Here is a 55,598-nt window from a genome sequence, read left to right on the forward strand (position 1 = left end):
TCCAGCGTGCGCGCCGCGCCCGTCAGCAGGTCCATCGCCGCCCCCACCACCTGCGGCTGGCAGCGGATGCAATAGGGGTCCTGCACCCGGCTGTCGCCGTCGCGGTGGCTCTCGCGGATTTCCGAGCCCTCGAGCAGCGCCCGCTGCGCGTCGGCGAAGGCGATCTGGCCGGGCTGGCCGCGCAGCCGGTGGATCGCGGCGGCGAGCGGCGCGGTTGAGCCCATGATCGCGTCGGTGGAGAGCGCGCCGGTGACGATGGCGGCGCGCACGCAGTCCCAGGCCGACCACAGCCCCACCAGCGCGCAGGCGGTGGAGAATTGCGTGCCGTTGATGAGCGCCAGCCCCTCCTTCGGCCCCAGCCGGATCGGCGCGAGGCCGGCGCGGGCGAGCGCCTCGGCGGCAGGCAGGCGCGCCCCTTGGTAGGTCGCCTCGCCGGCGCCGATCATCGCGGCCGCCATGTGCGCAAGCGGCGCGAGATCGCCGGACGCGCCGACGCTGCCCTGCTCGGGGATCACCGGCAGCACGCCGGCGTCGAGCATCGCCTCGATCTGCGCCACCGTCTCCCACGCCACCCCGCTCGCGCCGCGCCCGAGCGAGAGCAGCTTGAGCGCCATCATCAGCCGGGTCGTGGCCGCGTCGAGCGGGCTGCCGACGCCGCAGCAATGGCTCAGGATCAGGTTCTCCTGCAGCCGCGCCGTGTCGCCGGCGGCGATCTTGACGCTGGCGAGCTTGCCGAAGCCGGTGTTGACCCCGTAGATCGCCGCCTCCCCCGCCGCCGCCTCGGCCACCAGCCGCGCCGCCGCCTCGACGGGCGCGCGGGCGGACGGATCGAGCCGGGCCGCGCCCTCGCTGCGCCAGAGCCGTTCGAGCTGCGCCAGCGGCGTGGCGCCGGGGGTCAGGGTCTCGCTCACAAGGTGCCTCCCTGGATGCGGCGGTAGAGGGGGTTGTGGCCGATGCGGTAGGCGAGCTCCGCCGGCCGCTCGACGTCCCACACCGCGAGATCGGCCCGCGCGCCGGCGCGGATGGTGCCGTGCTCCGCCAGCCCGAGGGCGCGGGCGGCGTTGCGGGTGACGCCGGCGAGCGCTTCTTCCGGGGTCAGGCGGAACAGCGTGCAGGCCATGTTCATCGCCAGCAGCAGCGACGACAGCGGCGACGAGCCGGGGTTGCTGTCCGTCGCCACCGCCATCGGCACGCCGGCGGCGCGGAACGCGGCGACGGGCGGCACCTGCGTCTCGCGCAGGGTGTAGAAGGCGCCGGGCAGCAGCACCGCCACCGTCCCGGCGGCCGCCATCGCGGCGGCGTCGGCCTCGGTGGCGTACTCGACGTGATCGGCCGACAGCGCCCCGTACTCGGCCGCGAGCCGCGCGCCGCCCATGTGCGAGAGCTGCTCGGCGTGCAGCTTGACCGGCAGCCCGAGGGCGCGGGCGGCGTCGAAGACGCGGGCGATCTGGGCGGTGTCGAAGGCGATCCCCTCGCAGAAGCCGTCGACCGCGTCGATCAGCCCCTCCGCGTGGCCCCGCGCGAGGGTCGGCAGGGCGATCTCGTCGATGTAGGCGTCGGCGCGGCCGGCATATTCGGGCGGCACCGCGTGGGCGACGAGGCAGGTGGTGCGCACGGTGACGCCGCGGGCCGCGCCGATGCGCCGGGCGACGCGCAGCATCCGCAGCTCGGTCTCCACGTCGAGCCCGTAGCCCGACTTCACCTCCAGCACCGTCGCGCCCTCGGCGATCAGCGCGTCGGCCCGCCCCAGCGCCTCGGCCAGCAGCGCCTCGTCGGAGGCGGCGCGGGTGGCGGCGACGGTGGAGACGATGCCGCCCCCGGCGCGCGCGATCTCCTCGTAGCTCGCCCCCTCGAGCCGCAGCTCGAACTCCGCCGCACGGTCGCCGCCGTAGACGATGTGGCTGTGGCAGTCGATCAGCCCCGGCGTCACCAGCCGGCCCTCCAGGTCGAGCGCTTCCCCGCCGGGCGCGTCGTCCATCGGGCCGACCCAGGCGATGCGCTCGCCCTCGAGGCGCACCGCACCCCGCTCGAGCAGCCCGTAGCGGCTGTCGCCCTGCATCGTCGCGAGTGTGGCGTTGGTCAGCAGCATCGCGTCGCGCGCCCCTTGATTGGCGTGTGCTTGATATGGTTATGTCTGCACATAACGGTCTGTCAACGGGAGTCTCCCCATGCAGGTGATCTGGGCCGAGCGCGCCCTCGTCGGCGACACGTGGCGCTCGCACGTGCGGCTGACGCTGCGCGACGGGCGCATCGATTCGCTCGCGGCCGACAGCCCGCGTGAGGGCACGATAACCAATCTGCTCGTCCCCGCGCCCGCCAATTGCCACAGCCACGCCTTTCAGCGGGCAATGGCCGGCCTGACGGAGAAACGCGGCCCGGAGGCGGATTCGTTCTGGACGTGGCGGGCGCTGATGTACCGCTTCCTCGACGCGCTGACGCCGGAGCAGGTCGAGGCGATCGCGGCGTTCGTGCAGATGGAGATGCTGGAGGCGGGGTTCGGCGCGAGCGTCGAGTTCCACTACCTCCACCATCAGCCCGGCGGCGCGCCCTACGCGCGCCTCGCCGAGATGGCCGAGCGCGTCTGCGCCGCCGCCGAGACCAGCGGCATCGGGCTGACGCTGCTGCCGGTGCACTACCAGTACGGCGGCCTCGACCGCCGCGCGCTCGGCCCCGGGCAGGTGCGCTTCGGCAACGACCTCGACCGTTTCGCGCGGCTCCACGAGGAGGCCGGCGCTTCGCTCGCCGCACTGCCCGCCGACGCGGTGCTCGGCCTTGCTCCGCACTCGCTGCGCGCGGTGGCGGCGGCCGACCTGCCCGCGCTGGAGGCGCTGGCGCAGGGCAGCCCGATCCACATGCACCTCGCCGAACAGGCCGCCGAAGTCGCCGAGGTGGAGGCGGCGCTCGGCGCGCGACCCGTGGCGTGGGCGTTGGACAACCTCCCGCTCGACCGGCGCTGGTGCCTGGTCCACTGCACGCAGATGCAGGCCCACGAGACCTGCGCCCTCGCCGCGACGGGCGCGGTGGCGGGGCTCTGCCCGCTGACCGAGGCAAACCTCGGCGACGGCATCTTCGACGGCGTGCGCTGGCTCGGGGCCGGCGGCGCGCTGGCGATCGGGTCGGACAGCAACATCCGCATCTCGCTCGCCGGGGAGCTGCGCCAGCTCGACACCAGCCAGCGCCTGCGCGACCATTCCCGCGCCGCGCTCGCCACGCTCGACCGTTCGGCCGGGCGGCGGCTGATGCAGGACGCGGCGGCGGGCGGCGCGCAGGCGGCGGGGCGCGGCTCGGGGCGGATCGAGGTCGGCGCATGGGGCGACCTGCTGGCCCTCGACACCGACCACCCCGACCTCGCCGGGCTCGGCGGCGACACCGCGCTCGACAGCTTCGTCTTCGCGGGAGGCAACGACCTGATCGCGGATGTCTGGTCCGCCGGGCGCCACCTCGTCACGCGCGGCCGCCACACGCGCCGCGACGAAATCACCCGCGCCTACCGCCCCGCCGTCGCCCCCCTGCGCGACGCGCTCTAGTAGCGCGCCGTCACCCGGTGGCCGGGGCGGTGGACGAGCCGCACGAAGGTCACCGGCTTGCCGTCGAACCACGTCGAGCGCTCCGCGAAGAACAGCGCCGCCCCTTCCGCGCAGCCCAGGTGCGCCGCGAGGGCGGCGTCGGCCTCGGTCGCCGCGAAGCTGATCTCGACTTGCGAGAACGGGATCGTCGCCAGCAGCCACGCGGTCGGGGCGGTGGCGGCGAAGTCCTCGGCCTCGGCGGCGGGCAGCGTGTCGAGCGCGATCCAGCGATCCTCGTACTGGTAGGGGCTGGCATTGGCGTAGTGCATGCAGACGAGGTGCAGCACCCGCGCCTCCGGCTCCAGCGCCATGCGCGCGCGCAGCCAGTCGGGCGCGGCCATGACCGCGCGCTCGACGAGGGCGTAGCGATAGGCCGCCCCCTGCCCCTCGACCTCGCGCCGCACCAGCGGGATCTCGAAGCGCGCCTGCCGCACCGGCGCGGCCCGCACCCGCGTGCCCGACTTGCGCCGCCGCTCGAGCACACCGTCGTCGGCCAGCTCGCGCAGCGCCCGGTTGACCGTGGCGCGGGCGCAGCCGTAGCGCGCGGCCAGCTCGGTCTCGCTCGGAAGCGTCGCGTCCGGGCCCCACTCGCCGGCGGTGATCCGGCCGATCACGTCGCTCTTGATCTGCCGAAACGTCGTCATGCTGCTCCCTTGCCCTCGCCCGCATCGTAGGGCGGCGGGCGCGGGCGCGCCAGCACCGGTCGGTCAGCGGAAGGCGGCGCAGGGGTCTTCGCGCTCGGGCGGCGGAGAGACGGAGACGGCGTCGAAGGGGACGTCCCCTCCCGGCAGCGCCTCGAACTGGCCGAGGGCGAAGACCTCCACCTCCGGTCGCACATGGGCGATGACCGCGGGCACGCCACGGTCGGTCCGGGCATGGCCGGTGCCGGTGATGAGCACGACCGGCCCGCCCGTTTCGTCGAGCGCCCGGAGGGTGGCGGCGGCAAAGGCGGCGTCGCGCGCCCGCTGCGCCTCGACCATGCCCGGCAGCATCGCCTCGGGCAGCGCGTCGCAGTGGGCCTCGGCCTGCTCCCGGGCCAGCGCCTCCCGGGTCGGCCCGTCGAGCGGACGCAGGAGCGCAGGATCGACGATTGCCGCCGCGCCCTCGGCCATGGCACGGCGGATCGCGTCGCGCCCGAGCGCCGCGCCGTGGATCGCCGCCCCGGGCGCTGCCGCGAAGATCGGGTGATAGAGCGCGAAGTCGGGCCACCCCGTCTCCGCCCACCCGAGAGCCGTACCGAGCGCGTCGGCGTCGTCGCGGGAGACGTCGGCGGCGGCCGCCGCCTGCGCCGGGGTCAGCATCTCGAAGACCAGCGCAGCGGGCGCGACCTCGGCGACCCATCCGGCCTGCACCCGGTGATGGTCGGGATTGTCGTGGATCTCCCCGAGAACGAACACATCCTGAGCGGCCACCGCCGAAGCCGTGGCCAGCAGGATCAGGAGCGCCCGGACGAGCATGTCAGAAGAAGTTCATAACTTCCCGCGACTCCGTCTCGAGCATCTTGCGCATCTTGCCGAACGCCGCCGCCTCGAGCTGGCGCACCCGCTCCTTGGACAGCCCCAGCTCGTCGCCCAGCGATTCGAGCGTGCGCGGGTCGTCGCGGAGCTTGCGCTCCTTGACGATGAAGCGCTCGCGCTCGTTGAGCTGGCTCAGCGCGTTCAGCAGCCAGTGGCGCAGGGTGTCGATGTCGTGCGAGTTCTCCACCTTTTCGGCAGCCTGCATCCCGTCGTCCTCGAGCGCCTCGATCCATTCGCGGCCCTCGTCCTCCGCCGACTGGGTGGCGTTGAGCGAGTAGTCCGAGCCCGACAGCCGGCCTTCCATCATCTCCACGTCGTGCAGCGGCACGCCCACCTCCGCGGCGATCATCTCGCGCATCTTCTGGCGGTCGATCGGCGCGCCCGAAGCCGCGGCCTCGCGCTCGAGCCGGGCCTGAACGCGGCGCAAGTTGAAGAACAGCGACTTCTGCGACGAGGTCGAGCCGGTGCGCACCATCGACCAGTTGCGCATCACGTAATCCTGGATCGACGCCTTGATCCACCAGACCGCGTAGGTCGAGAAGCGCACCCCGCGGTCGGGGTCGAACTTGTCAGCGGCCTTCATCAGGCCCAGCGAAGCCTCCTGGATCAGGTCGTTCATCGGCGCGCCGTAGCGGCGGAACTTCGCGGCCATGGAGATCGCGAGCCGCATGTAGGCGGTGATGAGGCGGTGCAGCGCCCGCTCGTCCCGCTGGTCGCGCCATGCATAGGCGAGGCGCAGCTCGGTCTCGGCATCGAGAAGCTCTGCCTGCATCGCCTTGCGCGACAATGTCTGATCGTTGAAAGCTGCGACTGCCATGAGCATCCCCCGGAGCGTGATGGTTGGACCGTTCTTGCTGACGATCCTCTTTACGATGTGGTAATGCCTGTGGATCGGTTTAGGTTGCACGGATGGCCTTGCAAAAACTGTCTCTTGTTCTAGGCGGGGCCGCTTCCGGCAAGTCCGCGTTCGCCGAAAACCTCGTCGTCGCGTCCGGTCGTCCGCGCGTCTACCTCGCGACGGCACAGAGCTTCGACGCTGAAATGACTGGCAAAATCGCCGCCCACCGCGCCGCGCGCGGGGAGGGCTGGGAGACGCTCGAGGTGCCGCTCGACATCGCGCCTGCGCTCGCGGCGGTGTCTGCTGAAAAAATGGTCATCCTCGACTGCGCGACCCTGTGGCTCACCAACCTGCAACTTTCGGGTGCCGATCCCGCCGGCGCGCCGGAGCGGTTCGTGGCGGCGCTCGAGGGCTGCGCCGCGCCGGTGGTGGTGGTGTCCAACGAGGTCGGCCAGGGGATCGTGCCGATGCACGAGATGAGCCGCGCCTTCCGCGAGGCGCAGGGCCGTCTCAACCAGGCGGTCGCCGCGCGGGCCGGGCTGGTGGTGGCGGTGATGGCGGGGCTGCCGCTGGTGCTGAAGGGCGCGCTTTGAGCCGCTGGACCTGGGTGCGCCACGGCCCGACCCACGAGCGCGCCATCCTCGGGCGGCGCGACGTGCCCGCCGACCTCTCCGACACCGCCGCTCTCGCCCGGCTGCACGCCGCGCTGCCCGCCGGCGCGCTGCTCGTCTCCTCCGATCTCGCCCGCGCCACCGCCACCGCCGACGCGCTCGCCGGGAGCCGCGAGCGGCTGCCGCACGAGCCGGACCTGCGCGAGTTCGACTTCGGCGCCTGGGACGGGCTGACCCCGGCCGCGGTGTCGGCGCGCGATCCGGTCCTGTCGCGCCGCTTCTGGGAAGGGGAGGCCGATCTGGCCCCGCCGGGCGGCGAGAGCTGGGCCGACGTGGCGCGGCGGGTGGCGACGGTCGTCGACCGGCTTGCCGCCGCCCATCCCGGCCGCGACATCGTCGCCGTGGCCCATCTCGGCGTCATCCTGACCGCCCTGCACCGCGCCCGCGGCGGGCGGCTCTACGACACCCTCGCCCAGCGCGTCTCGCCGCTGTCGCTGACCGAGATCGCCCGGACCGCCGGCGGCTGGCAGGTGGGTCGGGTGGATCACCGTCCGTGATGGACCCGCGCAGGGATGAATGTTCGGCAGGCGCGGCTTGCCGCGCTAGGCTGGCGGCATGACCTATGATCTCTTCATCGCCGACCGCGCCTTCTCGAGCTGGTCGCTGCGCGGCTGGCTGATGCTCGAGAAGTTCGGCCTGCCCCATCGCGTGCACGTGGTCGGGCTCTACGACGGCACCATGGAAGAGGACATGGCGCCCTTGGCGCCGGCCCGGCTCGTCCCGGTCGTGCGCACCCCCGAGGGCGACGTGATCGGCGAGAGCCTCGCCATCGCCGAGACCCTCGCCGAGCGCCACCCGGAGGCCGGGCTCTGGCCCGCCGACCGCGCCGCGCGGGCCGCGGCGCGCTGGCTGGCGGCCGAGATGCATGCCGGCTTCGGCGCCCTGCGCAGCGCCTGCCCGATGCAGCTCCACTCGGTCTACGAGGGCTTCGAGCCGCCCGCCGCCGTCACGGAGGACCTGGCGCGGATCGAGGAGCTGTTCGCCCATGCCCGCGGCAAGGCGGCATCCGGGCCGTGGCTGCTCGGCGCCTACAGCCTCGCCGACGTCTTCTACGCCCCGGTCGCCGCGCGCATCGTCGGCTACGGGCTCGCGGCCGGCCCGCTCACCACGGCGTTCACCGAAGCGACCCTCGCCGAGCCCGCCTTCCGCCGTTGGCGCGCCGAGGGGATCGTGCGTCTCCCCGAGCCGATCCCCTACCTGCTCGACCTGCCCCGCCGCCCCTGGCCGGAGGTCTCGTTAACCTCGCCTTAGGACCGAGGCCGCTACCCCTGCGGGAGCAGGGAGACAGGTCATGGTCGCCACGGCTCACACCGTCGCGTTCGAGGGAATCGAGGCGCGCGCCGTCGAGGTGCAGTGCGCCGTCGCGCCCGGCCTGCCCGGATTCGCCATCGTCGGCCTCCCCGACAAGGCGGTGTCGGAGGCGCGCGAGCGGGTGCGCGCGGCGCTCAACGCGCTGACCATCGCGCTGCCCTCGAAGCGCATCACCGTCAACCTCTCGCCCGCCGACCTGCCGAAGGAGGGCTCGCACTTCGACCTGCCGATCGCGCTCGCGGTGCTGGCCGAGATCGACATCCTGCCCCACGACCGGGTGGCCGGCATCCTCAGCCTCGGCGAGCTGTCGCTCGACGGCCGCCTCGTCGCGGTCAACGGCGCGCTGCCCGCCGCGATGGCCGCCGCCGCCGAAGAGCGCTGCCTGCTCTGCCCCGCCCCCTGCGGCGCCGAGGCGGCATGGGTGGGCGCGTGCGAGGTCTACGCCCCGCCGAGCCTGGCCGAGGCCATCCGCCACATCACCAACCAGTCGCCCCTGCCCGCCGCCAGGCCCGGCGAGGCCGTCGCCGCCGAGAGCGGCCGCGACCTCGCGGACGTGAAGGGGCAGGAGCGCGCCCGCCGCGCGCTCGAGATCGCCGCCGCCGGGCGGCACCACCTGCTCATGGTCGGCCCGCCCGGCTCGGGCAAGTCCATGCTCGCCGCCCGCATCCCCGGCATCCTGCCGCCGCTGACCGCGCCCGAGGCGCTCGAGACGTCGATGATCCACTCCCTCGCAGGCCTGCTCGAAGACGGCGGCATCAACCGCGCCCGCCCGTTCCGCGAGCCGCACCACACCGCCTCCATGGCCGCGATCGTCGGCGGCGGGCGCGGCGCACAGCCGGGGGAGATCAGCCTCGCGCACAACGGGGTGCTGTTCCTCGACGAGTTCCCCGAGTTCAACAAGTCGGTCCTCGAGACCCTGCGCCAGCCGATCGAGACGGGCGAGGTCGTCATCGCCCGCGCCAACGCCCACGCCCGCTACCCCTGCCGCTTCATGCTCGTCGCCGCCGCCAACCCCTGCCGCTGCGGCCACCTGAGCGACCCGGCCCGCGCCTGCTCGCGCGCGCCCGGCTGCGGCGAGGACTACATGGGCCGCATCTCCGGCCCGCTGATGGACCGCTTCGATCTCCGGGTCGAGGTGCCGCCCGTCGCCTTCACCGACCTCGACCTCCCCGGCCACGGCGAGACCTCCGCCGCCGTGGCCGGGCGGGTCGCCGCCGCGCGGGCGCGGCAGGAGGCGCGCTACGACGAGGATGCGGACGTGCGCGCCAATGCCGACGTCGAGGGCGGCCGGCTCGAGGCCGTCGCCACGCCCGACGCCGACGGCCGGGCGCTGCTGTCGCGGGTGGCGAACAGGTTCGGCCTGTCGGCGCGCGGCTACCACCGGGTGCTGCGCGTCGCGCGCACCGTCGCCGATCTCGACGGCGCCGAGGAGGTCGGCCGGGCGCACGTCGCCGAGGCGGTCAGCTTCCGCCTCGCCACCGGCGCCGAGGTCTAGATGTCAGCCCTTGAGCATCCGCAGCCCCTGCGTCGCGTCGGTGCGCACGGCGAGGCGGAGGCCCGGCTCGTCGCCGGCCCGCAGCGCGGCGAGGATCAGCCGGTGGTGCCGGGGCGGCTCGGAGCGGCGCAGGCGGCCGTAGAGCGCGGCCATGGTCGGGCCGAGCTGCAGCCACACCGTCTCGGCCATGGCGAGAATCGCGGGGGCCTGGGCGCGCAGGTAGAGGGTCCGGTGGAACTCGAGGTTCATGCGGATGTAGCCCGTCGCATCCTGCCGGGCGACCATCTGCGCCACGCCGTCGTTGATCGCCGTCAGCCGGTCGATCAGCGCGAAATGCGCGCGCGGCAGGGCGCGGCTGGCGAGCTCCGGCTCGAGCAGGGCGCGCAGCGAGGCGAGCTCCTCGATCCGGTCGTCGCTGAGCGCCGGCGTGGAGGCGCGACCCGACGACGACAGGAACAGCGCCCCCTCCGCCACCAGCCGCCGCACCGCCTCGCGCGCCGGGGTCATCGAGGTGCCGTAGTCGCGCCCGATCCCGCGCAGGGTGAGCGACTGGCCCGGGCGCAGCTCGCCGTGCATGATCCGCGTGCGCAACGCCCGGTAGACACGGTCGTGCGCCGCGCCCGGTGCCGGGGCCGTCGTCTCGGAGCGGGTCTGGATCAGCATGTCGCGAGTGTGATCACGGAGCCGGCCGGGTCAAGGCTCGAACCGCACCTGGTGCAGCGCGCTGCCGTTGTCCCGCAGCCACGCCCGCGCCGCCGCGTGGTCCGGCAGCAGCCGCGCCACCACGGCCCAGAAGGCGGGCGAGTGGTTCATCTCGACGAGGTGGGCGACCTCGTGGGCGGCGACGTAGTCGAGCACCTCCGGCGGCGCCATCACCAGCCGCCACGAATACATCAGGTCGCCCGTCGACGAGCACGATCCCCAGCGCGAGCGGGTATCGCGCAAGGTGATCCGCCCGTAGGTGCGGCCGAGCGCGGCGGCGTGGTGGTCGGAGCGCGCGGCGAGCCGGTCGCGCGCAGCGGTCTTGAGGAACGCCCCGATCCGCGCCCCGGCCCGCTCGGGCTGGTCGGGCAGCCACAGCACCCCGTCCTCGAGCCGCGACCCGCGCACCGCCCCCGCCCGCACCGGCAGCTCGCGCCCCTCGAACGGCACGCTGCCGCCGAGCCGCGCCACCCGGCCCGCGCCGATCCCGGCGAGATGCCCGCGCAGCCACTCCTCCCGCGCCCGCGCGAACTTCAGCCCCTCGCGCTCGGACACCCCGCGCGGCAGCGTCAGCGTCACCCGCCCGTCGAGCCGCGAGACGCGCAGCGACAGCCGTCGCGCCCGCGCGGAGCGGCGCAAGTTGATGTCGATCGGGGGGTTGCCCAGACGGTGTGTTTCGCCCATATCCGCCACTCTGCCCTCGGGTCGCCCCGGAGGGTTTTGACACCGCGCGCACCTTATGGCAGGGGAGCGCGATCCGCTGCAAGCCGAACGACGGCCGCCAAGCCAAGAGATGAAGGAAGAGCGAGAATGCCCAAGGAAGAGTGGGGAACCAAGCGCGTCTGCCCGACCACGGGCAAGCGCTTCTACGATCTGAACAAGTCCCCGATCGTCAGCCCCTACACGGGCGAGGCGGTCAACATCGAGACCGGCAAGACCCGCACCATGGTCGCCGATGCCGAGGACGCGCAGACCAAGAAGCTCGAGACCAAGGACACCGAAGAGGAACTGGTGCTCGACGACAGCGACGACGACGAGGACGATGCCGATGTCGATCTCGGCGACGACGTGCTCGAGGACGACGACGACGAGGACACCGTCTCGCTGGACGAACTCGCCGACGTTTCGAGCGACGACAGCGAGGACTGACCTCGCGTCACGGCTTCGGGGAGATTTTTTGCCTTGATCTCTCCGAAGTGGCTGCGTAGAGAGCGGCACGTCGCGGCGACGCGGCACAAGGCGGGGCCTTAGCTCAGTTGGGAGAGCGCTTGCATGGCATGCAAGAGGTCAGGGGTTCGACTCCCCTAGGCTCCACCAAATCCCCCCTCCCGATCCCACGACCCGGCATGACGATACTGACGCCGTAGCGCCTGTTCCGCCGGCCGCCGACCTGTCATTCTGGGGCGGACGCCGTGTTCCGGAGGTGGTTTGGGTGGTCCACGACACGCACAGCAAGCAGCCGATCCAGACCCGCCTGTCACGCCCGGCCGGACAGGTGCAAGGTGTGGCGCGGATGGTGGAGGAAGACCGCTACCGCGTCGACATCCTCACCCAAACGGCGGCGATTCGCTGGGGCCCGCGGGCGGTGGAGCGGAACCGGTCAGGATGTCCCGCGCCCGCCACCCCGCCTTACCTGGCGGACCTTTCCATTCTCTTAGCGTCACGCAAGGAATCACGATGACTTCGATGACAGTAACCCGCCGCAGTCTGCTCCTCGGAGCGACCGCCGCGTTCACCCTCGGCACCGCCGCGCGCGCCGCGACGCCGACCGGCCCGCAACTGCTCCACATCACCAGGGACCCGAGTTGCGGCTGCTGCACCGCCTGGGCCGATCTCGCGCGTGAAGCCGGCTACATGGTCGAGATCACCGAGACCGACGACTACGCCGGCATGAAGGCGGAGGCAGGCGTGCCCGAGCCGCTCTGGGCCTGCCACACCGCCCGCGTCGGCGGCTACATCGTCGAGGGCCACGTGCCGTTCGCCGCGATTGCTCGGCTGCTGGCCGAGCGGCCCGACATCACCGGCATCGCCGTCCCCGGGATGCCTCTGGATTCGCCCGGCATGGGCGGCGGGCTGCACGCGACGGCGGACGTCGTCGCCTGGGGCGGGCTGGCGGGCGACGCCACGCCCTTCGCCTTCTGATGGCACGCGGCGGCGTCCTCACCGACGCCGGGTCAGCATGTCGCCTCAGTATCCTCGCACGGCCAGGTCTCACCGATCTCTGCCCGGCACCGCCTCCCCGCGCCGGGCCTTCCCGAAGTGACCGATCGACTGAAACCCGTTATACCGGTCAAAGGTTAAGCCTTCGTGTCTGGCCGGCCAACCTGCCGCTCATGCCCGGCGACGTAAGCAAATTCCAGGGAGGAAACGTGTCGAATCAAGCTCAAACCAGAGACAAGATGCGGTGGATGCTGGCCGCCGCGGCCCTCGCCATGCTGCCCGGCGCGCTCGCCGCGCAGGACGCGCCCAGTGCCGCCCCCGACCCTGAGCTCGTCGCGGAGGGAGAGGATGTCTTCCGCCGCTGCCGCTCGTGCCACATGGTCGGCGAGGACGCGCAGAGCCGCGTCGGCCCGATGCTCAACGGCATCTTCGGCCAGCCCGCAGCCGTTCACCAGGACGATTTCCGCTACTCCGACGCGATGATCGAAGCCGGCGAGGAGGGGCTGGTCTGGACCCACGAGACGCTCGCGGCGTACCTCGAGAGCCCGCGCGACTATGTTCCCGGTACGCGCATGGCCTTCGCCGGCCTGCGCACCGAGGAAGAGCGCGTCGCCGTCGTGGCCTATCTCCAGACCTTCTCGCCCGACTACGACCCGGCCGAGATGGATGGCGAGGCCGCCATGGACGACGAAGGCGACATGGCGGCCGAAGAGTCCGAGGGCGAAGACGCCGCCGAGTGATGCTCGGACACAGCGGGCAGCGGCGCGAGTCGCTGCCCGCCCGGTCGACGGCCGATGGACCCTCGGCGTTGTTTCGCATAGCTTCCCGCCGACACGGGCCGAGGTAACGATTACAAGGCCGCCGATCGGCAGGGAAGCAGCGTAAGAACATGATCCACGTGATAAAATGGGCCGCTGGCCTCACCTTTCTGAGCACCGTCGCGGCGGCGCAGGACCTGCCCGAGGTCGAGGTGGGCGTGCTCTCCTACGGCACCGCGCAGTGGGAGATGAAGGTCATCCAGGACCACGGCCTCGACGAGGCCCACGGCGTCGAGCTCGTGCTGCGCGATCTCGGCAGCGAGCAGGCGGGCGACGTGGCGCTGCAGACCGGCGACGTCGACATCATCCTCACCGACTTCATCTGGGTCTCGATCCAGCGCAACGAGGGCCGCGGGATCACGCTGGTGCCCCACAGCCGTGCCGTCGGCGGGCTGATGGTGCCGCCCGGAAGCAGCATCGCCGGCGTCGACGACCTGCCGGGCCGCACGATCGGCATCGCGGGCGGGCCGGTCGACAAGAGCTGGATCATCCTGCAGGCCTACTACGCTCAGCGCCACGACGATCCGCTCGCCGACGCGGTCGAGGCCCGCTTCGGCGCGCCGCCGCTCGTCAACGAATTGCTCGCGTCCGGCGAGCTCGATGCGTCGCTCAACTTCTGGCACTGGAACGCCCGCGCCAAGGCCGCCGGCATGAGCGAGGTGATCTCCGTGGCCGACATGCTCGGCGCGCTCGGCATTTCCGAGCAGGCGCCGCTGCTCGGCTGGGCGTTCACCGACGAGACCGCCGCGACGAAGCCCGAGGCATTGCGCGGTTTCCTCGACGCCTCCTTCGCCGCCAAGCGATTGCTGCTCGAGGACGACGAGGTCTGGGAGGGCCTGCGCGAGGTGATGCGCGCATCCGGCGACGACGCGCTGTTCGCCCAGCTGCGCGACGACTACCGCGCCGGGATCATCGCGAGCTTCGAGCCGGCCATCGTCGAAGCCGCCGGGCAGACCTTCGAGATCATGGCCGAGTTCGGCGGCGCCGACCTCGTGGGCGAAACGCCGACCATGGCCGAGGGCACCTTCTGGACCGACTACTGAGACGCGCTCCGGAGACGGATGTGACCGCCGGGCGGCCACGGTTCCGGCAGGGGGCTGGGCTGGCGGAATGGATCTCCATCCCGCTCCTGCTGCTGATCTGGCATGCCGCCGCGACGATCCTGCAGGATCCAACCGTGCCCTCGCCCGTCGCCGTCGTGGCGGAACTCGTGGCGCAGGTGGTCGACGGGCGGCTGCTCGAGGACTTCGCCAAGACCCTCGCGCGCGTCGCCGCCGCCTTCGCCGTCTCGATGCTGCTGGGCTGCGCCATCGGCGCTCTGCTCGGCCGCGTCCGCTTCGCCGACGGTCTGTTCGCGCCCTGGATCGTCATCGGGCTCAACATCCCGGCCATCGTCGTCGCGATCGTCTGCTACATCTGGATGGGTCTCTCCGAGATCGCGCTCGTCACCGCCGTCGCCATCAACAAGACCCCCCTCGTCGCAACGACCATGCGCGAGGGTGTACGGGCGCTGTCGGCGGAATACCGCGAGCTCGCGCAGGTCTACCGGATGAGCCCGTGGCGGCGGCTGCGGCTGGTCGAGCTGCCGCAGCTGATGCCATACCTGCTCACCGCCGCGCGCACCGGACTGTCGCTGATCTGGAAGATCGTGCTCGTCTTCGAGGTGCTCGGCAGCGACGGCGGCGTCGGCTTCCGGATCGGCATCTTCTTCGGCTTCTTCGACATGACGGCCATTCTCGCCTACACCCTCGCCTTCATCTGCGTCGTCTTCGCCGTCGAATACGGCGCAATGCGGCCGCTGGAGCAAAGGATCCTCGGATGGCGACCGGCGCAGCGCTGAGCATCGACATCAAGGAGAAGCGCTTCCCGCTCCTGTCCGAGCCGCTGTTCCGGGGGCTCGCGCTGGCGGTTGAGCCGACGTCTCTGGTGGCGGTGCTGGGGCCATCGGGAGTCGGCAAGTCGACCTTGCTGCGGATGGTCGCGGGGATCGACACCAGCTTCGCGGGCCGCATAGATGTCGGCGGCAGCCCGGCGCACCTGGCCCGGCCGCCCGGCTTCGTCTTCCAGGACCCGCGCCTGCTGCCGTGGCTCGACGCGACCGCCAACGTCCAGGCGGCCGGCCCAGGCGTCAGCCCCGCCGCAGCGCGCGAGCTGCTCGCCGAAATGGGCCTGCGCGACTTCGCCACCGCCCTCCCCCACCAGCTCTCGGGCGGCATGCAACGCCGCGTCTCCGTCGCCCGTGCCATTGCGCTGAAGCCGGAGTTGCTGTTGCTCGACGAGCCGTTCGCCTCGCTCGACGACGGACTGGCGAGCGACCTTCAGGGGCTGGTCCTGCGGGTGACCGCCGGCCACCGCCCGACGACGGTGCTTGTCACCCACTCGCCCCGCGATGCCGCCCGCCTCGGCGACCGGATCATCGTGCTCTCGGGCCGCCCGGCCCGCATCGCGGCCGACATTCGGCCCGACATACCGCGCGATGATCGCACCGCCGCCGATCATCGCGCCATTGCCGAGGCGCTGGCGAGCCGGATAGCGGCGCTGCGTTGAGCCTCGGCCGCGGGAATACGCAGTCTCACTCGCCGAGGTGCTGCGGCCTAGTCCAAGAGGTCCGTGAACGGCTGGTAATTGTCGGGAACCATTTCCAGCGCGTAATCTTCTTCGGCGAACGACTGGAGGCGGCCGAGGATCTCGGCATAGGCGGGGATCGACATCAGGTGCTTGGGCATCGCCATCACGACCTCCCGCGAAAGCCATTCGATACCGAACCACCGCAGCTTGCGCACCTGCGACTGGGGGAGGTTGGGATATAGCGACAGCGGGCAATGCGCCGTCGACAACCCCTCGCTCGTGAGGTCGACCGCGACGCTGTAGGTCATCCCGCCAAACACCGTTGACGCCGTTGGCAGGTAGTGGCGATACCAGTCGTCGCTCCCGGGCTGCAGCGGGGCGTCGCCGAACAGCGCCACGTAGCGGCCGAGCGCCGGGTAGGTCTGGAAGGCCTCCGCGTCGCCCTTCAGCGCCGCTCGCAACGCGTCCGTCGGGATCTCGGCCGGCACCACCCAGGCAATCGTGTCGCGAAACATCGGGGTGATTTTGTAGGAGGTATGTTCCTGTTCGAGGCTCGTCTTGTTGACCAGCGCGAAATTGAGTTGGTGCATGCGAAGCCGCTCGACGATCTCGCCGCTGTTGAGCCCCCAGACCTGCTCGAACCGTGCGTTGGGATCCACATCCAGCGTGATCCGCGCCGCCGTCCCGACAAACCGGCCCCGCAAGGTCGGCGTCGTGCCGAGCCGGACCTGCGCGGCATCCTCGGAAAATCGCGCCGCGTGACTTTCGATGGCGGCATCGTAGCGCCAGAGCAGATCGCTCGCCGACTTGAACCAGAATTCCCCCGCCGCCGTCAGATCGACCTGTCCGGATCGATTTCGATGGATCAACTGCGCCCCGAGGAACTCTTCCAGCTTGGCAAGTTGCTGCGAGATCGACGGCTGGGAGAGGCCAGTCCGCCGCGCCGCCTTGGTGATCGAGCCGGACACGACGACGGAGCGAAAAATCTCCAGCTGTTTCAACGTCACCCGGTTCAGCAAGCCGCGCTCCACCCCGTGCCGCCTGCCCGTCCCACCACGTCGTCCTGCCTCTCCACAACCCGAGCATATAGCGAATCGAACGCCACGAAGACAGGTCCACCCGCGCCTCGTTCAGCCTCTCCGATGATCTTGCCCTGACAGGAGAAGCCGTCGCCTCGGCCATTTGCGACCGATCCCGTGGGAAGGTCAAGTCGACGCTCTGCTGCATGCGCCAGCAGGCACGCAGCGGCTGCCGGATATACCGCAGAACGCGCCGCATCACCGTGAACAGTGGCGGTGTCATCAACCGAAGTGCTCCCTCACGACGCCTCACGAAGCGTAGCGTCAGCCGTGCCGCTCCTCCGAGGTAGGATCACCCTGAACGTTGCTCCCTCCTTCGGACGGGACTCGCACCAGATCCGCCCCCCGTGCCTCTCCGCGATCTTCCGGCATGTGGCCAAGCCAAGCCCGGAGCCCGGCACGTCAGATGTCACGCGGCTGAACGGCTCGAAGATGCGCTCAAGTAGATGCGCCGGCACTCCGACGCCGTTGTCCGAGACGGTCATCTCCAATCCGTCGGCGCTCTCCCTGACCGCCACCTCGACCTCGACGTCCGCTCCTCCGTGCTTGAGCGCGTTGGCGACAAGATTTCGCAGCAACTGTTCAAGCTGCGGGCCCGATCCGTGAACCTGCGCCACCCCGACATCGACGGAGACCTTCGCGCCGCTTTCCTTGATATCCGGGCGCAGCACCCAACAGACGGACGCCAGCAAATCAGCCACATCCACTTCCGCCCACCGCTGATCGCCGTCGAAGCGGATATGCTCTGCCAAACTGTCCACGAGCGCGCCCAGCTTTCCCGCCGCCTCGCCGAGGAGAGCGTGGCCCCGCATCGCTTCACCCGTCTGCCCCTCTGTCAGGTCTTCGGCCACCTGCTCCGCCAGAGTGCGCACGGCCCGGATCGGGGCCTTGAGATCGTGCACGAGCACATCGCAGAAGATCGCCAGCTCCCGCCGCTGCTCCTCGAGGCGCCAGTGCAGCTCCGCCATCGCCATCGCGTTCTGCAGCAGCCGGTCGAGTGCAGTCAGGTCCAGCGCTCGCTTCGCGACATATTCCGTCGCACCTCGTTGAATTGCAGATTTGGCGATGTCCTCATCGCCCTGACCCGTCATCAGGATGAACGCCGCGCGCGGCCAGCGCCGCTTGAGATCGCTCAAGACACTCAGCCCACTGTCCCCGGGCAGCAGATGATCCAGGAGAACGACATCCGGAACGACCGCGTCGAATGCCCACGCTGCATCCGCGGACCGAACTTCGTGCACCCTTGCTGGCCGCCGGCCCTTCGCAAGCAAGCGGCGCACGAGCGCCCGGTCGCCGTCGTCGTCATCGACAACCAATATCTCGAGGGGATCAATGGCGGACATCGGCGATCCGCATGTCGGGCAGCCGAACGATTCGCCGGTAATGGTCGAGGGTCGCCACGAGGCTGTCGAAGTTCGGGCCGGCCCGCTGCTTCAGGATGTATCCTGCAACCTGCTCTCCATAGGCCGCCATCAGGTCGCGGACGTCGTCGGACGTCGTGATGACGAACACCACGGCTCGCTTCAGGCGCGGATCCGAGCGCAGTTCGGCGAGGAACTCGATGCCGTTCATGCGCGGCATGTTGAGATCCACGAGCAGCACGTACCGGGGCGGAGCCCGCCCGCTCTCCCCTCTCAGCAGCGACAGCGCCTCAACGCCGTCGATGACCCGCACGACCGGGTTCGCTATACCAGCTTTCTGAAGTGCTCTCCGGATCGCCTTGGCGTCTCCGTCATCGTCCTCCACGAGTACGATGTCGAGTGGCTCTGTTGCCGCCTTGAAATTAATCATGCCGCTATCTCCCCTTGTCGATTATCGATGGCTACCTTTGGCCAATGGAGTTCGAAGGCGGATCCGCGCTGACCGTCTGAGTAAAGCCTGATACTACCGCCAGCGACCTCGGTTTGCTTCTTGACCAGCGCGAGCCCCATCCCGCTTCCATCCACATGGTCGCGCGGCTTCAGGGTCTGAAACATCTCGAAGACCTTCTCGTGGTACTTCGGCGGGATACCTGGACCGTCGTCTTCAATACGAATGACATGCATTGCTCCGGCATCTCGAGCGGATACGTCAACCGACCCATGCTGTTGATCATGGTGCTTTATCGCGTTCCCAATCAGGTTTAGCAGAATCATTTGGATCGGCATGCGACGCAGCCGCAGATGCAGGAAATCCTCGCCCACATTCAGGTGGAAGCCATCTGGCAGGCACAGCAACGCAGCGACTGCATCAATGACATCCCCGCCGGTTGTAAATTCCGCAACATCCTCGTCGCGTCCGATGCGGGAATGCTGCAGAAGATCGTCGAGCAACCGGTCCATGCGCTCAACCCGGACTTGCAGCAAGTCCAAAGACTCTCGCGTGTCTTCGGTCAAATGAGGTGCCAGGTCCTCTTCCAGCCAGACGGCGGCGTTCTGAATAACCCTGAGAGGAGCCCTCAAGTCGTGCGAGGCGACGTAGGCGAACTTGTCCAATTCGGCATTGGAAGTCTGCAATGCTGCTAAAAGTTTCGCGGTCTGTTCGTCAGCCTGCAGCCTCTCGGAGATATCCCTGACGATGGCAATGAACTGCTCGCCACCGGCCACCTCAATTCGACTGATTGAAACCTCGAGCGGCACAATATTCCCATCGCTGCGCAATCCTCTGATGCCGGCCTGTTCATTCGTCAGCTGCGGAACAGGATTTTTCGAGGCAAGATCAGTCCATTCTCGAAGGATGTCCGGCGGCAGCAACAGGTCAATCTTGCGACCGACCAGTTCCGCCTTTTCGTATCCGAAAAGGTCTTCCATCGCATCGTTGACGTCCTCTATGGTACCATCGCGCCGCACGGACATGACACCATCCGCAATTCCTGCGAAAAGCGTGCGGTAACGCTCCGACTCGCGCTGGAGGCGGTCCGCCAGTTCCGCAAATGCGCGTGCCAGTTCTCCCGCTTCGTCGTCCGCTTCTGGCTGCAAACTTGCGAGGTTCAGCGTTTCGGTGCCGCTGCTTCGGATGGTGGCAGTCAGTCGGCGCAATGGCGCCGTGATACCTGCACCGATGAGGGAAGCAAGGCTAGCAGATGTCGCGGAGAAGATCAGGGAGGCAATGCCAACTCCAAGTAGATCAACCGTTGGCCTGAATAGGTCTTCCTCGCGCGCCACAGTGAGAACGTAGAGGCTGAAAGGAGTACCCGCTGCCGGCACAACGACCTCGGACCGGTAGATTACCTCTTCATCCAGAACCGCCACTGTTGAACTTTCTTCGAGTATGGCCGCCCTCTCGTCCGAAAGACTCTTTCGCTCATCCCTGAACACAAGCCGTGGCGGCAGGCCGGTGCCGAAGCTCATGTACTCGGCAACGTCTGTGGCGATCGTCACTTCGAAATCGTCGCTGAAATTCTCGCCGGCCGTCTGAAGCATGCGCTCGAAGTCGGCATTGATCACAATGACACCGAACAGCTGGCCGCTTGTGTCCTGCACCGGCTGCACCACCCGTATGGTGGGGGGCCCTACGGGTTGGCCGTGCTCACGGTTATAGGTGATGCGGGAAAAATAGGCCTCGCCACTCTGCAAGCTTTGCAAGCTCGCGAGATAAGGTTCTGCGGCTTTGCTCTGCAGCGACCCGCCCCGCACTCGCTCTATTCCGCTAGGACCTTGATCAACACGTACGAGCTCTCGCCAATCGCTTTTCTGGCCGATGAAGCGCACCTGGCTGTAATGAGGGCGGCTTCGCAGCATCCCAACGAACAAGGATTCCGACCGGCTGCGCAGAGAGGGCGAAACGCCTCCGCCCGCAGTTATGGAGCTGATGATGGGCATGGCGGCCAACAGTTCGGCATCGGCCGCCATCAGGTTGAACTGCCTTCGAACCGGCTCCACGTGCTGCTGTGCCGCTGTCTCCAGCGCCTCCTCTGCGCGCTCCTCCCGACGCTCCGCCTCGATCAGCTGACCTAGGGTGATGACAACCGAGGAGGAAAGCAGTGCGACAGAGAACGCCAGAAGCGCGAATTTCGCCTGGAGGGAAAGGCGCAAGGGTTTCATGCGCTCAGGAAAGCACGCGGGGAGCAAGAAAGCCCTTCAGCGGTGGCTGCGGGTCATCCTCCTCGATAAGCACGTCGATCTCGTCGATGAAATCCAGCAGCTCGCCGCAGGCGTCCTCCAGGACGAGCGCTCCTTCGCGCGCGGTATGGATGGTGGCCTTGTCGCCTCGCAGCTTTCCGATCTGCGCGAGCATCGTGCGGATGACATTGCGCATTTCCGGGGCACAGACGCGCGTGAATCGCTCGATCGTCCGCTTCATCGCGACTTGCATCGCCCGCTCCCGACTGATCGTGGCGAGCAGCAGCTTCCGTTCTATCGCCGTGGTGATCGAGCGGCGGATGGAGTCGATACTGAGGTCGTCCTTGATGAGATAGTCGGCGCAGCCCGACCGCATCGCTTCGACCACCAGATCATGCTGGTTGCTGCCGGTTACCATGATGGCGATCGCGTCGTCCTGACCTTCATGCTCGGCGACCATCCGCAGGGCCTCGAGCCCGGTATCCATGCCGAGATTATAGTCAATGAAGATGACGTCGTAGCTCCAGACATCCAATGCCTTGCGGAGCTCCAGAATACCGCCGACCTCGGTGAAGGCGAAGTCCAGCCCGGCCTTGCGGCAGAGGCGGGCAAGGTGCATTCGGTCAGCTTCGGCGTCATCGATGATGAGCGCGGTTAGCTGCATCTTTCGGGCGCTCAGCGACGCGACATCGACACCCGGTTGCATGACAAGTGCTTTCATTTTGCCTCCTGATGGATTGGACGGCGGAGAGCCCAGCCGGCTCAATCGACCTACCTCGTGAGTCTCTAAGAAACCGTGAATGCCCGGCTGGATGCGTCTCAAATCTTCCGTATTTCCGGCGTCCACCTTCACCGCGCCTTTACCTCTTTCCGGCTAGACAAGCGGCGGCCAGTAAAGTGGGGCTTGGATGTATAGGCGTACGACAAAGCAGCGAATTCACGGGCGGGAACCGTCGTTGCCCTTGATTTCAGAACTCAATTGGAGGCCGCATTGCTGGCGCTGCCCGGCGGCCGCTGCGCGTCATCACCAGCGCCATCGTCGCCCTCTGCCGTGCCCTCGGGTGTCCTCTGCGAGGGCGTCCGCAACGAGGCGGAGCGGGCGCTCCTCGAGGACGCCGGCTGTTCCGGCCTGCAAGGGCTATCATTACGCCGTTCCCAGGCCGCTGGCCGAGCTCGGCCGCTGGCTCGCAGACCGCCGCCAGCGGCTGGTGTCCGCGTGATGATGCCGCAGGTCTCTGCTTCTCTGTCAAATCGGCTCCTCGGCCGATATAGCGCTAACGGACTTCAGCTTCGGACGCACGGGAGAGCGCATGGCAAAGCGAGAATGGTGGCGGGACGCGGTGATCTACCAGATCTATCCGCGTTCGTTTCAGGACGATTCCGGCGATGGGGTCGGCGATCTCACGGGGATCACGCGGAGGCTGCCGTACGTCGCAGGGCTCGGCGTGGATGCGATCTGGCTTTCTCCCATCTTCGTGTCGCCGATGGACGACATGGGCTACGACGTTTCGAACTATACCGACATCGATCCTCTGTTCGGGACGCTCGAAGATTTCGACACCCTGATCGAGACAGCGCACGGCCTCGGCCTCAAGGTCATCGTCGACCAGGTGCTCAGCCACACGAGCGACAAGCACCCGTGGTTCGAGGAGAGCCGCGCGAGCCGCGACAATCCGAAGGCCGACTGGTACGTCTGGGCGGAGCCCAATCCCGACGGCAGCCCGCCCAACAACTGGGCTAGCGTGTTCGGCGGCTCGGCCTGGGAGTTCGAGCCGCGGCGGCGTCAGTACTACCTGCACAACTTCCTGATTTCGCAGCCCGACCTGAACTTTCACACGAAGGCGGTCCAGGACGCCCTGCTCGAGACGATGCGCTTCTGGCTGGATCGTGGCCTCGACGGCTTCCGCCTCGATACCGTCAACTACTACTTCCACGACCCGAAGCTGCGCTCGAACCCGCCCGCCGATCACGGCGGCTTCGGCATGGCGACGGACGTCTACGGCATGCAGCAGCATATCTATGACAAGACGCGCCCCGAAAACATCGCGTTCCTGGAGCGGCTGCGCAAGCTGACCGACCAGTACGAGGACGTGATGATGGTCGGGGAAGTCGGCGAGGATGGCGAGCGCTCGATCGCGGTCATGGGGGAATATACCAGCGGCACCGACCGGCTGCACATGTGCTACTCCTTCGCGATGCTCGGCCCCTACTACAGCGCCGACCATTTCCGCCGTTGCATCGAAGGCTTCCAGAAAGGCGCGCCGGACGGGCAGCCGAAGTGGTCGTTCTCCAACCACGACGTGCCGCGCCACGTCGACCGCTGGGCGACGCATGCGCAGGACAGCGACGCCCTCGCCCGGCAGGCGATCGCCGTCCTTGCCTCGTTCGAGGGGGCGATCGGCATCTACCAGGGCGAGGAGCTGGGCCAGACGGAAACCGAGCTCGTCTACGAAGAGCTGACCGATCCGCCCGCGCTGCGCTTCTGGCCGCAGGTCAAGGGCCGGGACGGCTGCCGGACGCCGATGGTCTGGGAAGCGGACGCGCCGAACGCCGGCTTCTCCAGCGGCGAGCCGTGGCTGCCCGTCAAGGCACCGCAGGCCGCGCGCGCTGTGGATGTGCAAGAGGCAAGGAACCACAGCGTTCTGCACACCTACCGGGAGGTTCTCGCCTTCCGCAAGGCGACCCCGGCTCTGCGCCAAGGCTCGACGACCTTCCTCGACCTGCCCGAGCCGGTGCTAGGCATTCGGCGGACGAGCGGAGACGACAACGTGACCTGCCTGTTCAACCTCTCCGCGAACACGCTGCACCTCGACCTCGATCGCGCTGCCGGGGCTATCGGCCCGCGTCATGCCGCGCTGCGCGACCGCTCCCTGAGCCTGCCGCCGAACGGGTACTGCTACCTTTCCCACGAGGGCGCGCTCGGCGCGACCGTCTCGACCGACGCTTGACGTCGCGGACGGTGCGCGCGCGCTGCGCGCACCGTCTTCACATTCGCGAGCGCCCACCCTAGCGTCGGCGCCATGACGGCAATCAATCTCGGCGTCGATATCGGCGGCACCTTCACCGACGTGGTCCTGGAAGTGGGCGAGCGCCTGCACTCGACCAAGGTACTCACCACCTATGCAGCGCCCGAGGAGGCCATCCTCGCGGGGCTCGCGCAGGTCTGCGCGCAGGCCGACGTCGAACCGGCGCGGATCACGCGGATCCTGCACGGGACGACCCTCGCGACGAACGCGCTGATCGAGCGCAAGGGTGCCAAGACCGCCTTCATCACGACCGATGGCTTTCGGGACGTGATCGAGATGCGCACCGAAAGCCGGTTCGAGCAGTACGACCTCAACCTCGTCTTGCCCGACCCGCTGATCGCGCGCGACTGCCGTTTCACCCTGCATGAGCGGGTCGACGCAGGCGGCAACGTACTGATTCCGCTGGACGATGCCGAGGTCGAGGCTCTCGCCGCTCGGCTGGAAGATTTCGACAGCATCGCGATCGGCTTCCTGCACAGCTACGCCAATCCGGAGCACGAACACCGCGTGGCCGACATCCTCGCCGCCCGCTTCCCCGCAAAGAGCCTGTCGCTGTCGAGCGAGGTGTCGCCCCAGATCCGCGAGTACGAACGCTTCAACACGACCTGCGCCAACGCCTACGTGCGCCCGATGATGGCTGACTACCTCGGCCGGCTGAAGGCGCGGCTGGCCGAGGCGGGCGCCGACTGCCCGGTCTTCCTCATGCATTCCGGCGGCGGCCTGATGTCCCTCGAGGCCGCGCGCCAGTTCCCGGTCCGGCTGGTCGAATCCGGCCCCGCGGGCGGCGCGATCTTCGCCGCCGACCTCGCGCGGCGGCACGGGCTCGACCGCGTGCTGAGCTTCGACATGGGCGGCACGACCGCCAAGATCTGCCTGATCCGCGGCGGGACGCCGAAGACGGCGCGGGTGTTCGAGGTCGCCCGGACCTACCGGTTCAAGAAGGGATCGGGCATGCCGATCTCGATCCCGGTCATCGACATGGTGGAGATCGGCGCCGGCGGCGGCTCCCTCGGCTCGGTGGATGCGCTCGGACGGATCCAGGCGGGCCCGGAAAGCGCCGGCTCCGAGCCCGGCCCCGCGGCCTACGGGCGCGGCGGCTCGCGGCCGGCCGTCACCGACGCCGACCTGATCCTCGGGCGCCTCGACCCGGACAATTTCGCCGGCGGCTCGATCCCGCTGAAGCCGGAGGCGTCGGAGACGGCGCTTGCCGAGCATATCGGGCAGCGCCTCGACCTCGACGCGCTGACGGCGGCCTACGGGCTTTCCGAAATGGTCGACGAGAACATGGCGAACGCCGCGCGTGTTCATGCCGTCGAGAACGGGGAGGACCTCGCGGGCTACACGATGATCGCCTTCGGCGGCGCCGCCCCGCTTCATGCCGGACGCCTGTGCGAAAAGCTCGGCCTGACGCGCCTGCTCGTGCCGCCGGGAGCGGGCGTCGGCTCGGCGATCGGCTTCCTGCGCGCGCCCTACGCGTACGAGGCGACGCGCAGCCTCGTCATGCGGCTCGACGCGTTCGACGCCGAGGCCGCGCGCGAGCTGCTCGCCGCCCTGCGCGACGAAGCCGAGAGCTTCGTGCGCGATTGCGCTCCCGAGGCGGACATCTCGACCGAGACGGTGCTGCACATGCGCTATCGCGGCCAGGGTTGGGACATCCCCGTTCCGCTCCCCGACCGGCTCGAGGCCGGCGCGATCCAGGAGGCGTTCGAGGCGGCCTACAGCAACCTCTTCGGCAGGACCGTCGCCGGCCTCGTGCCGGAGGTCACCGTGTGGGCCCTCTCGGCCGCCACGCCGCTGCGTCCGATCGAGCCGGTCGCCGGGGCGCCCGCCGGCGAGACGGCCACCGGCACCGAGCGTCAGCTCTTCGACGCTTCGACCGGCGCCCTCGCCGCGGCCGGCGCCCTCGAGCGCACCGCGCTCGGCGACGGCACCGTCATCGCGGGCCCTGCCATCGTGACCGAGGCCGAAACCACGATCATCGTGCCCCGCGGCTTCACCGCCAAGGGCCGCGCCGACGGCACCATCGACATCCGGAAGAGCTCATGAGCGTCGCCAATCAGATCATCTGGAACCGCCTGATCGCCATCGTCGAGGAGCAGGCGCAGGCGCTGGTGCGGACGGCCTTCTCCACGTCGGTGCGCGAGGCCGGCGACCTGTCCGCCGGCGTCTACGATCAGGCCGGCAACATGCTGGCCCAGGCCGTGACGGGCACCCCCGGTCACGTCAACGCCATGGCGGAGGCCGTCGGCCACTTCATCCGCGAGATCGGCGAGATGCACGAGGGCGACACCTACATCACGAACGACCCGTGGAAGGGCACCGGCCATCTGCACGACATCACCGTCGTCACGCCTGTTTTCCACAAGGCGCGGCACGTCGGCTTCTTTGCCTGCACCGCGCACGTGGTCGATATCGGCGGGCGCGGCTTCGGCGCGGACGGTGACTCCGTCTACGAGGAGGGGCTGCAGATCCCGATCATGCGCTTCGCCGACCGCGGCATGGTCGACGAGACGCTGATCCGCATCATCCGGACCAACACGCGGACCCCTGACCAGCTCGTCGGCGACATCTACGCCCTCGCCGCCTGCAATGACGTCGGCCTGGCGCGGCTGCGCGACACGCTCGAGGAATACGGCGCGGACGACCTCGAGGAGATCTCCGCCTTCATCCTCGACGCGTCCCGCACCGCCACGATCGAGCGCATCGCCGCTCTGCCGCGCGCCAGCGCGAAGGGGCACATGCGGATCGATGGCTATACCGCGCCCGTCGATCTCCACGTTCGGCTCGAGACGCATGACGACCACATCCTGTGCGACTTCGCCGGCACGTCGGGCACCGATCCGAAGGGGATCAACGTCCCCGAGGTCTATACCCGCGCCTATGCCGCCTACGCGCTCAAATGCACCATCGCGCCCGACATTCCCAACAATACCGCGAGCCTCGAGCCGTTTCGCGTCACCGCGCCGCGCGGCTCGATCCTCAACGCGCCGCGCCCGGCGCCCGTCGCCCTGCGACACATCATCGGGCACCTGATCCCCGATACCGTCTTCGACGCACTCGACCAGATCCTGCCGGGCCGTGTGCCGGCCGAGGGCGCGGGGGCCTTGTGCAACTTCCAGCTCTCGATCTTCGGCCCCGAAAGCGAGCACGAAGTGCTGACCTTCAACTCCGGCGGCACCGGTGCTCGGCCGACTCTCGACGGCCTCAACGCCACCGCCTTCCCCTCCGGCGTGATGACGATGCCAGTCGAGGCGACGGAGCATTCGGGGCCGGTCATTATCTGGCGCAAGGAGCTGCGCGCGGATTCGGGCGGCGAAGGGACCTGCCGTGGCGGGCTCGGCCAGCACATGGAAGTCGGCGTGCCCGACGGCCACAGGTTCGTCTTCTCCGCGATGTTCGACCGCGTCGATCATCCCGCTCGCGGCCGCGCCGGCGGCGGGGCCGGGGCGCCGACGATCGTCGAGCGCTCCGACGGGACCCGGCTGGGCGGCAAGGGACGGAGCGCCGTCCCCGAGGGCCAGACGGTGCGCCTCGCCTTCCCCGGCGGCGGTGGCTACGGCCCGCCCGAGAAGCGCCCGGAGGAGGCGCGCGAGCGCGACCGGCGGCTGGGCTATGTCAGCCGCGAGGACGAATGAGCGCCGACCGGCGAACCACCGACGTCGCCATCATCGGCGGCGCGATGACCGGCTCGGCCGTCGCGTGGTGGCTGACGCGCGATCCCGCCTTCACCGGGCGCGTCACCATCATCGAGCGCGACCCCACCTACGAGTGGGCCGCCACGACGCACACGAACAGCTGCATCCGCCAGCAGTTCGGCTCCGAGATCAACATACGGCTAAGTCAATTCACCCTCTCCTTCATGCGCGACATCAAGGACTGGATGGGCGAAGATGCCCCCTCCCTGCCCGTCCAGTCCTTCGGCTATCTGTACCTCGCAAGGGATGAACAATTCGCAAACGTGCTGCGCGAAGCCCGCGATTTGCAGGTTGGGCTTGGCGCCAGCACGGAGATCCTGACGCGACAGGAGCTGTCGCAGCGTTTTCCCTTCTACGTCACCGACGACGTCGTCCTCGCCTCGCACGGCACGCGCGACGAGGGCTACTTCGACGGCAACACCCTGTTTCAGCTGTTCAATCGCCAGGCGCGGCAATACGGTGCGACGGTCCTGCACGACGAGGTCGTCGGCATCGAAGGCACCGACCTGCGGCTGGCCTCGGGCGCCACGCTCTCTGCCGGCACGATCGTCAACGCCGCCGGCCCCCGCGCCGCCGAGATCGCGCGCATGGCCGGGAGCGACCTGCCCGTCGAGCCGCGCAAGCGCTACAGCTTCGTCTTCGACGCCGCCGAGCCGTTGCCGGTCGACCTGCCGTTAACCATCGATCCGTCCGGCGTCCACGTGAGGCAGGAGGGACGCTACTACCTCGCCGGCTGCCCGCCCGACGACGATGCGCCCGTCGCGCCCGACGATTTCGAGCTGGATCACGCGATCTGGGAAGAAAAGGTCTGGCCCGCACTCGCCGCGCGCATCCCCGCCTTCGAGCGGATCAAGCTGATGCAGAGCTGGGTCGGGCACTACGACTTTAACCATTTCGACCAGAACGCCATCCTGGGCCGACATCCGGACGCGCCGCAGCTGATCACGGCCGCGGGCTTCTCCGGCCACGGCTTGCAGCAGGCGGCCGGAATCGCGCGCGGGATCGCGGAGTTGATCGTGCACGGCCAGTACCGCAGCCTCGACCTCTCGCCGCTCGGGATCGAGCGCATCCACGACAACCGGCCCGCGCGCGAGCGGGCCGTCATCTGACGGAGACCCGCGATGAAGAAGATCGTCCTCACCGGCGCCGCCGGAAATCTCGGCCACGAACTGCGCGCCACGCTGGCAAGCATGGCGGCCGAGCTGGTGTCGACCGACATCGCCGAGCCGCGTTCGGAGCTGCTGGCGAACGAGACGTGGGTGAAGGCGGACCTCGCGGAGATGGACCAGATCGCGCCCCTTCTCGAGGGGGCGGAGATGGTGGTGCACTTCGGCGCCATCGTCGACGAGAAGCCGTTCGAGGAGCTCCTGGGGCCGAACTACATCGGCGCCTACAACATCTGGGAGGCGGCGCACCGTCACGGGCTCCGGCGAGTGGTCTATGCCTCCTCCATCCATGCCGTCGGGCTCTGCGAGAACAACCGCGGCATCGACACCGACGAGCCGCACCGCCCGGATACCTTCTACGGCCTCGCCAAGTGCTTCGCCGAGGACATGGGGCGGATGTACTGGGAGAAGCGCGGACTGGAGGCGGTCTGTCTGCGCATCTTCTCCTGCACGCCCGAGCCGCAAAATGCCCGCGCCCTCGGCAGCTGGCTGAGCTACCGTGACCTCAGGCAGCTGGTCACCCGCGCGATCGAAACCCCGACCGTGGGGTTCACCGTCGCCTACGGCGTCTCCGCCAATGACCGCGCGCCGGTTTCCAACGCGCGTGTCGGCTTCCTCGGCTACAAGCCGCAGGACAACGCCGAGGACTGGGCCGAGACGCTCCTGCCGCAGGCGCGGCCCGATCCGGCCGACCTGGCGCAGACGCGGGTCGGCGGGCCGTTCGCGACCGTCGCGCTCGGGGAGAGCGGCGTTGCCGGGATCAAGGCGCTGTCGGGCAAGTAGCCGAACTCGTCGGCCGGTCGCACATCTGATTTTCAGCTCTTCGTTCCGCACCTCCTTCCGCGTCGACGGCGGGGGCATGCCGCCGCGTTCGATTTGTCGCACTCGTGGCTAGCAGCCAAAGGTTGCGAAATCGTCAAGATTGATTTATGTCTTTTCACATATTTGAGGACGAGATTTTGTTGAAGAAGAGCGACCACCTGTTCGAGGAGCGCGTGGCGAACCGGCTTTCGGCGCGGGCTTTTCTCCGCGGAGGCGATGCCTTCCACCTGGTCCGCGCGTCTGTCGAGAGCCGCCGGCCGAAAGGTCTGATCTCGCGCGATTTTCCCATATTGCTCTGGATTCAGAACGGGCGCGTCCGGCTGCATCTCGAGAACGAGCGGATCGACCTGGTCGAAGGCGACGTGGTCTTCCTGCGGGTCACCGATGCCCATGCGCTGCAGGCGCGGGCGGAGGAAACGCTGGCGGTCCTGCTGGTGCTCGCGCCGCAGCTGGTCGACGAGATCGCGGCGCGGCACCGGGCGCTGCGGGGCCGGTTCTTCTGGAGCGACGCCCCGTCGCCCGCCCGGGTGCACCGCGACATCCGCCAGCTCGCCGCGCTCAACCAGGCGGCCCTGCGGCTCGACCGGAGCCGGCGCGATGCTCACGAGGCCGAGGCCTTCCTGCTTCCGTTCCTCGCCACGCTGCTCGACGGCGTGAGCGCGCTGCCGCCGGAGGCGCCCTCCTGGCTGGCCCGCGCCTGCGCGGCGGCGGAGGATCCCAAGACGTTCCGGGAAGGCGCCGCCGGTTTCGCGCGTGCCGCCGGCCGCGCCCACCCGCATGTCAGCCGCACGACCCGGCGCTTCCTCGGCAAGAGCCCGTCGGAGATCATCAACGCCCAGCGCATGGCCTACGCGGCGCGGCGGCTGACCAGCACCTCCGACAGCCTCGCCGAAATCGCCGCCGATTGCGGGATTCCCAACCTCAGCCATTTCCACAAGCTGTTCCGCAGCCACCACGGGGTCACGCCCCAGCGCTACCGCCGGGCTCACCAGCGGGATCTCGTTCAGCCGTCCTGACGCGCCGTCCCGCTTTTTACCGGTTGGTCAAACCTTGCCAAGCGCTGGACGAAGTGCGACCGTCCCGCCCGACAAGGGGGAGGCACACTTGGACACGACGCACAGCCCAGACCACACCGCCGAGGCGCCTGCCAAGGCGGCGGACCAGCTCCCCTCGCTCCACGAGCCGCGCAATCCCGGCATGGTGCTCGACCTCGCCTGGGTCCGCTCCGTGCAGGCCAACACCTCCGCCATCGAACGGCGCGCGGCCACGCTGCCGGGGCGCCGATCGGTCAAGAAGGCATACCAGGCCGCGTGGCTCTGCCGCGCGATCGCCTGCATCGACCTGACGACGCTGGCCGGCGACGATACCGAGGGCCGGGTTCGCCGGCTCTGTGCCAAGGCGCGCCAGCCGGTCTCGCCCGCGATCCTCGACAAGCTCGGCATGACCGGCCTGACCACCGGCGCCGTCTGCGTCTACCACGACATGGTCGAGACCGCCGTCGACGCGCTCAAGGGCACCAACATCCCAGTCGCCGCCGTATCGACCGGCTTCCCCGCCGGCCTGTCGCCCTTCCGCCTGCGCATCGCCGAGATCGGCGAGAGCGTCGCCGCCGGGGCGCGCGAGATCGACATCGTGATCACCCGCCGCCACGTGCTGCAGGGCAACTGGCAGGCGCTCTACGACGAGATGGCCGAGATGCGCGAGGCCTGCGGCGACGCGCACGTGAAGGCGATCCTCGCGACCGGGGAGCTCGGCACCCTCAGGAACGTGGCCCGCGCGAGCCTCGTCTGCATGATGGCGGGCGCCGACTTCATCAAGACGTCGACGGGCAAGGAGAGCGTCAACGCGACGCTTCCCGTCACCCTCACCATGATCCGCGCGATCCGTGCCTACGAGGAGCGCACCGGCGTCAAGGTCGGCTACAAGCCCGCCGGCGGCATCTCCAAGGCCAAGGACGCGCTCACCTACCTCGCCATGATGAAGGACGAGCTCGGCGATCGCTGGCTCCAGCCGGACCTGTTCCGCTTCGGCGCCTCGTCGCTTCTCGGCGATATCGAACGTCAGCTCGAACACCACGTCACCGGCGCCTACTCCGCCTCTTGGCGGCATGCGCTCGCCTGATCGGGCGGATCGTACAAGAATGGCTACATGGCAGGCCCTCCGATGAACCGACGCCTCCATCCTGCCAGCAAAAGATGACCAGGCCGTTAAACCGCGCCCCGCAGACAAGGACGCCCACATGACCGTCAAGGAAATCTTCGACACGATGGAGTACGGCCCCGCCCCCGAAAGCGCGGCCGAGGCCCTCGCGTGGCTCGTCGACATGGGCGGCCGGTTCGGCTGCTTCATCGACGGCGCCTTCACCGACCCCGGCGAGACCTTCGCCTCGACCAATCCTGCCACCGGCAACGACCTCGCCCACGTCACGCAGGCCACCCAGGCCGATGTCGACGCCGCGGTGCGCGCCGCCCGCAGGGCCCAGCCCGCCTGGGCCAAGGACGGCCACGCCCGCGCCCGCGTGCTCTACGCCATCGCGCGCCTGCTGCAGAAGCACTCCCGCCTCTTCGCGGTGCTCGAGTCGCTCGACAACGGCAAGCCGATCCGCGAGAGCCGCGACATCGACGTCCCGCTCGCGATCCGGCACTTCTACCACCACGCCGGCTACGCCCAGCTCATGGACGCCGAGCAGCCCGACCGCGAGGCCCACGGCGTCTGCGGCCAGATCGTGCCGTGGAACTTCCCGCTGCTGATGCTCGCCTGGAAGATCGCCCCCGCGCTCGCCGCCGGCAACACGGTGGTGCTCAAGCCGGCGGAGTATACGTCGCTCACCGCCCTGCTCTTCGCCGACATCTGCCGGCAGGCCGGGGTGCCCAAGGGCGCGGTCAACATCCTCACCGGCGATGGCCGGGTCGGCGAGATGATCGTCGCCGCCGAGGTCGACAAGGTCGCCTTCACCGGCTCCACCGGCGTCGGCCGCCGCATCCGCGAGGCCACCGCCGGCAGCGGCAAGTCCCTGACGCTCGAACTGGGCGGCAAGTCGCCCTACATCGTCTTCGACGACGCCGACATCGACAGCGCCATCGAGGGCCTGGTCGACGCGATCTGGTTCAACGGCGGCCAGGTCTGCTGCGCCGGCTCGCGCCTGCTGGTGCAGGAGAGCATCGCCGAAAACTTCCACACCCGCCTCAAAGCGCGGATGGACAAGCTGCGCGTCGGCGACCCGCTCGACAAGGCGATCGACGTCGGCGCCATCGTCGACCAAGTGCAGCTCGACACGATCACCCGCATGGTCGACGCCAACGCCGAGGGCGAGACCTACCGCGCCAACACCGCCATGCCCGCCTCGGGCTGCTTCTACCCGCCGACCCTGATCACCGGTCTCTCCCCCGCCGCGACGCTCATGCAGGAGGAAATCTTCGGCCCCGTGCTCGTCGCCACCACCTTCCGCACGCCTGCCGAGGCGGTCGAGATCGCCAACAACACCCGCTACGGTCTCGCGGCGACGCTCTGGAGCGAGAACGTCAACCTCGCGCTCGACATCGCGCCCAGGCTTAAGGCCGGGGTGGTCTGGGTCAACGGCACCAACATGTTCGACGCCGCCGCCCCCTTCGGCGGCATCCGCGAGAGCGGCTTCGGCCGCGAGGGCGGCTGGGAGGGCCTCGCCGCCTACACCCGCGCGCGCGGCAAGCCGGCCCGGCTCAAGCCGGTGCAGCCCCATTCCGGCGAGGGCGCGCCGCGCGATCCGCTCGATCGCACCGCCAAGCTCTACATCGGCGGCAAGCAGGCGCGCCCCGACGGCGGCTACTCGACCCCGATCCATGGCCCCAAGGGCGCGCTGCTCGGCCACGCGCCCAAGGCCAACCGCAAGGACGTCCGCAACGCGGTCGAGGCGATGAACGCGGCCAAGGGCTGGTCGGGCACGACGGGCCACCTGCGCGCGCAGATCCTCTTCTACCTCGCCGAGAACCTCTCCGCCCGCGCCGACGAGTTCGCCGAGCGTGTCGACACGATGACGGGCAAGGGCGGCGCCAGGGAAGTCGACGCCGCGATCCGCCGCCTCTTCACCTATGCCGCCTGGGCCGACAAGTACGACGGCGTCGCCAAGGGCGTGCCCCTGCGCGGCCTCGCGCTCGCCCTGAAGGAGCCCGTCGGCAAGATCGCCGCGCTCTGCCCCGACGAGGCCCCGCTGCTCGGTGCCGTCTCGCTGCTGGCCCCGGCGCTCGCGATGGGCAACCGCATCACCCTCGTCGCCTCCGAGCCGTTCCCGCTCGCCCTGACCGACCTCTACCAGGTGCTCGAGACGTCCGACGTGCCCGGCGGCGCGGTCAACATCCTGACCGGCAGCCACGCCGAACTGGCGCCCACCCTGGCCGACCACCTCGACATCGACGCCGTCTGGTCCTTCTCCTCGAGCGACCTCTCCGGCGAGATCGAGCGCCGCGCCGCCGCCAATCTCAAGCGCACCTGGGTCAACAACGGCCGCGCCCGCGACTGGGCGACCGCCGAGGGCACCGAGTTCCTCGACGCCGCCACCGAGATCAAGACGGTCTGGGTCCCCTACGGCGAATAGCCTCCTCTGTCCGGGAAATATCCCAGGGGGGTGAATGGCTACTCTGAGGGGGGGGGACAGCTTCCCCTCTGCCCCGCCTACCGCTTGTCCTTCGCCTTCCACGTATCGAGCCACCGCCGCAACCGCCCGCGCCGCTCCGCGATGCGGGCCTGGGCGCGGTCGAAGCTGTCGCCGGTGCGGTCGGCGAATGGGTCGACCGTGCGCTCGCGAAACTGCCGCCACATGGCGCGCACGAACAGGGCCGCCGCGAGCAGCAGCACCAGCAACACGACGTTCACCCACGGGATCGGGCGGTAGTCCGGCCCCGGCGCGGGGCGGATCGAGACGGCGTTGGGGTAGATCGAGGCGAAGCGGATACGCCAGCCGTAATGGGTAATGACGACCCAGTCGTAGGGCTCCGTCGTCGAGATGTCGGCGGCGGCCTCGGCCTGCAGGTCGGAGGAGTCGAACTTGAAGTAGGGCGGCCAGATCCAGCCGGTGTCCTCGTTGCGATAGACCATCGTCTCGCGGCCCGTGCGGATCAGCCCGAACAGGTAGGTCTGCACCCGCTCGGTGTTGATGAGCCGCAAATCGCGGGTGGTCTGCTCGACGGCGCCGGCGTCGGCCTGGGCGTAGAACAGCCGGTTGAAGCGCGAGAAGTCGGTGCGGATCACTTCCGTCGAGGTGATCCGGGCGACGTCCTGCTGGGGCAGGACGTAGTGCAGCAGCAGCCCCACGATCAGGATCGAGATCAGGCGGAGGACCCGGCGGACGTTGCGCATCGGGAGACCTTTCAGTTGATGAGGTAGATGATCGAGGCGACCGTCACCACCGGGACGACGTAGACGAGCAGGATCAGGCGTTTGCGCAGCGAGCGCTCGTACTCCTCCATGCCGCGCGCGATGTAGGCCTCGCGGTCCACCGCGTCGCCCTCGGGAGCGGCGTCCCAGCGCTCCTCCAGCTTCTCGCGCCGCACCGAGCGGGAATAGAGAGAGACGCAGACATAGACCACCGTCAGCGCCAGCAGGCCGAAGATCAAGAGCCGGATAAACTGCATCGCCGTCTCCCTAGCTGCGCCGCACCGCGCCCCACGGCCCCACCCGCGCGATCAGGTCGTCGGGCCGGGGCGCGGGCGGTGCGATATTCTGCGGCTCGTCCATCGACGCCTCGTGGCCGAAGAGCGCGTCGCGCGTGCCCGCCTTGTCGACTTGGTACTCGCGGGCGAGGAAATCCGCAACGTAGGCGCGCTTCTCCTCGGGCCAACGGGCATAGGCGTCGTAGAACGCCTCCTTGTGGCAGATGAACAGCTGGCGGATGTCGAGCGGCGACAGCTGCGCGAGCAGCCGGTTGACGAGATCGGCGTCGGGGACGGCGGCGGCGCGCAGGGTGTAGAAGTAGGCCGGGTGCTCGGAGGTGATGCGCGGCCACGGGCCGCCGTCCTCGGCCCAGCGGGCGAGCGCGGCGAGGCCGTGGTACTCCTCGGGCAGCCGCTCGGCATGGCGGCGGCCGAGCGCGCGCAGGTCGCGCCGGGTCGCGCCCCTGAGGTCCTCCCCCAGCCGCGCGGCGAGTTCGGCGACGACGAAATCCATCTTCTGGTACAGGATCGCGGCCGCATCGATGCCGCGCGCGCGCACGATCGGCTCGGCGAGACCGTTCACCTCGAGGAAGATCGCGATCTTGGTGCGGTCACGCAGGTCGTACACGCTCTCGATCGGCAGCGCGCCCAGCGCCGCCTTGTCGCCCGCGGCGATGGCGGCGGGCTCGGCCACGTCGCGGAAGATGTAGAGCCCGCCGAAATGGGCGGTCCAGAAATTGTCCTGCTCGAACTCCGTGTGTGCCAGCGCGACCGGGTTGCGCACCACGTCGCCGGTCTGTCGCGCCAGCTCGATCATCTGCGCGATCAGCACGTCGTCGAACCAGGCGTCGTCCTCCTGCTTGAACCGGTCGATCAGCCGCCCCAGCCGCCCCGCCGTCGCCACCGTCCCGGCCGTCGTGTCGGCCTCGACCTTGATCCGCCTTATGTCGAACAGCCGCGCCGGGCTCTCGACGCGGAACACCGAGTTGACCAGCTCTCCGGCCACCGCGTCCTTCGCGGTGAGCGCGAAGAGCTGGGCCTCGTTGGTCTCGATGAAGCTGCGCAGGATCGTCCGGCTGGTGGAGAACTTCGCGTTGAGCAGCGGCGCCCGCTTCTGCTCGGTCGTCAGCAGGATGAACTGCCGGTTCACCCCGTTGTGGTTGAGGTACAGCTCGTCATCCAGCTCCGCCCCGATTTCGGGCGAGAAGCCGGAGATGTCGACATGGAAGTCGCCCAGCGCCGTGCTCTTGCCGGTGAGGTGCATCAGCGCGCGGTTGTAGCGCTCGACCAGCACCGGCGACGTGACGTGGACGAGGTTGCCGAACATCAGGCCGCGTTCGATGAGGCGTTTCATGACAGGTCTCCGGGCGAGCGGATCGGGAGGAGAGCGGTCACCACGTCTCCTCCACCCAATGTTTCGGCAGCCCCGACACCGACAGCGCCAGGATCGGACCCCAGATCAGCGCCGAGGTGAGGCCGAGGCGAGCGAGGTGCCAGAGGCCCTCCCAAAGGCCGAGCGCGAACAGCTCCCGCAGGGCCAGCCCCTGCCAGAGGTAGAGCAGCAGGAACAGGCACGACGCGATCAGCCACATCAACAGGGTGGCCGTCACGGCGAGCCAGATCAGCGGCCGCACCCCCTCGCGCCAGCGCAGGGCCAGCAGGCGGGGGACGGCCCAGCCCAGCGTGGCGAGCAGGATCGCGGGGAGGATCAGGCTGCTGGAGAAGGCGCTCATCCATCGCCCCCGGCGAAGCGGCGGCGCGCCTCCTGCTGCCGGACCAGGTCGCGCACCATCGCCTCGATGGCGGCCTCGTCGGACTTGTCGGCGTAGCGGAACTCGCTGTCGGCGTAGCGGTTGATCTCCTGCACGACCATCTCCGTCGTGATCGGCCGGCGCAGCTCCTCGATCATCGCCAGCTTGCGCTCGTAGGGCTGGAACAGGAACGGCTCGGGCTCTTCCATCCACTCGTCGGGCAGCTCGAAGTCCATCGCCCGCACCTTCACCGCGTCGGTGATGTTCTTGATCGCGCGCCCCGTGAAGCGCGGGTCGGCCTCCTGGATCGCCTTGAGGTAGGTGCCGAGCCGGGCGATCGTGTCGAGCGCGCCGACCTGCGCGTGGACCTGCTCGAAGACCCGCGCGAGACCCTCCTCGTGGGGGCGGGCGTGGGCCTCGAAGGAGCGGGCGACGGCGCGCTTGATCTCCTGGTTGGCGTAGAGGTCGTGGTTCCCGAGGGGGATGTCGTGGTTCTTGCCCATGAGCAGGTGCAGGATGTCGATGTAGTCCTCGCGGCTCTGGGGGCCGTCGACGAGGAACCGGGCGCCGGCGCGCTGGCGCAGGGCGTCGTCGACATTCTCGGGGTAGTTCGAGAACATCCCGAAGGTGCAGTTGCCGCGCACCACGGTGTTGGCCCCGGCGAAGCTCTCCATCAGCACCGCGGTGATCTCGAGCTGGCCGGCGCTCGACTGGCGGTCGCCGCGCTTGCCGGCGAGCTGGTCGATGTCGTCGATGGTGCCGAAGCCGATCACCGACGGGTCGAGGATGGTGTCGATGAAGGCCTTGGCGTTCTGACCGGACTTGCCCTGGTAGGAGTCGATGTTGTCGGTGGAGAGGTTCTGGTAGCGGAACGGGTAGCCGGCGACCTGGCAATAGTCGTGGATCAGCCCGGCCATCATCTGGATCAGCGTCGTCTTGCCGGTGCCGGGCTTGCCGTCGCCCATGAAGGTGAAGATGAATCCGCCGAGCTCGGCGAAGGGGTTGAGCCGGCGGTTGAAATCGTAGGCCATGAGCATCTTGGCGAGCCGCATCGCCTGGTACTTGGCGATGTGGTTGCCGACGACCTCGTGCGGCTTCTTGAAGGTCATCGTCAGCTGCGTCGAGCGGGCGGCGCGGGCCGGGGCGAAGCCTTGCACGGTGAAGCCCGACTCCGCCACGCGCCAGCTCGCCGAGGTGAAGGGCTCGAGCCGTCCGGCGCTGGCGGCGCGGGCGGCGGTCTTGTCCATCACCTGCTCGGCGAAGGCGGCCACGGTGGCGACGCGGGCGGCGTCGCTGCTGCCGTGGGCAACGAGGTCGCGGTCGAGCTCCCAGAGCAGCCCGTGGAGGGCGAGCTGGTTGTTCTCGGTGAGGAATTCCTCGACCTCGCCCACCTCGACACTCTGCTCCGGGAGGTGCGCGGCGAGGTGGAAGGCCGTGGCCGAGGCGAAGACCTGGGCGGTGACGAGGGCCTCGGCGACGAGGAGCTCGGCAAACTCCTGCTGCCGCGCGGGCGGCAGCGCGCCCTCCAGGTTGGCGCGCTTGAGGTCGGCCAGCGCGGTGCGCTCGGCATAGTGCTCGGCGACGGCCAGCGCGATGGCGAGCGCGCGGCGCAGGGCGGCGAGCAGGCTCGCCTGCAGGGGCGAGACGAGCGGGTCGTCGTCGCCGCCCTCGATACGCTCGATCAGCCGCACGCCCTCGGTGCGCGCGGTGCGGCGGGTGACGAGGCCGGGGGTCGTCGAGCGAAAGGCGCGCCGCCCGCCGATGCCGGGCGAGCGCTCGCGCGCGGGCGCGGCGGCGGCATCGGGCCGGGCGATGCGGGGCGAGTGGTCGAAGCCCTCGAGCAGGGAGAGCGCGGCGGGGTAATGCTTGCGGATCTCCGCCTCGCCCAGCTCCATCGTGTCCGCGCTCCGCGCCATGTCCGCCTCCCTACCTGTAGCTCAGAACCTGCCCCGACGGCGCCACGACGAACTTGCGCACGCCGGAGAAGCCCGGCGGCCTCAGCTCGGCCAGCGCCTGGAACGGCCGTTCGGGCAGGATGATGGACCGCTCGGTGCGGCTCGCCCCCGTGTCGGCTCCCTGCCCCGCGAACGGATCAAGCGCGAAGACCTGCCGCTCCACGCGCCCGAACCACCCCTGCGAGACCTGCTCGGTCCGCTCGGCCAGCAGGTCTTCCTCGGTCCAGACCAGCGCCCAGTCCTCGCCCTCGGGCGCGCGCGCGGCGGCGAGCACCTCGCGCAGCGGGCCGGACTGGCGGGTGAAGGCGTGGGAATACATGGGGCCGACGTGGAAGCGGCGCAGCCGCTTGGGGTGGAGATCGTCGAAATCCGTGTCGAAGCCGCGCGCGATGGTGAGCAGCTTCAGCCCGCTCACCGACTGCGCCATGAGGTGCTGCTGCACGCCGGGCCAGCGCCGCTCGTCCTTGGGCAGGCCGATCCGGCCGGTGTCCTCGACGTCCATCAGGTAGATCTGCGGCAGGTTGACCTCGCTGTCATATACCGCCCAGTGCAGCAGGAAGCGGCGGCGGTCGCCCTCCGTCGACTGCCACAGCGCCTGCGGATCGTTGCGCGCCCAGAACAGCCCGCCGCGCGCGAGCTCCTCGTAATAGAGCCGCTGCGACAGGGCGAATTGCAGCTTCGTCGGCACGCTCAGTCCGCCGACGATCGCGCGCACCATCTCGTCCTTCAGCGCCTCGACCGACGGCATCCCGGCCAGGTGCGTGCGCGCCTGCATCGCATCGTTGGCCATCGCCATCAGCTCGGAGAAGACGGGAAAGCCGCTCTCGACCCGGTCCATCGTCAGCCGCCCGGCATGGGGCCAGCGGCCGGCGAAGTGGTACTTGTGGGCGAGCGCGCGGAAGGTCAGCGTCAGCCCGGTGAGGTAGCGCGCGAGGATGTCGACCTCGGCCCGCGCCAGCCGCCGCTCCGCCTCCATCACCCCGGCCACGCGGGCCAGGTGGCGGGTGATGCGCGCGAACTTCGCGAAGTAGCGCCGGGTAACGCGCGTGTCCTCGAGCCGGAAGTGATCGAGCTGGCTGTCACTCATCGCGCGGACCCCGAGCGGCGGACGCCTCCGGCGGGCATATTTGCGGCCAGATGAAGCCTCACGCGCCGTACTGGTTGGAATCGTGCTTCTCGACGATCTTCTGGAAGCGGCGGATGAAGCGCTCGTCGGCCTTGGCCTTCTGCTCGAGCACCTCGCGGGCGAAGACCATGTGATCCTCGTGCGCCTCGAGCATGTCGGCCATCCGCGCGTTCGTCGCCGAGCCGATCGCCGCCATCGCCGTCTGCGCCTCCTGGTCGGTCTGCACGCCGATCTCGTTGATCCGGTGCGCCACGTCCTGCTGCTGGGCGGTCTTGAGCGACTTGGTGAGCGCGTCGTAGAGCACCACGCGCTGCTTGGTGTCGGTCTGCAGCTTGTTGATCAGCACCATCTGCGTCGCCGCCTGGTTCTGCAGGCTGTCGATCCAGGTCTTGCCCTTCTCGATGTAACGCTCGAGCGTCTGGCTCTTGGCGAGCTGCACCTGCTCGTCGCGCACCAGCTCGTTGTGGCGGGTGTTGAGGCGGGCGAGCTCGGTCTCGAGCTTGGTGCGCTCGCCGGCATCCTGCTCGACAGCGATGCGGTTCTCGAGCTCGATGATCTGCGGGTCCATCCGGCGCACTTCCTCGCGCACCGACTCGAGCGAGGCGACCGTCTGCTCGCGCTCCTCGAGGGTGGCCGACAGGTTGGCCCCGACCTTCTCGCGCTGTTCGTTGAGCAGGGCGAGCTGGCCCTCCAGCAGGCGGGTGATGGTGTCGGACTTGGCGATCAGGTCCTGCAGCTTGTCGTCGACCGAGGCGGTGCGCATCCGCTCCTGGCGCATCGAGTCGGACTTGGCGCGCGAGAAGATACCGACGAAGCTTTCCCAGCCGGTCTTCGAGCGCATCTCGTCGAAATCCTTGGAGAACGCGGCGGTGACGTCGTCGAGGCCCATGATGAGCTCGGCGATGTTGGCGTTCATCAGCTCGGTGTGGGCGTGGACGTCCTCGAGCGTCGCGTTCTCGATGTCGACGGCAATGTCGTCGCCCTGCGCCATCTTCTGGCGCGCCGCCTCGATCCGGGTGGTGAGCTCGGAAATCTTGCTCTGCGCCTCGGCCACCTGGGTCTGGCTCTCGCGGATCTGGGCGTCGAAATCGGCCATCTGGTCCTCCCGGATGCTACGCTTTCCTCAACGGAACATCCCGAGGTTAGCGGGCTTTGCGAGGCCCGTGTAGCCGAAAAGGCCCGCGCCCCGGCGGGGCGCGGGCCGGTGCGTCAGCCGATCACGTTGTGGCCGGGGCCGTAGGGGAAGCCGGTGATGTTCTCCGCCTCGTCCTCGGTGATGATCAGGATGTCGTGCTCGCGGTAGCCGCCGGCGCCGGGCTGGCCCGCGGGGATGGTCAGCATCGGCTCCATCGACACGACCATGCCCGGCTCGAGCACGGTGTCGATGTCCTCGCGCAACTCCAGCCCCGCCTCGCGGCCGTAATAGTGCGACAGCACGCCGAAGGAGTGGCCGTAGCCGAAGGTGCGGTATTGCAGCATGTCGCGCTCGGCGAGGAAGTCGTTGATCTTGTGCGCGATCTCGGCGCAGCTCGCGCCGGGGCGCAGCAGCGACATCCCGTATTCGTGCGCGGCGACGTTGTGCTCCCAGATGGTGCGGCTGGCGTCGTCGACGTGGCCGACGAAGAGCGTGCGCTCGAGCGCGGTATAGTAGCCCGAGATCATCGGAAAGGTGTTGAGCGACAGGATGTCGCCGGGCTCGAGCCGGCGTGCCGTGACCGGATTGTGCGCGCCGTCGGTGTTGAGGCCGGACTGGAACCAGACCCAGGTGTCGCGGTACTCGGCGTCGGGGAAGCGGCTGGCGATCTCGAGCTCCATCGCGTCGCGCCCGGCCATGGCGATGTCGATCTCGCGCGCGCCGGGACGGATCGCGTCGCGGATCGCCTCGCCGCCGATATCGGCGACCTGCGCGCCGTGGCGGATCAGGGCGATCTCGGCCTCCGACTTGTGCATCCGTTGGCGCATGGCGAGCTCGTGGATCGGCGTGCGGCGCGAGGGGGCGAGAAAGTGGTCGAGCTTGTCGAGCTGGGCGAGCGACAGGTGGTCGCCCTCGAAGCCGATGGCGCGACCCGTCCCGGCGACCGACGCGACGGCGCGCCAGAAGTTGTCGCGCGTCCAGTCGGTGTAGGTGAGGTTGTCGCCATGGCAGCGCCGCCAGGGCTGGCCGGCGTCGATCCCGGCGGAGATGGTGACGGACTGCTCGGGCGTGACGACGAGGCCATAGGGGCGGCCGAAGGCGCAATAGAGAAAGCCGGAATAGTAGGCGATGCAGTGCATCGAGGTGAACAGCGCGGCCTCGATGCCCGCCTCGGCCATGGCGCGGCGCAGGCCGGCAAGCCGGGCTTCGTACTCGGCGGGCGCGAAGGGCAGCGCGGCCTTCTCGCCATTGTGGAAACGGTAATGCTGTGGACGGTCCATGGGCGGCCTCCTGAAGAGGTCCCGGCGTACAGGACGAGAGGGAACACACCGGCGCGACGCCATCGCGGCGGGTGTGGCTAGATGACAGACGGCGGGTCCTCCGGTCAAGGACAGGGTGCGGGGCGCGACACGGCGAGTCGTAGCAGGCAATCGTTGAGAATTGGTTGACGGCTATACGAGCAGCGTGCGGCAGAGCCGGGAGTGCCTGTCGGCCAGTCCGTCGATGACGTCGAAATGGTGCCGCTCGGGCTCGATCACGCGCAGCACGTCCCACGCCTCCGCCAGCCAGCCGGCCTGGTCGACGAAGGCCGGCCGCTCCTGTGCGCCGACCCACACCGTCACGGGATGCCCCGCCGGCGTTCGGTGGATCGGGCTCTCCGCCTCCGCCTCCGCCGCGTCGATGCGCAGGTCGGCGTTCATCGACGTCTCCATCAGCGGCGCGAGGTCGGCGAGCGGCGAGATCGGGACGACCTTCTCGATCCGCCCGCGTGTTGCGAGGTCGATGTCGGTGCAGGCCATGCGCGCGACGAGGTGGCCGCCCGCGCTGTGGCCGGTCAGCCGCACCGGGCCGGCCACCAGCTCCGCCGCGCAATCCACCGCGCGCGCGATCTGGCGCGTGATCTCGGCGATGCGCACCGACGGGCACAGATCGTAAGACGGCATCGCGACGGCCCAGCCCGCCGCGACCGGCCCGGCGGCGAGCCAGGACCACGTCGACTTGTCGAAGCGCAGCCAGTAGCCGCCGTGCACGAACATGACCACGCCGCGCGGGGCGCCCTCCGGCAGGAACAGGTCCAGCCGCTGGCGCGGGGTGTCGCCGTAGGGGACGTCGAGCCGCCCGCGCGTCGCGGCGCGGAAGTCGGCCGCGGCACGCTCCCAGCGCGGGGGGTAGGTGTCGGCGTTTGCGATGAAGCGCCCGTTGGCGTAGGCATCGTCGAGAGTCATGCTTGCCCCTTTTTCTCCGCACCGCGCGGGCTCTGGGGGCCCGGCGACGCCACACCTTAAGGGAGGTCATCATGCTTGACGACACCACAGATTTCACCGCGCTCCTGTCCGACCCGAGCCTCGTCTGCAGCCAGGCCTTCGTCGGCGGCAAGTGGGTCGATGCCGCGTCCGGCGAAACGTTCGACGTCACGAACCCGGCGCGCGGCGACGTCATCGCGCGCATCCCCGACCTGTCGCGCGAGGAGGTCGCCGAGGCGATCGCCGTGGCCGACCGCGCCCGTCACGCCTGGGCGGCGAAGACGGGCAAGGAGCGCGCGGCGGTGCTGCGCAAGTGGTTCGACCTGATGATGGCGAACCAGGAGGACCTCGCGATCATCATGACCGCCGAACAGGGCAAGCCGCTCGCCGAGTCGCGCGCAGAGATCGCCTATGGCGCCGGGTTCATCGAGTGGTTCGGCGAGGAGGCCAAGCGCATCTACGGCGAGACCATCCCGGGCCACCAGCCGGACAAGCGGATCACCGTGCTGCGCCAGCCGATCGGCGTCGCCGCCGGGATCACGCCGTGGAACTTCCCGAACGCGATGATCACCCGCAAGGTCGCCCCGGCCCTCGCCGCCGGCTGCTCCTTCGTCATCCGCCCCGCCTCGCAGACCCCGCTCTCGGCGCTCGCGATGGCGAAGATCGCCGAGGAAGCCGGCGTGCCGGCCGGCGTGTTCAGCGTCGTCACCTCGACCAGCGCCTCGGAGATCGGCCGCGAGTTCTGCGAGAACCCGAAGGTGCGCAAGCTGACTTTCACCGGCTCCACCGAGGTCGGCCGCATCCTGCTGCGCCAGGCCGCCGACCAGGTGATGAAGTGCTCGATGGAGCTCGGCGGCAACGCGCCCTTCATCGTGTTCGACGACGCCGAAATCGATGCCGCGGTGCAGGGCGCCATCATGTGCAAGTTCCGCAACAACGGACAGACCTGCGTCTGCGCCAACCGCATCTACGTGCAGGACGCCGTCTACGACACCTTCGCCGAGAAGCTGAAGGCCGAGGTCGAAAAGCTGTCCGTCGGCGACGGCCTCGACGACGGCACGCAGCTCGGACCGCTGATCGAGCCGGCGGCGATCAAGAAGGTGCGCGAGCACCTGCAGGACGCGCTCGACAAGGGCGCCAAGATCCTCACCGGCGGCGAAGCGCACCCGCTCGGCGAGCAGTTCTTCCAGCCCACCGTCGTCACCGAGGCGAACCAGCAGATGAAGGTCGCCACCGAGGAGACCTTCGGCCCCTTCGCGCCGCTGTTCCGCTTCAAGGACGAGGACGAGGTGATCGAGCTCGCCAACGACACGATCTTCGGCCTCGCCTCCTACTTCTACGCCAAGGACCTGTCGCGGGTCGTCAAGGTGCAGGAAGCGCTGGAATACGGGATCGTCGGCGTCAACACCGGCATCATCTCCACCGAGGTGGCCCCGTTCGGCGGCGTCAAGCAGTCCGGCCTCGGGCGCGAAGGCTCGCGCCACGGCATCGAGGATTATCTGGAGCTGAAATACATCTGCACCTCCGTCTGATCGAGCCAAACCCGCGGCCGATCCCGGCCGCGGGACCTTCCTGCCACGGAAATCTTGCCAATTCGTTGACGCGCAACGCGATTGCCTATCGCCGCCGCGGACGGCAGAGTGCGGCGCAGGAGGAGTTGGATGCGCAAGTTCCTGGTCGTGCTGGATGACAGCCGCGAATGCCTGAACGCCATGCGCTTCGCCGCCATGCGCGCGGCGAAGACGGGCGGCGGCGTCACCGTGCTGTCGGTCGTGACGCCGGAGGAGTTCAACCACTGGATCGGCGTCGGCGACATCATGCGCGCGGAAGCCCGCGAGCGGATTGAGGTGCATTTCGAGGTGTTTGCCAAGTGGATGCGCGACCGGCAGGGCGTCGACCCCGAGCTGGTGATCCGCGAGGGCGAGTTCGTCCCCGAGATCCTGTCGCTGGTCCGCGAAGACAGCTCCATCGGGGTGCTCGTGCTCGGCGCGTCGGCCGACAAGAAGGGCCCCGGCCCCCTCGTCACCCAGCTCAGCCGCAACGCCGGCAGCCTGCCCGTGCCGATCACCATCGTGCCCGGCGACATTTCGAAAGAGCGGCTCGAAGCGATCACCTGAACTGAACAGGTCAGTCTGCTTTCCTGCACAGCAGCAGCATCAACAACATAATCCGAACTGAACTGTGCAGTTCGGCCCGGTTGGGGCCGCCCGTCCGTGCGCGGCTGCACAAGACCCTCACCCCGGTCCGCCGCCCGGCAGTTCAAGAGGCTGTCCCGTCCTGTCAGTGTCGTTTTTTCGTGATCCGTCATGCACTTCCACCGGCCCCGCCCGCGCCCGATCTGTCTTCCACGAGATGGCGATCCTGCCGCTCGCGACACGAACTCGAAGGACAGACAGATGAAAAACGTGCTCCTCGCCACCCTCCTCGCAACCCTCGGCACCGCGTCCGTGGCTTCCGCGGACAGCTACTTCTCGATCACCGAAGCCCAGGGCGACAGCGCCATCATCGAGCTCGGCAGCGTCGTGTCCGACGCCGACGGCAGCGTCGACGTCTACACGCTCGAAGGCGGCGAGCTCGGCACGCTGATCGGCAGCCGCAGCGTCCACGCCGGTGCCAACACCAACGTCCGCGTGCCCGTCAATTCCGCGCCGGTCGGCGACGTCGTCGCCGTGCTGACGGCCAACGGCGAAGTGCTGGCCGAGACCCGCATCGACATCGACCGCAACTGATCGCTTCTCCCGAGCGGTGCCCCTGCCCGGGCGCCGCTCGCTACTTTCGCTCGCGGCACCACTGTTCCCGCGCGCCCCGGCGGCTAGGTACCTGGCAAACCAGATCAGGGAGTCCTGCCATGACGCTTCTCTTCCGCTGCCTCAGCGCCCTCGTCCTGTTGCTCCTGCCGCTCACGGCGAGCGCCCAGCAGGTCAACCTCCGCGGCCCATTCAACGCGAACGCGATGTCGTCGCAAGACATCCGCTTCCTGCAAGGCGTGCTCGCGCTGACGGAAGACTACGACGGGCTGATGAACGGCCGCTTCAACGACCGCACCCGCCAGGCGCTCGACGCGTACATGCGCCGCGAGCTGGGCCTCGACCGCTACAGCTTCGCGGACATGCGTCCGCTGCTGGAGCAGTTCATCGAAAGCGAGGGTCCGATCGGCTGGAAGACGGTCGAGTGGATCGAAGACGAGATGTCTCTGGTGCTGCCCGCCGGGCTGCTGACGGAAGGCTCGACCCAGAACAACGACGCCGCCGCCGTCCTGGAAGGGCCCGACACCTCGTTGCGCGTCGCCTTCACCGATCAGGGCTTCGACAAGATGCGCGACCAGCACGACCGGCTGCTGAGCAACACCGCCTCCTCGCCCGAGGCCTACACGCTGCGGCGCGACGATCGCTGGGTGACGGCGATCCTGCACGAGCGTGACAACCAGTACGTCTACCTGCGCTCCGACCGCATCGACGGGATCTACCAGACCGTGCGCCTGCGCGTCGATCCGCCCGAGCAGCACCGCCTCCAGATGATCGCCTCGTCCATCGCGCGCGGCCCCGGGATGCCGTTCTCGGTGACGGAAGGCGGCGTGCTCTGGCAGATCATCAACGGCAGCCCGGAGCCGGCGCCCGTCGAGCCGGAGCCGCGGCCCCGCGTCGGTCCGGCGGTCGGCTCGGGCGTCTACATCAACAGCACCGATATCCTGACCGGCGCGCGCCTGCTCGATTACTGCCCGGAGCCGCGCCTGGGCGAGCGGCGTCTGCGCCGCGTGGCCGTGAACGACGAGCTCGGCCTGATGCTGCTCTCGAACGGCCCGCGCAGCGAGGCCTGGGCACCGATCGGCTCGGAGCGGCTCAACCACGGCGCGCGGATGCGGATGCTGGTGCCCGGAGCGAACGATTCCCTGACCGAGCGCCCCGCGCAGGTGCTCACCCGCGGCAACGACTGGCTCGCGCCCGGTCAGGCGCGGCTCGAGGTGCAATCGGTGCCCGGCTCCGTCGGCGCGGCGCTCGCCGACGATCGCGGGCACCTCGTCGGCCTCACCCTCAGCGGGCGCGAGATCGAAGGGCCGGACGTCGGCAACGGGCGCGAGATCGTCATCGGCGCCGAGGCGATCGGCGGCTTCCTCTCCAGCGCCGGGGTGCTCTACGAGCCGCGGTTCTCGGGCTTCTCCCGCACCGCTCCCGCCCCGCTGCAGGAGGCGCTGGTCTCGATCCAGTGCGATTGACCTGCCGCGTCGCCGGGCAGGCTGGAATCGTTCTAAGGAGTCCTTGACCGGGCGCCTGCGAGCCCGCATATCCAGTCGGTGAGCCCGAGAGGATAATGCGATGTTCATCCAGACCGAATCCACGCCCAACCCGGCGACGCTGAAATTCCTGCCCGGCGAGGCGGTTCTCGACGCGGGCACGGCAGATTTCGCGTCGCCCGAAGCGGCCAACACCTCGCCCCTCGCCCGCCGCATCTTCTCGGTGCAGGGCGTCACCGGCGTCTTCTTCGGCACCGACTTCGTGACCGTGACGAAGGACGAGGCGACGGAGTGGGACCATGTCAAGCCGGCGATCCTCGGCGCGATCATGGAGCACTACCAGTCCGGCGCGCCGGTGGTCGAAGGCGCCGAGGGCGCGACGGGCCATGCCGAGCACACCGGCGAGGACGGCGAGATCGTCGCGCAGATCAAGGAGCTGCTCGACACGCGCGTTCGTCCGGCCGTCGCCCAGGACGGTGGCGACATCACCTTCCACGGCTTCGACCGGGGCGTCGTCTACCTGCACATGCAGGGCGCCTGCGCCGGCTGCCCCTCCTCGACCCTGACTCTCAAGATGGGCATCGAGAACCTGCTGCGGCACTACATCCCCGAAGTGGTCGAGGTCCGGCCCGTCGCCGCCTGACGGGCCATGCCGACGGCCGATCTCCGCACCCTCGTTTTCGACACCTCGGCCGCGCATTGCGCGGCCGCTCTGTCATCGGGCGGAGCCGTGCTGCACTCGGCGGTCGAGCCAATGACTCGCGGGCAGGCGGAGCGCCTGATCCCGCTGATCGAAGAGCTTCAGGCCGCCGACGGGACCGGCTGGGACGATATCGCCGCCATCGGCGTCGGCATCGGGCCGGGCAACTTCACCGGCATCCGCATCGCCGTCGCCGCCGCGCGTGGGCTGGCGCTCGGCCTTGGAGTTCCGGCCATCGGACTGTCCAGCTTCGAACTCGCCCGCGCGCCCGAAGATACACCGGCCGAGCTCGTTCTCCTCGAGGCGCCGCGCGGCGGCGCCTACGCCCAGCTCTTCGCCCACGAGCGCCCTGCGCAGCCCCCCGAGCTCATCGATCCGTCGGCCCCGCCGGCCCGGCTCGCCCGCGGCGGTCTCGTGGTCAGCGGCCACCGCGCCGCGGAGGTCGCCGCCGTGCTGGGTGGCAAAGTCGGTGACGCGCCGCCCGGCGACCTGCCGCACCGGCTCAGCCGCCTCGCCTTCTGGAAGCTGCGCCATGGCTACGACGTCGGCCAGCGCCCCGCCCCGCTCTATGTCCGCGCCGCCGACGCCGCGCCACCGTCCGATCCGCCGCCGGTGATCCTGCCGTGACGCCCGGCAGCGCCGATGTCGCGGCATGGCTGGCCGAGCTGCACGCCCGCGCCTACGGCGACAGGCCTTGGAGCGCGGAGGAGTTCGCCGACCTCCTCGCCAGCCCCGGTGCGCTCCTCGTCACCCGGCCGGCGGCCTTCCTCCTCGCCCGCCGCAGCTTCGACGAGGCCGAGATCCTGACGCTCGCGACCGACCCGGCCGTCCGCCGCTCGGGCAATGCCCGCGCCTGCCTCGACGAGTTCCACGAACGCGCCCGGACCGACGGAGCGGTCGATGCCTTCCTCGAGGTTGCCGAAGACAACGCGCCGGCACGCGCTCTCTACGCCGCCGCAGGCTACACCGAGGCCGGACGCCGCCGCCGCTACTATCCGCGCCCGGGCGCCCCGGCGGCCGACGCGCTGGTGCTCTCCCGTACGTTGTGACCCTCCGTCATGCCCTTGGTGGCGCTAACGCGGCTGCCTCTGCGGGAAAAATCTGTTGACCCTCTTTCGCCCCCGTTGCCTTATCCTGTGCATGAACCGACATACTCGGCTCGAATGAACAGGGCGTTACCAGCGCCCGGAAATTCTGACAGGGAGACCTCCATGACTTTCATGCCCAAGCTGCTCGGCACCGCCGCGGCCCTGGCTCTTTCCGCCGGCGCCGCGCTCGCCGATCCGGCGCTGATTTTCGATCTCGGCGGCAAGTTCGACAAATCGTTCAACGAATCCGCCTACAACGGCGCCCAGCGCTGGGTGGAAGAGACCGGCGGCTCCTACAACGAGGTCGAGCTGCAGTCCGACGCGCAGCGTGAGCAGGCCCTCCGCCGCTTCGCCGAGAACGGCAACGACCCGATCGTCATGGCCGGCTTCTCCTTCATGACGCCGCTCGCCGAAGTCGCGCCCGACTACCCCGACACCACCTTCGTGATCATCGACGGCGTGGTGGAAGCGCCCAACGTGAAGTCGATCATCTTCTCCGAGCACGAGGGCTCCTACCTCGTCGGCATGCTCGCCGGCATGGCCTCCGAGACCGGCACCGTCGGCTTCGTCGGCGGCATGGACATCCCGCTGATCCGCAAGTTCGCCTGCGGCTACGCCGAGGGCGTCCTGGCGGCCAATCCCGACGCCACCGTCATCGCCAACATGACCGGCACCACGCCGGCCGCCTGGAACGACCCGGTGCGCGGCTCCGAACTGACGCTGGCGCAGATCGGCCAGGGCGCCGACGTCGTCTTCGCCGCCGCGGGTGGCACGGGCTTGGGCGTGCTGCAGACGGCCGCCGACGAGGGGATCTACTCGATCGGTGTCGATGCCAACCAGAACTACCTGCATCCCGGCTCGGTCCTGACCTCGATGCTCAAGCGCGTCGACAACGCCGTCTACGACGCCTTCATGGCCGGCGACGAGATCGAGACCGGCCTCGCCATGCTCGGCGTGGCCGAGGATGGTGTCGGCGCCGCGATCGACGAGCACAACCAGGACCTCATCACCGACGAGATGCAGGCCGCGCTCGACGAGGCCCGCGCAGGCATCGAGGCCGGCGAAATCGAGGTGCACGACTACACCTCCGACGAAAGCTGCCCGTCCGTCTCCTTCTGAGGCGTCGACAGGTCTTCAGGCCAACAACCGGGCCGCGCCATCACCGTTGGCGCGGCCCTTTTGCCAGATGCAGCAGTGAGGACGATCCGATGCGCGAGGCTCTCGACACCTTCTTCTCCGCCTGGGGCGAGACCGACGCCGACCGCCGCCGCGAGCTGATCTCCGGCGTCCTCGCGCCCGCCTTCTCCTACTGCGACCCGCGCACGCCCGGCCGCATCACCACCGCCGACGCGCTGCTCGACTATGTCGGCGCGTTCTCCGCCAACGCGCCGGGCTGGACCGCCAGCGTCGTGCGCGCAGACGGGCACCACGGCTACACCCGCGCGCTCGTCGCCTTCGGCGACGGCGAGATGGCGCAGCACGGCACCTATTTCGGCGAGGCGGACGAGTCCGGCAACATCGTCCTCCTCACGGGCTTCGTCGGCACGGGAGTGGCCGAATGAGCACCGCACCCGCGATCGAACTGAAGGGGATCTCCAAGGCTTTCGGGCCCGTGCAGGCCAACAAGGACATCTCGATCCGTGTCATGCCGGGGACCATCCACGGCATCATCGGCGAGAACGGCGCCGGCAAATCCACCCTCATGTCGATCCTCTACGGCTTCTACAAAGCCGATTCAGGTGAAATCTTCATTAACGGCAAGAAGACGGACATTCCCGACAGCCAGGCCGCGATCAACGCCGGCATCGGCATGGTCTTCCAACATTTCAAGCTGGTCCAGAATTTCACCGTCCTCGAGAACGTGGTGCTCGGCGCCGAGGATTCCGCCCTGCTCGGGCCCTCGCTGGCGCGCGCGCGCGGAGAGCTCAAGCGGCTCGCGGCCGAGTACGAGCTCAGCGTCGACCCCGACGCCCTCATCGACGACATCGGCGTCGGGATGCAGCAGCGCGTCGAGATCCTCAAGGCGCTCTACCGCCAGGCCGACATCCTGATCCTCGACGAGCCCACCGGCGTGCTCACGCCGGCCGAGGCGGATCACCTGTTCCGCATCCTCGAGAACCTGCGCGCCGAGGGGAAGACGATCATCCTGATCACCCACAAGCTGCGCGAGATCATCGAGATCACGGATACGGTATCGGTCATGCGCCGCGGCGAAATGACCGCGACTGTCAAGACCGCCGAGACTTCGCCGCCCGAGCTCGCCGAGCTGATGGTCGGCCGCAAGGTATTGCTGCGCGTGAAGAAAACGCCGGCGCAGCCCGGCGAGAAGATCGTCGAGGTGCGCGATCTGAACGTGGTGGACGACAAGGGCGTGCACCGGGTCAAGGGGGTCAGCTTCGACATCCGCGCCGGCGAGATCCTGGGCATCGCGGGCGTCGCGGGCAACGGCCAGTCGGAGCTGCTCGAGGTGCTCGGCGGCTACGAGAAGGCCACCGGCAGCATCCGGATGCGCGGCGAGGAAATCGACCTCACCGGCTCCCGCTCCGACGGCCAGTCCCGGCGGCGCCGCGGCATCGCGCACGTGCCCGAGGATCGCCAGCGCGAGGGCCTCATCATGGACTTCCATGCCTGGGAGAACGTCGCCTTCGGCTATCACGCCGACCCGGCCTACCAATCGGGCATGTTCATGAACAACGCCGCGATCCGCGAGGCGACGGCGGAGAAGATGAAACGCTTCGACGTTCGCCCGCCCGATCCGAACCTGTCGGCCAAGAGCTTCTCGGGCGGCAACCAGCAGAAGATCGTCCTCGCGCGCGAGATCGAGCGCAATCCCGACCTGCTGCTCGTCGGCCAGCCCACGCGCGGCGTGGACATCGGCGCCATCGAGTTCATCCACCAGCGCATCGTCGAGCTGCGCGACGAGGGGAAGGCGATCCTGCTCGTCTCCGTCGAGCTCGACGAGATTCTCGGCCTCGCCGACCGGATCGCGGTGATGTTCGACGGGCAGATCATGGGCGAGCGGCTGCCGGGCGAGACCGACGAGAAGGAGCTGGGCCTGCTGATGGCGGGGATCACCGATACCGAGCGCGAACATTCGCTTGCCGAGGTCGAGGCGCAGCTGGCGCACACGTCGGGCAGAGCCGGCAAGGAGGCCTGAGATGGAACGCATGCCGAAATGGGCGGACGTCGTCCTGATCCCGCTGATCTCGCTGCTGCTGGCGGCGATCCTGTCGGCGCTCGTGATCCTCGCGATCGGCGAGAGCCCGGTGGAAGCGCTCAAGCTGATGGTCTCGGGCGCGCTCGGCTCGACCTACGGCTGGGGCTACACGCTCTACTACGCCACCAACTTCATCTTTACCGGCCTCTGTGTCGCCATCGCCTTCCACGCGCGGATGTTCAACATCGGCGGCGAGGGGCAGGCCCTGCTTGGCGGTCTGGGCGTCGCCATCGTGCTGCTCTACATCCCGTGGCCGCACTGGACCATCGCGCTCATCGCCGCGATCGTCGCCGCCGGTGCCTTCGGCGCGGCCTGGGCGGCGATCCCGGCCTACCTCCAGGCCAAGCGCGGCAGCCACATCGTCATCACGACGATCATGTTCAACTTCATCGCGGCCGCGCTGCTCAACTGGGCGCTCGTCGGGCCCCTCAAGGCACCGGGCCAGGAGCCGGCGACGTCGTCCTTTCCCGAGGCGACGCACCTGCCGACGCTTGGCGACGTCTTCGGCGTCTTCGGCATCGAGTGGTCGCACGCGGCGCCGGCCAACGTCTCCTTCTTCATAGCGATCCTCGCCTGCTTCGCCCTCTGGGCGCTGATCTGGCGCACCCGTCTCGGCTACGAGATCCGCGCCTTCGGCCATTCGGAACCCGCCGCGCGCTACGCGGGGATCTCCCCGACGCGCATCATCATGATCGCCATGCTGATCTCGGGCGCACTTGCCGGCTGCATGGCGATCAACAACGTCCAGGGCGAGGCCGAGCGGCTGGTGCTCAATGCCGCCGAGGGCGCGGGCTTCATCGGCATCGCCGTCGCGCTCATGGGCCGCAGCCATCCCTTCGGCGTGTTCCTCGCGGCGGTGCTCTTCGGCTTCCTCTACCAGGGCGGCGCGGAGCTGGCGCTCTGGATGAATATCCAGCGGGAGCTGATCGTCGTCATCCAGGCGCTGGTGATCCTCTTCACCGGGGCGCTCGACAACATGATCCGGATGCCGCTCGAGAAGCTGTTCGTCGCCGCCGGCCGCCAGCCACCGGCCCCAGATCGCAAGTCGACGAGCGCGGAGGGGGCGCAATGACCCGGTCCTTCCTGCCCACCAGCGCCGTCGCGAGGAGCTGACCCATGGATTTCATCACGATCGTCCAGATCCTCGATTCCACCATCCGCCTCGCCGTTCCGCTGCTGCTGGCGTGCCTCGCCGGGCTGTTCTCCGAGCGGGCGGGCATCTTCGACATCGGCCTCGAGGGCAAGATGCTCGCCGCGGCCTTCATGTCCGGCGCCGTCGCCTACACGACGGGGCAGGTCTGGATCGGGCTGCTCGCCGGGATCGGCGCGTCTCTGCTGCTGTCAGGTATCCATGGCCTCGCCTCCATCACGTTCCGCGGCAATCAGCTCATCTCCGGGGTCGCCATCAATTTCCTCGCCGCCGGCCTGTCCGTCGTCATCGCGCAGGACTGGTTCGGCCAGGGCGGCCGGACGCCGAACATCTCCGGCGACGCACGCTTCAACGGAATCACCCTGCCGGGGGCGGACGCCATCGAGAGCACCCCCTTTATCGGGCCGATCTATGAAGAATTGCTTAGCGGCCACACGATCATCGTCTATATCGCCTTCCTGACCGTCCCGCTGACATGGTGGATCCTGTTCAAGACGCGCTTCGGCCTGCGCCTGCGGGCGGTCGGCGAGAACCCGGCGGCCGTCGACACGGCCGGCGTCTCGGTCGTCGGCCTGCGCTACGCCGCCGTGGGCATCTGCGGCATCCTGACCGGGCTCGCGGGCGCCTATCTCGCCACGGCGCTGCAGGCCGGCTTCGTGAAGGACATGACGGCCGGGCGGGGCTTCATTGCGCTGGCGGCGCTGATCTTCGCCAAGTGGCGGCCCTGGTACGCGCTGTCGGCATGCCTGCTGTTCGGCTTCCTGCAGGCGGTCGCGCTGCGTTTCCAGAACATCGACCTCGGCCTCGTCGAACTGCCGGTGCAGTTCATGGACGCCCTGCCCTACATCCTCACGGTCATCATCCTCGCCGGCTTCGTCGGCAAGGCGATCCCGCCGCGGGCCGGGGGGCAGCCGTACGTGAAGGAGCGCTGAAAAAAGCGCCGGCGCCCGTGCCGGCCTTAACTTCATGTCAGGACTTTCAGGTCATGTTGCTTCTGCGCCGGCGCCGGATCGGGCGGCCACAGTAGAGGAGAGACCGATGTTGCAGCAATGACGGCCCGTTGCAGCCCGCCGCGCCGCGGGGCAACGTAGCGGAATGCAGATCTACCTGCCTATCGCCGAGGTTTCGGTCAACGCCTTCCTGCTGCTCGGCATCGGCGGGATCGTGGGCATCCTGTCCGGCCTGTTCGGCGTCGGCGGCGGCTTTCTCATCACCCCGATGCTGTTCTTCGTCGGCATCCCGCCCGCCGTCGCCGTCGCCACCTCGGCCAACCAGATCGTTGCGGCCTCGGTCTCGGCGGTGCTCGCCCACTTCCGACGCCGCACCGTCGATCTGAAGATGGGAACGGTGCTGCTGGCGGGAGGCCTCGTCGGCTCGGCGCTGGGCGTGCTGCTGTTCAACTACCTGCGCGGGCTGGGCCAGATCGACCTGTTCGTGAGCCTCTGCTACGTGATCTTCCTCGGGATCGTGGGCGGGCTGATGTTCATGGAGAGCCTCTCCGCCCTGCGCCGCGCGAGCCGCCCCGGCACGGTGCCGAGACGGCGGCGGCACGGGCTCGCGCACAGCCTGCCGCTCAAGGTGCGCTTCCGCGTCAGCGGGCTCTACATCTCGGTCATCCCCCCGATCCTCATCGGGCTCTCCGTCGGCGTGCTCTCGGCGATCATGGGCGTCGGCGGCGGCTTCATCATGGTGCCGGCGATGATCTACCTCCTCCACATGCCGACGAAGGTCGTCGTCGGCACCTCGCTGTTCCAGATCATCTTCGTCACCGCCTTCACCACCCTGCTCCACGCCACCACGAACCACACCGTCGACATGGCGCTCGCGGTGATCCTCATCCTCGGCGGCGTCGTCGGCGCGCAGCTCGGCTCGCGGATCGGAGCCCGGATGCGGGCGGAACAGCT

At 69.2% G+C, this 55,598-nt stretch carries 54 protein-coding genes and 1 tRNA gene (2 of these 55 running past the window's edge); 34 read left to right on the forward strand and 21 right to left on the reverse strand.

Annotated features, from left to right (window positions below):
- Both hutH and hutI read right to left on the reverse strand, forming a co-directional pair.
- Nucleotides 1-911, reverse strand: the 5' portion of a protein-coding gene (hutH, locus tag OG2516_RS07670; protein ID WP_007255073.1) for a histidine ammonia-lyase. The gene continues 625 nt to the left of window position 1, outside the view; only the first 911 of its 1,536 coding nucleotides appear in the window; its start codon is at nucleotides 909-911; the stop codon falls past the left edge of the window.
- Nucleotides 908-2,089, reverse strand: a complete 1,182-nt coding sequence (gene hutI, locus OG2516_RS07675; RefSeq protein ID WP_007255074.1) for an imidazolonepropionase — start codon at nucleotides 2,087-2,089, stop codon at nucleotides 908-910. Before hutI ends, hutH begins: the two co-directional genes overlap by 4 nt.
- Before the next feature lie 79 nt (nucleotides 2,090-2,168).
- On the opposite strand from hutI, the gene OG2516_RS07680 reads away from it, so the two are divergent.
- Nucleotides 2,169-3,527 carry a formimidoylglutamate deiminase gene (locus OG2516_RS07680; protein ID WP_007255075.1) on the forward strand — a complete coding sequence of 453 codons (1,359 nt, stop codon included), beginning with the start codon at nucleotides 2,169-2,171 and terminating at the stop codon, nucleotides 3,525-3,527.
- On the opposite strand, the gene OG2516_RS07685 is transcribed toward OG2516_RS07680, so the two are convergent.
- The 3 genes from OG2516_RS07685 to OG2516_RS07695 form a co-directional block, all read right to left on the reverse strand.
- Entirely contained in the window at nucleotides 3,524-4,210 is a 687-nt protein-coding gene (locus tag OG2516_RS07685; protein ID WP_007255076.1) for a histidine utilization transcriptional repressor HutC, read from the reverse strand. The two genes, OG2516_RS07680 and OG2516_RS07685, sit on opposite strands and share 4 nt — an antisense overlap.
- Nucleotides 4,211-4,273: 63 nt before the next feature.
- On the reverse strand, nucleotides 4,274-5,023 hold the full coding sequence (locus tag OG2516_RS07690; protein WP_007255077.1) for a ChaN family lipoprotein: 750 nt from the start codon (nucleotides 5,021-5,023) through the stop codon (nucleotides 4,274-4,276).
- Nucleotide 5,024: 1 nt separating this feature from the next.
- Nucleotides 5,025-5,900, reverse strand: coding sequence for an RNA polymerase factor sigma-32 (locus tag OG2516_RS07695; RefSeq protein WP_040615681.1), 876 nt, complete (start codon nucleotides 5,898-5,900; stop codon nucleotides 5,025-5,027).
- 92 nt (nucleotides 5,901-5,992) lie between these two features.
- Here OG2516_RS07695 and cobU point away from each other — a divergent pair, with 92 nt between their 5' ends.
- The 4 genes from cobU to OG2516_RS07715 are packed head-to-tail and all read left to right on the forward strand — an operon-like array spanning nucleotide 5,993 to nucleotide 9,398.
- Complete coding sequence (gene cobU, locus OG2516_RS07700) at nucleotides 5,993-6,514, forward strand: bifunctional adenosylcobinamide kinase/adenosylcobinamide-phosphate guanylyltransferase (RefSeq protein WP_040615019.1); 522 nt, start codon at nucleotides 5,993-5,995, stop codon at nucleotides 6,512-6,514.
- On the forward strand, nucleotides 6,511-7,089 hold the full coding sequence (locus tag OG2516_RS07705) for a histidine phosphatase family protein (RefSeq protein ID WP_007255081.1): 579 nt from the start codon (nucleotides 6,511-6,513) through the stop codon (nucleotides 7,087-7,089). The genes cobU and OG2516_RS07705 overlap by 4 nt, the downstream gene beginning before the upstream one ends.
- 58 nt (nucleotides 7,090-7,147) lie before the next feature.
- Nucleotides 7,148-7,843 (forward strand): glutathione S-transferase N-terminal domain-containing protein, encoded by a 696-nt coding sequence (locus tag OG2516_RS07710; protein ID WP_007255082.1) that lies wholly within the window; start codon nucleotides 7,148-7,150, stop codon nucleotides 7,841-7,843.
- A gap of 40 nt (nucleotides 7,844-7,883) precedes the next feature.
- Nucleotides 7,884-9,398: a YifB family Mg chelatase-like AAA ATPase gene (locus OG2516_RS07715; RefSeq protein ID WP_007255083.1), complete on the forward strand. Its 1,515-nt coding sequence runs from the start codon at nucleotides 7,884-7,886 to the stop codon at nucleotides 9,396-9,398.
- A 3-nt stretch (nucleotides 9,399-9,401) separates the two neighbouring features.
- Here the strand turns inward: OG2516_RS07715 and OG2516_RS07720 are convergent, their stop codons facing one another.
- Both OG2516_RS07720 and OG2516_RS07725 read right to left on the reverse strand, forming a co-directional pair.
- On the reverse strand, nucleotides 9,402-10,061 hold the full coding sequence (locus tag OG2516_RS07720) for a GntR family transcriptional regulator (protein WP_007255084.1): 660 nt from the start codon (nucleotides 10,059-10,061) through the stop codon (nucleotides 9,402-9,404).
- A gap of 30 nt (nucleotides 10,062-10,091) precedes the next feature.
- Complete coding sequence (locus OG2516_RS07725) at nucleotides 10,092-10,784, reverse strand: M48 family metallopeptidase (protein ID WP_007255085.1); 693 nt, start codon at nucleotides 10,782-10,784, stop codon at nucleotides 10,092-10,094.
- A gap of 126 nt (nucleotides 10,785-10,910) precedes the next feature.
- Between OG2516_RS07725 and OG2516_RS07730 the strand changes: the two genes are divergently transcribed.
- From OG2516_RS07730 to OG2516_RS07760, 8 genes are all read left to right on the forward strand, one after another.
- Nucleotides 10,911-11,249 (forward strand): TIGR02300 family protein, encoded by a 339-nt coding sequence (locus OG2516_RS07730; protein ID WP_007255086.1) that lies wholly within the window; start codon nucleotides 10,911-10,913, stop codon nucleotides 11,247-11,249.
- Between the two features lie 92 nt (nucleotides 11,250-11,341).
- A tRNA-Ala gene (locus OG2516_RS07735) sits at nucleotides 11,342-11,417 on the forward strand.
- A gap of 115 nt (nucleotides 11,418-11,532) precedes the next feature.
- On the forward strand, nucleotides 11,533-11,781 hold the full coding sequence (locus tag OG2516_RS19500; RefSeq protein WP_192808361.1) for a metal-sensitive transcriptional regulator: 249 nt from the start codon (nucleotides 11,533-11,535) through the stop codon (nucleotides 11,779-11,781).
- A 5-nt stretch (nucleotides 11,782-11,786) separates the two neighbouring features.
- Nucleotides 11,787-12,242 (forward strand): DUF411 domain-containing protein, encoded by a 456-nt coding sequence (locus OG2516_RS07740; protein WP_245544278.1) that lies wholly within the window; start codon nucleotides 11,787-11,789, stop codon nucleotides 12,240-12,242.
- A 266-nt stretch (nucleotides 12,243-12,508) separates the two neighbouring features.
- Nucleotides 12,509-13,000, forward strand: coding sequence for a c-type cytochrome (locus OG2516_RS07745; protein ID WP_007255088.1), 492 nt, complete (start codon nucleotides 12,509-12,511; stop codon nucleotides 12,998-13,000).
- A gap of 149 nt (nucleotides 13,001-13,149) precedes the next feature.
- Nucleotides 13,150-14,121: an ABC transporter substrate-binding protein gene (locus OG2516_RS07750; protein WP_007255089.1), complete on the forward strand. Its 972-nt coding sequence runs from the start codon at nucleotides 13,150-13,152 to the stop codon at nucleotides 14,119-14,121.
- Between the two features lie 20 nt (nucleotides 14,122-14,141).
- Nucleotides 14,142-14,918: an ABC transporter permease gene (locus OG2516_RS07755; protein WP_007255090.1), complete on the forward strand. Its 777-nt coding sequence runs from the start codon at nucleotides 14,142-14,144 to the stop codon at nucleotides 14,916-14,918.
- Entirely contained in the window at nucleotides 14,897-15,625 is a 729-nt protein-coding gene (locus OG2516_RS07760) for an ABC transporter ATP-binding protein (RefSeq protein WP_007255091.1), read from the forward strand. The genes OG2516_RS07755 and OG2516_RS07760 overlap by 22 nt, the downstream gene beginning before the upstream one ends.
- A gap of 47 nt (nucleotides 15,626-15,672) precedes the next feature.
- On the opposite strand, the gene OG2516_RS07765 is transcribed toward OG2516_RS07760, so the two are convergent.
- The 5 genes from OG2516_RS07765 to OG2516_RS07785 form a co-directional block, all read right to left on the reverse strand.
- Entirely contained in the window at nucleotides 15,673-16,665 is a 993-nt protein-coding gene (locus OG2516_RS07765) for a LysR family transcriptional regulator (RefSeq protein ID WP_192808362.1), read from the reverse strand.
- Nucleotides 16,666-16,964: 299 nt separating this feature from the next.
- Entirely contained in the window at nucleotides 16,965-18,068 is a 1,104-nt protein-coding gene (locus OG2516_RS07770; protein ID WP_007255093.1) for a sensor histidine kinase, read from the reverse strand.
- Complete coding sequence (locus OG2516_RS07775; protein WP_040615020.1) at nucleotides 18,055-18,516, reverse strand: response regulator; 462 nt, start codon at nucleotides 18,514-18,516, stop codon at nucleotides 18,055-18,057. Before OG2516_RS07775 ends, OG2516_RS07770 begins: the two co-directional genes overlap by 14 nt.
- Nucleotides 18,513-20,747, reverse strand: a complete 2,235-nt coding sequence (locus tag OG2516_RS18940) for a sensor histidine kinase (RefSeq protein ID WP_156799294.1) — start codon at nucleotides 20,745-20,747, stop codon at nucleotides 18,513-18,515. The genes OG2516_RS07775 and OG2516_RS18940 overlap by 4 nt, the downstream gene beginning before the upstream one ends.
- 4 nt (nucleotides 20,748-20,751) lie before the next feature.
- Nucleotides 20,752-21,486 carry a response regulator gene (locus OG2516_RS07785; RefSeq protein ID WP_050769121.1) on the reverse strand — a complete coding sequence of 245 codons (735 nt, stop codon included), beginning with the start codon at nucleotides 21,484-21,486 and terminating at the stop codon, nucleotides 20,752-20,754.
- A gap of 589 nt (nucleotides 21,487-22,075) precedes the next feature.
- Between OG2516_RS07785 and OG2516_RS07790 the strand changes: the two genes are divergently transcribed.
- The 8 genes from OG2516_RS07790 (at nucleotide 22,076) to OG2516_RS07825 (ending at nucleotide 34,044) form a co-directional block, all read left to right on the forward strand.
- Nucleotides 22,076-23,713 carry an alpha-glucosidase gene (locus OG2516_RS07790; RefSeq protein WP_050769122.1) on the forward strand — a complete coding sequence of 546 codons (1,638 nt, stop codon included), beginning with the start codon at nucleotides 22,076-22,078 and terminating at the stop codon, nucleotides 23,711-23,713.
- Nucleotides 23,714-23,785: 72 nt separating this feature from the next.
- Nucleotides 23,786-25,837 carry a hydantoinase/oxoprolinase family protein gene (locus tag OG2516_RS07795; protein WP_007255098.1) on the forward strand — a complete coding sequence of 684 codons (2,052 nt, stop codon included), beginning with the start codon at nucleotides 23,786-23,788 and terminating at the stop codon, nucleotides 25,835-25,837.
- Entirely contained in the window at nucleotides 25,834-27,426 is a 1,593-nt protein-coding gene (locus OG2516_RS07800; RefSeq protein ID WP_007255099.1) for a hydantoinase B/oxoprolinase family protein, read from the forward strand. Before OG2516_RS07795 ends, OG2516_RS07800 begins: the two co-directional genes overlap by 4 nt.
- A complete protein-coding gene (locus OG2516_RS07805) occupies nucleotides 27,423-28,595 on the forward strand; it encodes an NAD(P)/FAD-dependent oxidoreductase (protein WP_007255100.1) in 1,173 nt (390 codons plus the stop codon). Before OG2516_RS07800 ends, OG2516_RS07805 begins: the two co-directional genes overlap by 4 nt.
- Before the next feature lie 12 nt (nucleotides 28,596-28,607).
- Entirely contained in the window at nucleotides 28,608-29,435 is an 828-nt protein-coding gene (locus OG2516_RS07810) for an NAD-dependent epimerase/dehydratase family protein (protein WP_007255101.1), read from the forward strand.
- A gap of 329 nt (nucleotides 29,436-29,764) precedes the next feature.
- Entirely contained in the window at nucleotides 29,765-30,490 is a 726-nt protein-coding gene (locus OG2516_RS07815; RefSeq protein WP_245544279.1) for a helix-turn-helix domain-containing protein, read from the forward strand.
- Nucleotides 30,491-30,671: 181 nt separating this feature from the next.
- On the forward strand, nucleotides 30,672-31,595 hold the full coding sequence (gene deoC / locus OG2516_RS07820; RefSeq protein WP_083788556.1) for a deoxyribose-phosphate aldolase: 924 nt from the start codon (nucleotides 30,672-30,674) through the stop codon (nucleotides 31,593-31,595).
- A gap of 118 nt (nucleotides 31,596-31,713) precedes the next feature.
- A complete protein-coding gene (locus OG2516_RS07825) occupies nucleotides 31,714-34,044 on the forward strand; it encodes an aldehyde dehydrogenase family protein (protein ID WP_007255104.1) in 2,331 nt (776 codons plus the stop codon).
- 77 nt (nucleotides 34,045-34,121) lie between these two features.
- Here the strand turns inward: OG2516_RS07825 and OG2516_RS07830 are convergent, their stop codons facing one another.
- The 9 genes from OG2516_RS07830 to OG2516_RS07870 all read right to left on the reverse strand — a co-directional run bounded on the left by OG2516_RS07830 (nucleotide 34,122) and on the right by OG2516_RS07870 (nucleotide 43,290).
- A complete protein-coding gene (locus OG2516_RS07830; protein ID WP_007255105.1) occupies nucleotides 34,122-34,805 on the reverse strand; it encodes a DUF1523 family protein in 684 nt (227 codons plus the stop codon).
- Between the two features lie 11 nt (nucleotides 34,806-34,816).
- Nucleotides 34,817-35,080, reverse strand: a complete 264-nt coding sequence (locus tag OG2516_RS07835; protein ID WP_007255106.1) for a hypothetical protein — start codon at nucleotides 35,078-35,080, stop codon at nucleotides 34,817-34,819.
- A 10-nt stretch (nucleotides 35,081-35,090) separates the two neighbouring features.
- Nucleotides 35,091-36,452: a DUF6638 family protein gene (locus OG2516_RS07840; RefSeq protein WP_007255107.1), complete on the reverse strand. Its 1,362-nt coding sequence runs from the start codon at nucleotides 36,450-36,452 to the stop codon at nucleotides 35,091-35,093.
- A 37-nt stretch (nucleotides 36,453-36,489) separates the two neighbouring features.
- Nucleotides 36,490-36,831: a hypothetical protein gene (locus OG2516_RS07845; protein ID WP_007255108.1), complete on the reverse strand. Its 342-nt coding sequence runs from the start codon at nucleotides 36,829-36,831 to the stop codon at nucleotides 36,490-36,492.
- Nucleotides 36,828-38,765, reverse strand: coding sequence for an AAA family ATPase (locus OG2516_RS07850; RefSeq protein ID WP_007255109.1), 1,938 nt, complete (start codon nucleotides 38,763-38,765; stop codon nucleotides 36,828-36,830). Before OG2516_RS07850 ends, OG2516_RS07845 begins: the two co-directional genes overlap by 4 nt.
- A 10-nt stretch (nucleotides 38,766-38,775) precedes the next feature.
- Complete coding sequence (locus OG2516_RS07855) at nucleotides 38,776-39,891, reverse strand: hypothetical protein (RefSeq protein WP_007255110.1); 1,116 nt, start codon at nucleotides 39,889-39,891, stop codon at nucleotides 38,776-38,778.
- Nucleotides 39,892-39,949: 58 nt separating this feature from the next.
- A complete protein-coding gene (locus OG2516_RS07860; RefSeq protein WP_007255111.1) occupies nucleotides 39,950-41,026 on the reverse strand; it encodes a coiled-coil domain-containing protein in 1,077 nt (358 codons plus the stop codon).
- Between the two features lie 113 nt (nucleotides 41,027-41,139).
- The gene (locus OG2516_RS07865) at nucleotides 41,140-42,345 is read right to left on the reverse strand and encodes an aminopeptidase P family protein (RefSeq protein ID WP_007255112.1); all 1,206 of its coding nucleotides are present in this window, start codon (nucleotides 42,343-42,345) and stop codon (nucleotides 41,140-41,142) included.
- Nucleotides 42,346-42,516: 171 nt separating this feature from the next.
- A complete protein-coding gene (locus OG2516_RS07870) occupies nucleotides 42,517-43,290 on the reverse strand; it encodes an alpha/beta hydrolase (protein WP_007255113.1) in 774 nt (257 codons plus the stop codon).
- Nucleotides 43,291-43,361: 71 nt separating this feature from the next.
- On the opposite strand from OG2516_RS07870, the gene OG2516_RS07875 reads away from it, so the two are divergent.
- The 13 genes from OG2516_RS07875 to OG2516_RS07935 all read left to right on the forward strand — a co-directional run.
- Nucleotides 43,362-44,840 (forward strand): NAD-dependent succinate-semialdehyde dehydrogenase, encoded by a 1,479-nt coding sequence (locus tag OG2516_RS07875; protein ID WP_007255114.1) that lies wholly within the window; start codon nucleotides 43,362-43,364, stop codon nucleotides 44,838-44,840.
- A gap of 129 nt (nucleotides 44,841-44,969) precedes the next feature.
- Nucleotides 44,970-45,425, forward strand: a complete 456-nt coding sequence (locus OG2516_RS07880) for a universal stress protein (RefSeq protein WP_007255115.1) — start codon at nucleotides 44,970-44,972, stop codon at nucleotides 45,423-45,425.
- A gap of 279 nt (nucleotides 45,426-45,704) precedes the next feature.
- Nucleotides 45,705-46,037, forward strand: coding sequence for a hypothetical protein (locus tag OG2516_RS07885; protein ID WP_007255116.1), 333 nt, complete (start codon nucleotides 45,705-45,707; stop codon nucleotides 46,035-46,037).
- A 119-nt stretch (nucleotides 46,038-46,156) separates the two neighbouring features.
- On the forward strand, nucleotides 46,157-47,521 hold the full coding sequence (locus OG2516_RS07890; RefSeq protein WP_007255117.1) for a S1 family serine peptidase: 1,365 nt from the start codon (nucleotides 46,157-46,159) through the stop codon (nucleotides 47,519-47,521).
- A gap of 100 nt (nucleotides 47,522-47,621) precedes the next feature.
- Nucleotides 47,622-48,182: a NifU family protein gene (locus OG2516_RS07895; protein WP_007255118.1), complete on the forward strand. Its 561-nt coding sequence runs from the start codon at nucleotides 47,622-47,624 to the stop codon at nucleotides 48,180-48,182.
- 6 nt (nucleotides 48,183-48,188) lie between these two features.
- On the forward strand, nucleotides 48,189-48,866 hold the full coding sequence (gene tsaB / locus OG2516_RS07900; RefSeq protein WP_007255119.1) for a tRNA (adenosine(37)-N6)-threonylcarbamoyltransferase complex dimerization subunit type 1 TsaB: 678 nt from the start codon (nucleotides 48,189-48,191) through the stop codon (nucleotides 48,864-48,866).
- Entirely contained in the window at nucleotides 48,863-49,288 is a 426-nt protein-coding gene (locus OG2516_RS07905) for a GNAT family N-acetyltransferase (RefSeq protein ID WP_007255120.1), read from the forward strand. Before tsaB ends, OG2516_RS07905 begins: the two co-directional genes overlap by 4 nt.
- 162 nt (nucleotides 49,289-49,450) lie before the next feature.
- On the forward strand, nucleotides 49,451-50,446 hold the full coding sequence (locus OG2516_RS07910; protein WP_007255121.1) for a BMP family lipoprotein: 996 nt from the start codon (nucleotides 49,451-49,453) through the stop codon (nucleotides 50,444-50,446).
- 89 nt (nucleotides 50,447-50,535) lie between these two features.
- A complete protein-coding gene (locus OG2516_RS07915; protein WP_007255122.1) occupies nucleotides 50,536-50,889 on the forward strand; it encodes a hypothetical protein in 354 nt (117 codons plus the stop codon).
- Nucleotides 50,886-52,484, forward strand: a complete 1,599-nt coding sequence (locus OG2516_RS07920; RefSeq protein ID WP_007255123.1) for an ABC transporter ATP-binding protein — start codon at nucleotides 50,886-50,888, stop codon at nucleotides 52,482-52,484. Before OG2516_RS07915 ends, OG2516_RS07920 begins: the two co-directional genes overlap by 4 nt.
- A 1-nt stretch (nucleotide 52,485) precedes the next feature.
- On the forward strand, nucleotides 52,486-53,616 hold the full coding sequence (locus tag OG2516_RS07925; protein WP_007255124.1) for an ABC transporter permease: 1,131 nt from the start codon (nucleotides 52,486-52,488) through the stop codon (nucleotides 53,614-53,616).
- Nucleotides 53,617-53,660: 44 nt separating this feature from the next.
- Complete coding sequence (locus OG2516_RS07930) at nucleotides 53,661-54,626, forward strand: ABC transporter permease (RefSeq protein ID WP_007255125.1); 966 nt, start codon at nucleotides 53,661-53,663, stop codon at nucleotides 54,624-54,626.
- 163 nt (nucleotides 54,627-54,789) lie between these two features.
- Nucleotides 54,790-55,598, forward strand: the 5' portion of a protein-coding gene (locus tag OG2516_RS07935; protein WP_007255126.1) for a sulfite exporter TauE/SafE family protein. 109 nt of this gene lie beyond the right edge of the window; only the first 809 of its 918 coding nucleotides appear in the window; the start codon lies at nucleotides 54,790-54,792; its stop codon lies off the right edge, out of view.

Source organism: Oceanicola granulosus HTCC2516 (assembly GCF_000153305.1).
Lineage (GTDB): Bacteria > Pseudomonadota > Alphaproteobacteria > Rhodobacterales > Rhodobacteraceae > Oceanicola > Oceanicola granulosus.

What these genes read in the sequence shown, in the direction of transcription:
- hutI (WP_007255074.1), bottom strand. Translation starts at nt 2,089, where the DNA reads ATGCTGCTGACCAACGCCACACTCGCGACGATGCAGGGCGACAGCCGC.
- OG2516_RS07680 (WP_007255075.1), top strand. Translation starts at nt 2,169, where the DNA reads ATGCAGGTGATCTGGGCCGAGCGCGCCCTCGTCGGCGACACGTGGCGC.
- OG2516_RS07685 (WP_007255076.1), bottom strand. Translation starts at nt 4,210, where the DNA reads ATGACGACGTTTCGGCAGATCAAGAGCGACGTGATCGGCCGGATCACC.
- OG2516_RS07690 (WP_007255077.1), bottom strand. Translation starts at nt 5,023, where the DNA reads ATGCTCGTCCGGGCGCTCCTGATCCTGCTGGCCACGGCTTCGGCGGTG.
- OG2516_RS07695 (WP_040615681.1), bottom strand. Translation starts at nt 5,900, where the DNA reads ATGGCAGTCGCAGCTTTCAACGATCAGACATTGTCGCGCAAGGCGATG.
- cobU (WP_040615019.1), top strand. Translation starts at nt 5,993, where the DNA reads ATGGCCTTGCAAAAACTGTCTCTTGTTCTAGGCGGGGCCGCTTCCGGC.
- OG2516_RS07710 (WP_007255082.1), top strand. Translation starts at nt 7,148, where the DNA reads ATGACCTATGATCTCTTCATCGCCGACCGCGCCTTCTCGAGCTGGTCG.
- OG2516_RS07715 (WP_007255083.1), top strand. Translation starts at nt 7,884, where the DNA reads ATGGTCGCCACGGCTCACACCGTCGCGTTCGAGGGAATCGAGGCGCGC.
- OG2516_RS07720 (WP_007255084.1), bottom strand. Translation starts at nt 10,061, where the DNA reads ATGCTGATCCAGACCCGCTCCGAGACGACGGCCCCGGCACCGGGCGCG.
- OG2516_RS07725 (WP_007255085.1), bottom strand. Translation starts at nt 10,784, where the DNA reads ATGGGCGAAACACACCGTCTGGGCAACCCCCCGATCGACATCAACTTG.
- OG2516_RS07730 (WP_007255086.1), top strand. Translation starts at nt 10,911, where the DNA reads ATGCCCAAGGAAGAGTGGGGAACCAAGCGCGTCTGCCCGACCACGGGC.
- OG2516_RS07740 (WP_245544278.1), top strand. Translation starts at nt 11,787, where the DNA reads ATGACAGTAACCCGCCGCAGTCTGCTCCTCGGAGCGACCGCCGCGTTC.
- OG2516_RS07745 (WP_007255088.1), top strand. Translation starts at nt 12,509, where the DNA reads ATGCTGGCCGCCGCGGCCCTCGCCATGCTGCCCGGCGCGCTCGCCGCG.
- OG2516_RS07750 (WP_007255089.1), top strand. Translation starts at nt 13,150, where the DNA reads ATGATCCACGTGATAAAATGGGCCGCTGGCCTCACCTTTCTGAGCACC.
- OG2516_RS07760 (WP_007255091.1), top strand. Translation starts at nt 14,897, where the DNA reads ATGGCGACCGGCGCAGCGCTGAGCATCGACATCAAGGAGAAGCGCTTC.
- OG2516_RS07770 (WP_007255093.1), bottom strand. Translation starts at nt 18,068, where the DNA reads ATGTCCGCCATTGATCCCCTCGAGATATTGGTTGTCGATGACGACGAC.
- OG2516_RS07775 (WP_040615020.1), bottom strand. Translation starts at nt 18,516, where the DNA reads ATGATTAATTTCAAGGCGGCAACAGAGCCACTCGACATCGTACTCGTG.
- OG2516_RS18940 (WP_156799294.1), bottom strand. Translation starts at nt 20,747, where the DNA reads ATGAAACCCTTGCGCCTTTCCCTCCAGGCGAAATTCGCGCTTCTGGCG.
- OG2516_RS07785 (WP_050769121.1), bottom strand. Translation starts at nt 21,486, where the DNA reads ATGAAAGCACTTGTCATGCAACCGGGTGTCGATGTCGCGTCGCTGAGC.
- OG2516_RS07790 (WP_050769122.1), top strand. Translation starts at nt 22,076, where the DNA reads ATGGCAAAGCGAGAATGGTGGCGGGACGCGGTGATCTACCAGATCTAT.
- OG2516_RS07795 (WP_007255098.1), top strand. Translation starts at nt 23,786, where the DNA reads ATGACGGCAATCAATCTCGGCGTCGATATCGGCGGCACCTTCACCGAC.
- OG2516_RS07800 (WP_007255099.1), top strand. Translation starts at nt 25,834, where the DNA reads ATGAGCGTCGCCAATCAGATCATCTGGAACCGCCTGATCGCCATCGTC.
- OG2516_RS07805 (WP_007255100.1), top strand. Translation starts at nt 27,423, where the DNA reads ATGAGCGCCGACCGGCGAACCACCGACGTCGCCATCATCGGCGGCGCG.
- OG2516_RS07810 (WP_007255101.1), top strand. Translation starts at nt 28,608, where the DNA reads ATGAAGAAGATCGTCCTCACCGGCGCCGCCGGAAATCTCGGCCACGAA.
- deoC (WP_083788556.1), top strand. Translation starts at nt 30,672, where the DNA reads ATGGTGCTCGACCTCGCCTGGGTCCGCTCCGTGCAGGCCAACACCTCC.
- OG2516_RS07825 (WP_007255104.1), top strand. Translation starts at nt 31,714, where the DNA reads ATGACCGTCAAGGAAATCTTCGACACGATGGAGTACGGCCCCGCCCCC.
- OG2516_RS07830 (WP_007255105.1), bottom strand. Translation starts at nt 34,805, where the DNA reads ATGCGCAACGTCCGCCGGGTCCTCCGCCTGATCTCGATCCTGATCGTG.
- OG2516_RS07835 (WP_007255106.1), bottom strand. Translation starts at nt 35,080, where the DNA reads ATGCAGTTTATCCGGCTCTTGATCTTCGGCCTGCTGGCGCTGACGGTG.
- OG2516_RS07840 (WP_007255107.1), bottom strand. Translation starts at nt 36,452, where the DNA reads ATGAAACGCCTCATCGAACGCGGCCTGATGTTCGGCAACCTCGTCCAC.
- OG2516_RS07845 (WP_007255108.1), bottom strand. Translation starts at nt 36,831, where the DNA reads ATGAGCGCCTTCTCCAGCAGCCTGATCCTCCCCGCGATCCTGCTCGCC.
- OG2516_RS07850 (WP_007255109.1), bottom strand. Translation starts at nt 38,765, where the DNA reads ATGGCGCGGAGCGCGGACACGATGGAGCTGGGCGAGGCGGAGATCCGC.
- OG2516_RS07855 (WP_007255110.1), bottom strand. Translation starts at nt 39,891, where the DNA reads ATGAGTGACAGCCAGCTCGATCACTTCCGGCTCGAGGACACGCGCGTT.
- OG2516_RS07860 (WP_007255111.1), bottom strand. Translation starts at nt 41,026, where the DNA reads ATGGCCGATTTCGACGCCCAGATCCGCGAGAGCCAGACCCAGGTGGCC.
- OG2516_RS07865 (WP_007255112.1), bottom strand. Translation starts at nt 42,345, where the DNA reads ATGGACCGTCCACAGCATTACCGTTTCCACAATGGCGAGAAGGCCGCG.
- OG2516_RS07870 (WP_007255113.1), bottom strand. Translation starts at nt 43,290, where the DNA reads ATGACTCTCGACGATGCCTACGCCAACGGGCGCTTCATCGCAAACGCC.
- OG2516_RS07875 (WP_007255114.1), top strand. Translation starts at nt 43,362, where the DNA reads ATGCTTGACGACACCACAGATTTCACCGCGCTCCTGTCCGACCCGAGC.
- OG2516_RS07880 (WP_007255115.1), top strand. Translation starts at nt 44,970, where the DNA reads ATGCGCAAGTTCCTGGTCGTGCTGGATGACAGCCGCGAATGCCTGAAC.
- OG2516_RS07885 (WP_007255116.1), top strand. Translation starts at nt 45,705, where the DNA reads ATGAAAAACGTGCTCCTCGCCACCCTCCTCGCAACCCTCGGCACCGCG.
- OG2516_RS07890 (WP_007255117.1), top strand. Translation starts at nt 46,157, where the DNA reads ATGACGCTTCTCTTCCGCTGCCTCAGCGCCCTCGTCCTGTTGCTCCTG.
- OG2516_RS07895 (WP_007255118.1), top strand. Translation starts at nt 47,622, where the DNA reads ATGTTCATCCAGACCGAATCCACGCCCAACCCGGCGACGCTGAAATTC.
- tsaB (WP_007255119.1), top strand. Translation starts at nt 48,189, where the DNA reads ATGCCGACGGCCGATCTCCGCACCCTCGTTTTCGACACCTCGGCCGCG.
- OG2516_RS07910 (WP_007255121.1), top strand. Translation starts at nt 49,451, where the DNA reads ATGACTTTCATGCCCAAGCTGCTCGGCACCGCCGCGGCCCTGGCTCTT.
- OG2516_RS07915 (WP_007255122.1), top strand. Translation starts at nt 50,536, where the DNA reads ATGCGCGAGGCTCTCGACACCTTCTTCTCCGCCTGGGGCGAGACCGAC.
- OG2516_RS07920 (WP_007255123.1), top strand. Translation starts at nt 50,886, where the DNA reads ATGAGCACCGCACCCGCGATCGAACTGAAGGGGATCTCCAAGGCTTTC.
- OG2516_RS07925 (WP_007255124.1), top strand. Translation starts at nt 52,486, where the DNA reads ATGGAACGCATGCCGAAATGGGCGGACGTCGTCCTGATCCCGCTGATC.
- OG2516_RS07930 (WP_007255125.1), top strand. Translation starts at nt 53,661, where the DNA reads ATGGATTTCATCACGATCGTCCAGATCCTCGATTCCACCATCCGCCTC.